This is a genomic window from Dyadobacter sp. Leaf189 (assembly GCF_001424405.1).
Taxonomy (GTDB): Bacteria; Bacteroidota; Bacteroidia; order Cytophagales; family Spirosomataceae; genus Dyadobacter.
Genome location: NZ_LMPS01000001.1, coordinates 694,558 through 752,228 on the forward strand (window position 1 = coordinate 694,558; position 57,671 = coordinate 752,228).

Annotated in this window: 53 protein-coding genes (1 of these 53 running past the window's edge); 29 read left to right on the forward strand and 24 right to left on the reverse strand. The window is 46.4% G+C overall.

Annotated elements, in window-relative coordinates; genetic code table 11:
• The first annotated feature begins 198 nt into the window (after window positions 1-198).
• Genes ASG33_RS03100 through ASG33_RS03115 form a run of 4 tightly spaced genes read left to right on the forward strand, consistent with a single transcriptional unit; the run spans window position 199 to window position 7,259 of the window.
• Complete coding sequence (locus ASG33_RS03100; RefSeq protein ID WP_056280158.1) at window positions 199-924, forward strand: hypothetical protein; 726 nt, start codon at window positions 199-201, stop codon at window positions 922-924.
• Window positions 921-3,692 carry a TonB-dependent receptor gene (locus ASG33_RS03105; protein WP_056280161.1) on the forward strand — a complete coding sequence of 924 codons (2,772 nt, stop codon included), beginning with the start codon at window positions 921-923 and terminating at the stop codon, window positions 3,690-3,692. Before ASG33_RS03100 ends, ASG33_RS03105 begins: the two co-directional genes overlap by 4 nt.
• 13 nt (window positions 3,693-3,705) lie before the next feature.
• Window positions 3,706-4,830, forward strand: coding sequence for a DUF4249 domain-containing protein (locus tag ASG33_RS03110; RefSeq protein ID WP_056280163.1), 1,125 nt, complete (start codon window positions 3,706-3,708; stop codon window positions 4,828-4,830).
• A 20-nt stretch (window positions 4,831-4,850) separates the two neighbouring features.
• Window positions 4,851-7,259 (forward strand): hypothetical protein, encoded by a 2,409-nt coding sequence (locus ASG33_RS03115; RefSeq protein WP_056280165.1) that lies wholly within the window; start codon window positions 4,851-4,853, stop codon window positions 7,257-7,259.
• 5 nt (window positions 7,260-7,264) lie between these two features.
• Here ASG33_RS03115 and ASG33_RS03120 read toward each other — a convergent pair whose 3' ends face one another.
• Entirely contained in the window at window positions 7,265-7,726 is a 462-nt protein-coding gene (locus ASG33_RS03120) for an Lrp/AsnC family transcriptional regulator (protein ID WP_056280169.1), read from the reverse strand.
• Between the two features lie 168 nt (window positions 7,727-7,894).
• Between ASG33_RS03120 and ASG33_RS03125 the strand changes: the two genes are divergently transcribed.
• Complete coding sequence (locus ASG33_RS03125; RefSeq protein WP_056280171.1) at window positions 7,895-8,848, forward strand: NAD-dependent epimerase/dehydratase family protein; 954 nt, start codon at window positions 7,895-7,897, stop codon at window positions 8,846-8,848.
• 134 nt (window positions 8,849-8,982) lie between these two features.
• Window positions 8,983-10,170, forward strand: coding sequence for a glycine C-acetyltransferase (gene kbl / locus ASG33_RS03130; protein WP_056280174.1), 1,188 nt, complete (start codon window positions 8,983-8,985; stop codon window positions 10,168-10,170).
• An 89-nt stretch (window positions 10,171-10,259) separates the two neighbouring features.
• Here kbl and ASG33_RS03135 read toward each other — a convergent pair whose 3' ends face one another.
• The gene (locus tag ASG33_RS03135) at window positions 10,260-11,051 is read right to left on the reverse strand and encodes a transglutaminase family protein (RefSeq protein ID WP_056280177.1); all 792 of its coding nucleotides are present in this window, start codon (window positions 11,049-11,051) and stop codon (window positions 10,260-10,262) included.
• A 180-nt stretch (window positions 11,052-11,231) separates the two neighbouring features.
• Here ASG33_RS03135 and ASG33_RS03140 point away from each other — a divergent pair, with 180 nt between their 5' ends.
• The 4 genes from ASG33_RS03140 to ASG33_RS03155 all read left to right on the forward strand — a co-directional run bounded on the left by ASG33_RS03140 (window position 11,232) and on the right by ASG33_RS03155 (window position 14,905).
• A complete protein-coding gene (locus tag ASG33_RS03140) occupies window positions 11,232-11,765 on the forward strand; it encodes a YceI family protein (protein ID WP_056280179.1) in 534 nt (177 codons plus the stop codon).
• Between the two features lie 124 nt (window positions 11,766-11,889).
• Entirely contained in the window at window positions 11,890-13,242 is a 1,353-nt protein-coding gene (locus ASG33_RS03145) for a neutral/alkaline non-lysosomal ceramidase N-terminal domain-containing protein (RefSeq protein ID WP_056280182.1), read from the forward strand.
• An 11-nt stretch (window positions 13,243-13,253) separates the two neighbouring features.
• Complete coding sequence (locus tag ASG33_RS03150) at window positions 13,254-14,336, forward strand: Gfo/Idh/MocA family protein (protein WP_056280185.1); 1,083 nt, start codon at window positions 13,254-13,256, stop codon at window positions 14,334-14,336.
• A gap of 11 nt (window positions 14,337-14,347) precedes the next feature.
• Complete coding sequence (locus tag ASG33_RS03155) at window positions 14,348-14,905, forward strand: acyl-CoA thioesterase (RefSeq protein WP_056280188.1); 558 nt, start codon at window positions 14,348-14,350, stop codon at window positions 14,903-14,905.
• Window position 14,906: 1 nt separating this feature from the next.
• On the opposite strand, the gene ASG33_RS03160 is transcribed toward ASG33_RS03155, so the two are convergent.
• A complete protein-coding gene (locus ASG33_RS03160; protein ID WP_056280190.1) occupies window positions 14,907-16,466 on the reverse strand; it encodes a helicase HerA-like domain-containing protein in 1,560 nt (519 codons plus the stop codon).
• A gap of 218 nt (window positions 16,467-16,684) precedes the next feature.
• Here ASG33_RS03160 and ASG33_RS03165 point away from each other — a divergent pair, with 218 nt between their 5' ends.
• From ASG33_RS03165 to ASG33_RS03180, 4 genes are all read left to right on the forward strand, one after another.
• Complete coding sequence (locus ASG33_RS03165) at window positions 16,685-17,713, forward strand: alpha-E domain-containing protein (protein ID WP_056280193.1); 1,029 nt, start codon at window positions 16,685-16,687, stop codon at window positions 17,711-17,713.
• 56 nt (window positions 17,714-17,769) lie between these two features.
• Window positions 17,770-18,510 carry a peptidase gene (locus ASG33_RS03170; RefSeq protein WP_056280197.1) on the forward strand — a complete coding sequence of 247 codons (741 nt, stop codon included), beginning with the start codon at window positions 17,770-17,772 and terminating at the stop codon, window positions 18,508-18,510.
• Window positions 18,511-18,643: 133 nt separating this feature from the next.
• Complete coding sequence (glmM, locus tag ASG33_RS03175) at window positions 18,644-20,047, forward strand: phosphoglucosamine mutase (protein WP_056280200.1); 1,404 nt, start codon at window positions 18,644-18,646, stop codon at window positions 20,045-20,047.
• Window positions 20,048-20,071: 24 nt separating this feature from the next.
• Window positions 20,072-21,220: a cysteine desulfurase family protein gene (locus ASG33_RS03180; protein WP_056280203.1), complete on the forward strand. Its 1,149-nt coding sequence runs from the start codon at window positions 20,072-20,074 to the stop codon at window positions 21,218-21,220.
• On the opposite strand, the gene hemH is transcribed toward ASG33_RS03180, so the two are convergent.
• The 9 genes from hemH to ASG33_RS03225 all read right to left on the reverse strand — a co-directional run bounded on the left by hemH (window position 21,221) and on the right by ASG33_RS03225 (window position 28,712).
• Complete coding sequence (gene hemH / locus ASG33_RS03185) at window positions 21,221-22,294, reverse strand: ferrochelatase (protein ID WP_056280207.1); 1,074 nt, start codon at window positions 22,292-22,294, stop codon at window positions 21,221-21,223.
• A gap of 76 nt (window positions 22,295-22,370) precedes the next feature.
• Window positions 22,371-23,321 carry an N-acetylornithine carbamoyltransferase gene (locus tag ASG33_RS03190; protein ID WP_056280210.1) on the reverse strand — a complete coding sequence of 317 codons (951 nt, stop codon included), beginning with the start codon at window positions 23,319-23,321 and terminating at the stop codon, window positions 22,371-22,373.
• Between the two features lie 60 nt (window positions 23,322-23,381).
• Window positions 23,382-24,518 (reverse strand): aspartate aminotransferase family protein, encoded by a 1,137-nt coding sequence (locus ASG33_RS03195; protein ID WP_056280213.1) that lies wholly within the window; start codon window positions 24,516-24,518, stop codon window positions 23,382-23,384.
• 15 nt (window positions 24,519-24,533) lie between these two features.
• The gene (locus tag ASG33_RS03200) at window positions 24,534-24,920 is read right to left on the reverse strand and encodes a type II toxin-antitoxin system VapC family toxin (protein WP_056280214.1); all 387 of its coding nucleotides are present in this window, start codon (window positions 24,918-24,920) and stop codon (window positions 24,534-24,536) included.
• Window positions 24,899-25,126: a hypothetical protein gene (locus ASG33_RS03205; RefSeq protein WP_056280215.1), complete on the reverse strand. Its 228-nt coding sequence runs from the start codon at window positions 25,124-25,126 to the stop codon at window positions 24,899-24,901. Before ASG33_RS03205 ends, ASG33_RS03200 begins: the two co-directional genes overlap by 22 nt.
• 52 nt (window positions 25,127-25,178) lie before the next feature.
• Complete coding sequence (gene argC / locus ASG33_RS03210; protein WP_056280218.1) at window positions 25,179-26,201, reverse strand: N-acetyl-gamma-glutamyl-phosphate reductase; 1,023 nt, start codon at window positions 26,199-26,201, stop codon at window positions 25,179-25,181.
• Complete coding sequence (locus ASG33_RS03215) at window positions 26,198-26,569, reverse strand: four helix bundle protein (RefSeq protein WP_056280220.1); 372 nt, start codon at window positions 26,567-26,569, stop codon at window positions 26,198-26,200. The genes argC and ASG33_RS03215 overlap by 4 nt, the downstream gene beginning before the upstream one ends.
• A 79-nt stretch (window positions 26,570-26,648) precedes the next feature.
• Window positions 26,649-27,848, reverse strand: a complete 1,200-nt coding sequence (gene argG, locus ASG33_RS03220; RefSeq protein ID WP_056280223.1) for an argininosuccinate synthase — start codon at window positions 27,846-27,848, stop codon at window positions 26,649-26,651.
• 135 nt (window positions 27,849-27,983) lie between these two features.
• Window positions 27,984-28,712: a GNAT family N-acetyltransferase gene (locus ASG33_RS03225; RefSeq protein ID WP_056280227.1), complete on the reverse strand. Its 729-nt coding sequence runs from the start codon at window positions 28,710-28,712 to the stop codon at window positions 27,984-27,986.
• A gap of 324 nt (window positions 28,713-29,036) precedes the next feature.
• Between ASG33_RS03225 and aat the strand changes: the two genes are divergently transcribed.
• From aat to ASG33_RS03250, 5 genes are all read left to right on the forward strand, one after another.
• Complete coding sequence (gene aat / locus ASG33_RS03230) at window positions 29,037-29,657, forward strand: leucyl/phenylalanyl-tRNA--protein transferase (protein WP_056280229.1); 621 nt, start codon at window positions 29,037-29,039, stop codon at window positions 29,655-29,657.
• 93 nt (window positions 29,658-29,750) lie between these two features.
• Window positions 29,751-30,782: a glutamate 5-kinase gene (proB, locus tag ASG33_RS03235; RefSeq protein WP_056283194.1), complete on the forward strand. Its 1,032-nt coding sequence runs from the start codon at window positions 29,751-29,753 to the stop codon at window positions 30,780-30,782.
• A complete protein-coding gene (locus tag ASG33_RS03240) occupies window positions 30,782-32,032 on the forward strand; it encodes a glutamate-5-semialdehyde dehydrogenase (protein WP_056280234.1) in 1,251 nt (416 codons plus the stop codon). The genes proB and ASG33_RS03240 overlap by 1 nt, the downstream gene beginning before the upstream one ends.
• A complete protein-coding gene (locus ASG33_RS03245) occupies window positions 32,026-33,108 on the forward strand; it encodes a M20 family metallo-hydrolase (protein ID WP_056280236.1) in 1,083 nt (360 codons plus the stop codon). The genes ASG33_RS03240 and ASG33_RS03245 overlap by 7 nt, the downstream gene beginning before the upstream one ends.
• A 39-nt stretch (window positions 33,109-33,147) precedes the next feature.
• Window positions 33,148-33,975: an enoyl-CoA hydratase/isomerase family protein gene (locus ASG33_RS03250; protein ID WP_056280239.1), complete on the forward strand. Its 828-nt coding sequence runs from the start codon at window positions 33,148-33,150 to the stop codon at window positions 33,973-33,975.
• A gap of 36 nt (window positions 33,976-34,011) precedes the next feature.
• On the opposite strand, the gene ASG33_RS03255 is transcribed toward ASG33_RS03250, so the two are convergent.
• From ASG33_RS03255 to ASG33_RS03265, 3 genes are all read right to left on the reverse strand, one after another.
• Window positions 34,012-35,574 (reverse strand): Rne/Rng family ribonuclease, encoded by a 1,563-nt coding sequence (locus tag ASG33_RS03255; protein WP_031528669.1) that lies wholly within the window; start codon window positions 35,572-35,574, stop codon window positions 34,012-34,014.
• A gap of 265 nt (window positions 35,575-35,839) precedes the next feature.
• Entirely contained in the window at window positions 35,840-36,679 is an 840-nt protein-coding gene (locus tag ASG33_RS03260) for a tetratricopeptide repeat protein (RefSeq protein WP_056280242.1), read from the reverse strand.
• Window positions 36,680-36,706: 27 nt separating this feature from the next.
• The gene (locus tag ASG33_RS03265; protein WP_026631310.1) at window positions 36,707-37,012 is read right to left on the reverse strand and encodes an HU family DNA-binding protein; all 306 of its coding nucleotides are present in this window, start codon (window positions 37,010-37,012) and stop codon (window positions 36,707-36,709) included.
• Window positions 37,013-37,144: 132 nt separating this feature from the next.
• On the opposite strand from ASG33_RS03265, the gene mutY reads away from it, so the two are divergent.
• The 5 genes from mutY to ASG33_RS03290 all read left to right on the forward strand — a co-directional run bounded on the left by mutY (window position 37,145) and on the right by ASG33_RS03290 (window position 42,364).
• Window positions 37,145-38,251 (forward strand): A/G-specific adenine glycosylase, encoded by a 1,107-nt coding sequence (gene mutY, locus ASG33_RS03270; RefSeq protein ID WP_056280246.1) that lies wholly within the window; start codon window positions 37,145-37,147, stop codon window positions 38,249-38,251.
• 19 nt (window positions 38,252-38,270) lie between these two features.
• Window positions 38,271-39,131, forward strand: coding sequence for a phytanoyl-CoA dioxygenase family protein (locus ASG33_RS03275; RefSeq protein ID WP_056280249.1), 861 nt, complete (start codon window positions 38,271-38,273; stop codon window positions 39,129-39,131).
• A 42-nt stretch (window positions 39,132-39,173) separates the two neighbouring features.
• Complete coding sequence (locus ASG33_RS03280) at window positions 39,174-40,379, forward strand: Gfo/Idh/MocA family protein (protein WP_056280251.1); 1,206 nt, start codon at window positions 39,174-39,176, stop codon at window positions 40,377-40,379.
• A gap of 60 nt (window positions 40,380-40,439) precedes the next feature.
• The gene (locus ASG33_RS03285) at window positions 40,440-40,919 is read left to right on the forward strand and encodes a single-stranded DNA-binding protein (protein ID WP_056280255.1); all 480 of its coding nucleotides are present in this window, start codon (window positions 40,440-40,442) and stop codon (window positions 40,917-40,919) included.
• Window positions 40,920-41,047: 128 nt separating this feature from the next.
• Window positions 41,048-42,364 carry a transporter associated domain-containing protein gene (locus tag ASG33_RS03290; protein WP_056280259.1) on the forward strand — a complete coding sequence of 439 codons (1,317 nt, stop codon included), beginning with the start codon at window positions 41,048-41,050 and terminating at the stop codon, window positions 42,362-42,364.
• Here ASG33_RS03290 and ASG33_RS03295 read toward each other — a convergent pair whose 3' ends face one another.
• From ASG33_RS03295 to ASG33_RS03315, 5 genes are all read right to left on the reverse strand, one after another.
• Window positions 42,365-42,784, reverse strand: a complete 420-nt coding sequence (locus tag ASG33_RS03295) for a hypothetical protein (RefSeq protein WP_056280262.1) — start codon at window positions 42,782-42,784, stop codon at window positions 42,365-42,367.
• A 30-nt stretch (window positions 42,785-42,814) separates the two neighbouring features.
• On the reverse strand, window positions 42,815-44,254 hold the full coding sequence (locus ASG33_RS03300; RefSeq protein ID WP_056280265.1) for a RagB/SusD family nutrient uptake outer membrane protein: 1,440 nt from the start codon (window positions 44,252-44,254) through the stop codon (window positions 42,815-42,817).
• A 38-nt stretch (window positions 44,255-44,292) separates the two neighbouring features.
• Window positions 44,293-47,682 (reverse strand): TonB-dependent receptor, encoded by a 3,390-nt coding sequence (locus ASG33_RS03305; protein ID WP_229238546.1) that lies wholly within the window; start codon window positions 47,680-47,682, stop codon window positions 44,293-44,295.
• 125 nt (window positions 47,683-47,807) lie between these two features.
• Window positions 47,808-48,809: a FecR family protein gene (locus tag ASG33_RS03310; RefSeq protein WP_056280267.1), complete on the reverse strand. Its 1,002-nt coding sequence runs from the start codon at window positions 48,807-48,809 to the stop codon at window positions 47,808-47,810.
• 16 nt (window positions 48,810-48,825) lie between these two features.
• The gene (locus ASG33_RS03315; protein WP_056280269.1) at window positions 48,826-49,380 is read right to left on the reverse strand and encodes an RNA polymerase sigma factor; all 555 of its coding nucleotides are present in this window, start codon (window positions 49,378-49,380) and stop codon (window positions 48,826-48,828) included.
• A gap of 172 nt (window positions 49,381-49,552) precedes the next feature.
• On the opposite strand from ASG33_RS03315, the gene guaB reads away from it, so the two are divergent.
• Window positions 49,553-51,025 carry an IMP dehydrogenase gene (gene guaB, locus ASG33_RS03320; RefSeq protein ID WP_056280271.1) on the forward strand — a complete coding sequence of 491 codons (1,473 nt, stop codon included), beginning with the start codon at window positions 49,553-49,555 and terminating at the stop codon, window positions 51,023-51,025.
• A gap of 247 nt (window positions 51,026-51,272) precedes the next feature.
• Here guaB and ASG33_RS03325 read toward each other — a convergent pair whose 3' ends face one another.
• Window positions 51,273-51,929 (reverse strand): DedA family protein, encoded by a 657-nt coding sequence (locus ASG33_RS03325; protein WP_056280274.1) that lies wholly within the window; start codon window positions 51,927-51,929, stop codon window positions 51,273-51,275.
• A 32-nt stretch (window positions 51,930-51,961) separates the two neighbouring features.
• Window positions 51,962-52,756: a phosphosulfolactate synthase gene (locus ASG33_RS03330; protein ID WP_056280276.1), complete on the reverse strand. Its 795-nt coding sequence runs from the start codon at window positions 52,754-52,756 to the stop codon at window positions 51,962-51,964.
• A 192-nt stretch (window positions 52,757-52,948) separates the two neighbouring features.
• Between ASG33_RS03330 and ASG33_RS03335 the strand changes: the two genes are divergently transcribed.
• From ASG33_RS03335 to ASG33_RS03350, 4 genes are all read left to right on the forward strand, one after another.
• The gene (locus ASG33_RS03335; protein WP_310589168.1) at window positions 52,949-53,401 is read left to right on the forward strand and encodes a PaaI family thioesterase; all 453 of its coding nucleotides are present in this window, start codon (window positions 52,949-52,951) and stop codon (window positions 53,399-53,401) included.
• Between the two features lie 25 nt (window positions 53,402-53,426).
• Window positions 53,427-54,260, forward strand: coding sequence for a nucleoside triphosphate pyrophosphohydrolase (mazG, locus tag ASG33_RS03340; protein WP_056280282.1), 834 nt, complete (start codon window positions 53,427-53,429; stop codon window positions 54,258-54,260).
• Window positions 54,261-54,359: 99 nt separating this feature from the next.
• Window positions 54,360-54,821 (forward strand): DUF16 domain-containing protein, encoded by a 462-nt coding sequence (locus ASG33_RS03345; RefSeq protein ID WP_056280283.1) that lies wholly within the window; start codon window positions 54,360-54,362, stop codon window positions 54,819-54,821.
• Between the two features lies 1 nt (window position 54,822).
• The gene (locus tag ASG33_RS03350; protein ID WP_056280287.1) at window positions 54,823-55,488 is read left to right on the forward strand and encodes a thiamine diphosphokinase; all 666 of its coding nucleotides are present in this window, start codon (window positions 54,823-54,825) and stop codon (window positions 55,486-55,488) included.
• Here ASG33_RS03350 and ASG33_RS03355 read toward each other — a convergent pair.
• A complete protein-coding gene (locus ASG33_RS03355; protein WP_056280290.1) occupies window positions 55,483-57,126 on the reverse strand; it encodes a M1 family metallopeptidase in 1,644 nt (547 codons plus the stop codon). The two genes, ASG33_RS03350 and ASG33_RS03355, sit on opposite strands and share 6 nt — an antisense overlap.
• 18 nt (window positions 57,127-57,144) lie before the next feature.
• Window positions 57,145-57,671, reverse strand: the 3' portion of a protein-coding gene (locus ASG33_RS03360; protein ID WP_082489074.1) for a kelch repeat-containing protein. It continues 454 nt past the right edge of the window; 527 of the gene's 981 nt are visible here — the last part of the coding sequence; its start codon lies beyond the right edge, outside the window; its stop codon occupies window positions 57,145-57,147.

Genomic DNA, 57,671 nt, shown 5'->3' on the forward strand with positions numbered 1-57,671 from the left:
AGGACATTCCCGAAAAACGGTTAGCAAGCTGACTTAGTTTTCTATGGAAATAGGCCTGGTAAGTAGCTAAACGCCGGAGAATAAATAAATTCTGCTTCAGTGAAGTATGTAACTTCCGATAACATCTTTGAAGTAGATACCTTTCGAACCGCAGCAATTACACAGGTTTTTATAGTATTATTATAAAAAATTTCGTGCATGTCGAACTTTACCTATTCCTTTCTCTTCTTCCTGTGCATTGCCGGTAATTCCTTTGGCCAGATCGCCCAGGTAAACACTGCGACAGATCCCGCATCCCATCCCATATCTGTTTATAAAGAAGCCACCGCCTTCACGCAAAACCTGTATAACGGCCGACAGTATTACCTCTACGATCCGAGGAATGAGGAACACCAGTTTTTTGATACGAGAAAATGGATGAAAGGTGTTATTCGCTATGATAATCAGCAGTTTGACAGCATTCCGATGCTTTACGACATTTTCAAAGACGAGCTGGTCATCAAGCATTTCAATGGAGATCACCTGTTGCTGCAATCCGAAAAAGTTGACTTCTTTTTGCTGAACGATCACAGTTTTGTTCGCCTCGAAGCAGGGAAGGATATCGGACCGCAAATGCGTACCGGTTTTTATGACGTGATTTACGATGGTAAGTCCCGCACGATCGCTAGACGGGCGAAACAGCGGCAGGAAAAAATCGTGGATAAAAAAGTAATATCCCTATACCCGCAGAAGAACTTCTTTTTTGTTCTGAAAGATGGAAAGTACCACAGTACGCAGACAAAGAAATCGGTATTGAACCTGTTTCCTGAGCACAAAAAGGAATTACGCAAGGTGCTGAGGGACGGGCATATCAAGTTCCGGAAGCAAAAAGATCTGGCCATTGCCAAGATGGTCGCCGTTCACGATGAATTAGCCAAGCCATGAAGAAACTTTTACCACTTATTTTCCTCATCAGTCTATCGTTCTTTCCAAGTATTACCCGGGCGCAAAGTGTAGCCGATAAGAAAATCACCGTTAAACTGGACTCTGCCCGGTTTGGTGAATTCGTGCAGGTCGTCGAAGCGCAAACGGGATACTACTTTTATTACGATCCCAGCAAGTTCGACAGCCTTACGCTCGACCTGAATGTAAATAACCTCACAATCCGCGAAGTGCTTGATCAGGTTTTCAGGGGATCGGAATTCGAATATGCGATTGACGCGCAAAGACGGATATACATTACCCAGGGGCCGCGGATCATTACCCAGCTTACACCCGGATTATTTGAACCTGATAAAGGCAGCGATAATGATTCCATTTCCTACGCCGGTCCGGGCGACGATGCGAAGGAAAAGCTGCTTTCTACCGCTGAAAGCAAGCTGCACGAAATTGGTATCCGAAAACATCGCATTACGCCAGGCAATTCCACCATTACGGGGTATGTAAGAAATGCAGTAACGGGCGAGCCTGTCATCGGCGCGGCTGTTTTTATTGCTTCCCCTTCCATTGGCGTTACAACCGACGCGCTCGGCTTTTATGCATTAACTATCCCGCGCGGCAAGCAGGTAGTCAGGATCAGAAGCACCGGAATGCGGGAAACGCGGCGCCAGGTAATGCTTTATTCAGATGGTAAGCTGGATATCGAAATGCGTGAAAGTGTGGTAGCACTGAAAGAAGTTTCGGTAAAAGCCGGAATGGACAGGAACGTGGTAGGTACGCAAATGGGGACTGTGAAGCTCACTATTAAAAACCTCAAACAGGTACCGACGGTTTTCGGGGAAACAGATTTACTCCGCACGATACTCACATTACCGGGCATTAAGTCGGTAGGGGAGAATAGTACGGGGTTGAATGTACGCGGTGGCTCCACAGACCAGAACCTGATCCAGTATAACGATGCTGTTATCTATAATCCGTCGCACCTTTTCGGCTTTTTCTCTGCATTCAATCCGGATGTACTGAAAGATGTAGAACTGTACAAAAGTACCATTCCGGCCAGGTTCGGCGGGCGGTTGTCGTCTGTTCTGGATATCAATAGTCGTGATGGTAACAAAAAGAAATTCGTAGCCTCAGGCGGGATCGGGCTGGTAACCGGCCGGCTTACATTGGAAGGGCCGATCGTGAAAGACAAAACGTCGTTTTTACTGGGCGGACGCTCTACTTACTCCAACTGGGTTATCAAGGCGCTGGATAATGAGAATTATAACAAAAGCTCAGCCTCATTTTACGATATCAACCTGCACGTCAGTCACGAGATCAATGAGAAAAACAGCTTGTTCCTGACGGGCTACACAAGCGACGACCGGTTCAGGTTGTTTGGAGATACCTTGTATACTTATCAAAACCAGCTTGCTTCGTTGAAATGGAAGCACACATTCAATTCGAAGCTATATAGTGTATTCACGGCTTCGCACAGCAAGTACCAGTACGCAATGAATGCGAAAGGATTACCGCTGAATGCATTTGATCTTAAATTTGACATTAATCAATCCAACTTCAAGGCGGACTTTAGCTATAATCTCGATCCACGGCATACCCTTGAATTCGGGCTCAGCAGCATTTATTATAAGTTGCATCCGGGCTCATTCAAACCCGCTACCGCCGAGTCGCTGATTGTGCCCGACGAGCTGGAAGCCGAGCAGGCTGTTGAAAGTGCATTGTACCTGGAAGATAAATTTGAGGTTAGTCCGCGCCTTTCCATTTCGGCAGGTCTGCGTTTTTCACTTTTTCAATACCTGGGCCCAAGAAATGTAAACACCTATGTGGCCGGCCTTCCGATCGAATACATTTATCAGAATGGTGTAAGACAGTATAAGTCGGGTGAAAATATCAAGACTTACGGCGGACCTGAGTACCGTGCTTCCGTCCGTTACAGCGTTTTTGATAACCTGTCCCTCAAAGTAAGCTACAACACGCTGCGGCAGTACATTCATTTGCTTACCAATACAATGACCGTTTCGCCAACGGATATCTGGAAGCTGAGCGACCCTTATATCAAGCCGCAGATCGGGGACCAGATCTCAGTCGGACTTTACCGCAATTTCAGGGGCAACAAAATAGAGGTATCCCTGGAAGGTTATTACAAAAACATACAGAATTTCCTGGATTATAAAGGTGGCGATTCGCTGATCATGAACCATAATATCGAAGCCGCCGTGCTCAATACGAAAGCAAAAGCTTATGGTGTCGAATTCATGATCAAGAAAATGACAGGTAAGCTGAATGGCTGGCTGGGCTACACTTATGCCCGGACATTGTTGCGGGCAATTGACCGCGAGTCGCCGGATGCGCCGAATGACGGTAACTTCTACCCGAGCAATTACGATAAGCCGCACGATTTTACCCTAATCTCCAACTACCGCTTCTCACACAGGTTCAGTGTTTCATTCAACTTTACTTACAGCACCGGCCGGCCTTATACCCCGCCAATCGGCAAGTACCTGATCGACGGCGCACAGCGGGTTTACTATGCAGACCGCAACCAGTTCCGTATCCCGGATTACTACCGAACCGACGTGTCAATGAATATTGAAGGAAATCACAGGATCAAAAAGCTGGCGCACAGTTCCTGGACACTGGCGGTTTACAACTTGCTGGGCAGGAAGAACCCGACCTCGGTGTATTTTCAGACAGTTGGCGGAAGGGTAAATGGATACCAGCTTTCCATATTTGGCCAGCCAATTCCTACGGTTACATACAATTTCAGATTTTAAGAAAACAACATATATGCGATACTGGTTATTTAAACTTGGCTTTTTTGCGCTGCTGCTTATTCTGGACAGTTGCGTTGAGCCTTTTTCACCGCCCGAGGTCAACTCTGTTGAAAAGTACCTCGTAGTAGACGGTTTCCTGAATGTAGGACAGGATACAAGCCGGATTGAGCTGCGGCAGACGCAGAATGTAAGTGAGCCAACAGTCAATCTGAGCGTTGAAGGCGCCATTATTACCGCGGAATCGGAGACGGGTGAGAGCTATAACTTCACAGAAGCCGGCAGGGGATTGTACCTTCTTCCGCCTCAGCAATACAATGAGAATACGAAATACAGGCTGCGGATCAACTTATTTGGAAAAGAGTATTTGTCCGAATACGTGGAGGTTACCAAGACACCCCCGATTGACAGCCTGGCCAGCCGCTTTGATGCGGGGCAGGATGCAATGATTTTTTACGTAAATACCCACGATCCCAATAACAACACGCATTTCTACAGATGGAAGTTTGAAGAAACCTGGGAATACAGGTCTGCTTACTATTCTTACCTCGAAGTTGTTGATAAAAAGATTGTGACCCGGAGTAAGGATATTAATCAATGCTGGGGAAGTATGCGATCGGGAAGTATCCTCCTGGGATCCACAATCAAGCTGAGCAGTGATATAATCAAGGATCTTCCGCTGTTCAAAGTCCCGGTATCAACCAACAAGCTTTACATCAGATACAGTGTGCTGGTGCGGCAGTATGCGCTTTCCCGGGAAGCATTTGAGTATTGGACAAGTCTTTCCAAAACAACCCAGGGGACAGGAAGCCTGTTTGATCCTCAACCTTCACAGGTTACCGGTAACATCCATAATGTAAAAGATTCCAAAGACCTGGTATTCGGCTATTTCAGTGCAGCTACCGAACAAACAAAGCGGCTTACCATTGCGCCGCACCTGGGCAATTTTCCACGCTGTATGCCGCCCGATACATTTGATATTGTCTGCCGACCAAACAGTGACAGGCAATGTGCGCTGGAAACAGCCGCGCTGTTAATGTCTTTCGGAGGAGAACGGGCAGAGTACATACTGGGCGCGCCGGCCAGCTGCATTGATTGCAGGACACAAGGCGGAACAACTACAAAACCAACTTTTTGGTAGCTATTAATACAGCGCAACTCATGTGTAAACTCGCGAGGTTCTTTATTCATATCTTTTTGCTGATCGCATTTCCGCTCGCTGCGAGCGCGCAGGAAGATCCTATGGTTACTTCTATGAAGCAGCGCTTTGATTTATATACAGGGCGCGCTGTGCAGGAAAAGCTGTATGTGCATTTGGACAGGCCTTTTTATCTGGTCGGAGAAACGCTCTGGTTCAAAGCGTACCTGCTCAATGGCGCCACACACCGGTTCCTTGATCTGAGCAAAGTAGGTTATCTGGAAATTTTGGATCTGGATAACAACCCGGTCGTGCAAACCAAATTCTCCATGCGGGAAGGGAAGGGGAATGGAGCAGTGATACTGCCCGCTGCGATTATCAGCGGAAATTACAAAGTGCGCTGCTATACCAACTGGATGAAGAATTTTGGTGCAGATCAGTTTTTTGAAAGTACAGTGTCCATTGTCAATCCATTTGTCAGGTTCGAGCCCGACCGTACCGTGAAAGGTGAAAGCAAGTACGATGTACAATTCTTCCCGGAAGGCGGACGGCTGGTTCAGGGGCTGGAAAGTAAAATCGCATTCCGTGCAGTCGCGGCCGATGGAAAGGGAATCCGGTTTAATGGAGCTATTGTCAATGCGCAGAATGATACCATTCAGAAATTTACGCCGTCAATTAATGGAATAGGCAGTTTTACATTTACCCCAAGGGAAAGCGAGACTTACAAGGCTTACGTTACCGATTCAAAAGGCACCCGAGCAGAGTATGCCCTTCCCGCAGTTGAGGGACAGGGCTTTGTAATGCAGGTAAAGGATTCGACGGACCAGTGGCTCAAAGTGTCCGTAACTGCAAAGCTGAACACCGACGAGCCCGTATACGTTTACATGCTTGCGCACACCCGGCAGGTAAATCCGGTGATCGAGAAAAAGCCGCTGATAAGAAACAGGACGTTTTTCCTGGTTGATAAAACCAAGTTGGGCGAAGGGATTTCGCATATCACGATTTTCAATGAGAAAGTGAAGCCGGTTTGTGAGCGGCTGTATTTCAAGCGGCCCCAGAGTAAGCTCGACCTGGAAGCAAATTTGGCTAAAACATTTATCACCCGCGAAAAAGTCGCGCTGAACCTTACCGCGAATGTAGCTGCGGCGGCTGATCAGATGACAAACCTGTCAGTGGCTATTTACCTCGAAGATTCCATTCACGCCGATCCTCAGCAGGATATCGCAAGTTACCTCTGGCTCAATTCCGATTTAAAAGGAACTATTGAATCACCCGGTTATTATTTCAGCAATGTTAACAGGGATACCGATCAGCAGCTCGATAATTTAATGCTTACGCACGGCTGGCGCAGGTTGAAGTGGGAGAATGTATTCGGTAACCAGCCGCCCAAATATGAAAATGTGCCTGAATACGACGGCCACTTCATTACGGGTCGCATTGTGAGCAGGGAAGACGGAACTCCGGCCAAAGGAAAAGATGCATTCCTGGCCGCGCTCGACGTTCCGGCGAGGTTATATGTTGCGCAAAGTGATCAGAATGGAAAGGTAACCTTTGAAGTGCGCCGCTTTGAAGGACCGAAGGAGATCACGGTACAAACCAATCTCGCAATGGATTCAACTTATAAGTTCGAGATCGCGAGTCCGTTTTCCAAGCAGTTTTCCGGTAATGCGCTGCCCGGTTTCTTTTTTGACAAAACCCTGGAAAACCAGTTACTGACACGCACGATCAATATGCAAACCGGCAACTCCTATCTGCCCCGGGTTTATACGCAGAAGAAAGCTACATTAATTGATTCGGTCGCATTCTTTGGTGTTCCCGATGAGAAGTATTTCCTCGATGATTTCACCCGCTTTCCAACAATGGAAGAGGTTTTGCGGGAATATGTAAAAGGAGTATTGGTGAGAAGAAGACAGAAAGAGTATCATTTCAGGATGATAGACAAGCTTTTGCCAAACACTTACTATGATACCGATCCCCTGATCCTGGTGGACGGAATTCCCGTGTTTGACGCGGACAAGATCATTGAATTTGACCCATTGAAGGTGAAAAAAATAGAAGTACTGAACTCACGGTACTTCCTGGGGCCGCTGACATTTACCGGAATTGTAACCTTTACGACTTACGGGAATGATCTGGGCGGGTTTGAGCTGGATCCGAAAGTGCTAGTTCTGCCTTACGAAGGCGTGCAGGCGCAACGCGAGTTTTATGCTCCCAAATACGATGCAGCCAGCGCAAACAGCCGCATTCCCGATTTTCGCAACCTGCTCCACTGGGCACCGAATGTAGTGACCGACAAAAGCGGAAAAGCGGCGCTTGAATTTTACACCTCCGACCAAACAGGTAAGTACCAGGTTGTGATCCAAGGAATTACACCAGCTGGCGTGGCAGGTAGCAAGCAGTTTTCTTTCGAGGTCAACAAAAGAAATTTCTGATCAGGTCAGATATAAAATTCAGAGGTATGCTTGATCTCTTTCAGTACGAAAGTGCTGTTCAGCACGCCGATATTGTCGATTTTGGATAGCTTGTATTTGACGAAATCGTGGTATTCGTCGAGACTGGATACATTGATTTTAAGTAAAAAATCCACTTGCCCCGCCATGTGGTAACATTCCTGTACTTCATCCAGGTTCTGGATTTCCTGCTCAAACTTCTCGATAAAAGCTTCATTATGGTACCGCATTGACACCTGACAAATGGTGGTAACGTGGCGGTTGATCAGCTTTTTGTCGAGGATAGCCACATAGTGTTTGATGTAGCCAAGACTTTCCAGCCGCCTGATCCGCTCGTAGACCGGGGATATCGTCAGATTTAGCATCGTAGCGATTTCCTTGGTCGTTTTTTTTGCATCTTTTTGAAGAATGCGGAGGATTTTGGTATCGATTTTGTCCAACTGTTCCATGGTGCAATAATATTTGCTGCTGCAAGGTAAGCTGTGGCAGCTAAAAAGTGATTTTTACCAAAAAATAATCATTGTGCGGTAAAGTTTCCTGCTGAATGTGCTGTTTGTTGAAAATAAATTTCTTAAACGGCAAATTGCAAGTGATTTATGCTTTAAACAAGAATCCCTATGAAGTCAGAAAATGTTTTGGTAATCGGGGCAAATGGTCAGATCGGTTCTGTTTTGGTGGAGTACCTGCGGGAGATCTATGGGATCAATCACGTTGTAGCCTCCGACCTTCGCAAACCGGAATTGGAAAAAGGCATTTTTGAGCTGCTCGACGCGACAGACGCAAATGCGCTTGCGGCGATTGTGAAAAAACATAAGGTTACCCAGATTTATCATCTGGCCGCGATCCTCTCTGCGAAAGGCGAGCAGGAACCTTTGAAAACCTGGCACATTAACATGCAGACTTACTTCAATGTGCTGGAAGTTGCAAGAGAAAATGACGTTCAGAAAATATTCTATCCGAGCTCGATCGCGGTCTTCGGCGACCAGGTTGATGTGCGGGCAGAACAATGGTCTTACCTGGATCCGGGCACCGTTTACGGGATCAGCAAGGCCGCTGGGGAAAACTGGTCGAATTACTATTTTAAAAGATACGGGCTGGATATCCGCTCAATCCGTTATCCCGGCATTATCGGCTACCAATCCATGCCGGGCGGAGGTACCACGGATTATGCGGTCGACATTTACCACAAAGCAGTAAAGGGAGAGTTGTTTGAATGCTTTTTGAGGGAAGATACAACACTCCCGATGATCTATATCACCGATGCAATGGACGCAACAGTGCGGCTGATGGAAGCGCCGGCTGAGAAAATCACTGTCAGAACAGGATATAACCTGGCGGGAACCAGCTTTTCTCCAAGAGAGATCGCAGCCAGTATCAGCAAGTTCATTCCCGATTTCAGGATTACTTATAAGCCCGACTTCCGCCAGCAAATCGCAGAATCGTGGCCACAGGAAATTGACGATACCCAGGCCAGAAAAGACTGGGGCTGGCGCGCATCTTACAACCTCGACAAGATGACAGAGGAGATGATCAAAGAGCTGACCATCAAGTACAAGCCGGTAAAGCACTAGGTAAGTAAATCGAAGGTCTGGTGAGTTGTCAGGTCATTGGGTCATTAGGTCATTAAGTCATGCAGATCATTGACTAACTCACCAACTCGCTAACTGGCTAACTATTCACTCATTCACTCATTCAAAATTAAACCATGTACGGATCTATTCAGGCAGAACTGGAAAAAGAGCTCGACGCTATCAAAGATGCGGGCTTATATAAAAAAGAGAGAGTGATCACCACGCCGCAGGCAGCAAGTATTGCTACTACTGACGGGAAAGATGTGCTTAACTTTTGTGCAAATAACTATCTCGGACTATCGTCACACCCGGAGGTCATTCAGGCGGGGATAGAAGCGATTCAAACGCACGGTTTTGGAATGTCGTCGGTGCGCTTTATCTGCGGTACCCAGGACATTCATAAGGAACTTGAAAAGAAAACAGCCGAATTCCTGGGAACGGAAGATTGCATTTTGTACGCAGCTGCATTCGATGCAAATGGTGGTTTGTTTGAACCTTTGCTGAACGAGCAGGACGCAATTATTTCCGATGAACTTAATCACGCCTCACTGATCGACGGTATCCGTTTATGCAAGGCAAAGCGCTTCCGCTACAAACACAACGACATTTCAGACCTGGAAACACAGTTAAAGGATGCGGCAGGAAGCAGAAGAATCCTGATCGTAACTGACGGAGTGTTTTCAATGGACGGAACCATCGCGCAGCTTGATAAGATCTGTGACCTGGCAGAACAATATGGGGCAATGGTCATGATAGACGAATGTCACGCCACCGGATTTATGGGAAAAACCGGCCGCGGCTCTCACGAATTCAGGAATGTAATGGGGCGCATTGATATCATTACGGGCACTTATGGTAAAGCATTGGGCGGCGCCTCGGGCGGTTTCACGGCGGCCAAAAAGGAAATCGTTGAAATCCTGCGTCAGCGTTCAAGACCCTATCTTTTTTCAAATACGCTCGCACCATCCATTGTCGGCGCGTCCATTAAGGTACTTGACCTGCTCTCGTCTTCAACTGCGCTGCGTGATAAACTGGAAAAAAACACCGCTTATTTCCGCAAGGCGATGACGGAAGCGGGCTTCGATATTCTACCCGGCGAGCATCCGATTGTTCCTATCATGCTTTACGACGCCAAGCTTGCGCAGGAATTTGCTGCCAGGTTATTAGAAGAAGGAATTTACGTGATCGGCTTTTTCTACCCCGTTGTTCCGCAAGGGAAAGCAAGGATCCGCGTACAAATATCCGCCGGTCACGAGCAGGAACACCTAGAAAAAGCCGTAGCAGCTTTCACAAAGGTAGGGGTCGACTTGGGAGTTATTTAAAAAGGGAGGAAGGAGGAAGGGGAGGATGGAGGAAGGGAAAAATCTTCCTCCCTTTCTTCCCGTTCCTCCCTTTCCTCCCTTTCCTCCTTCTATTCTATCAAATGTGCTTCTACGTGCAGTGACTGTAATGTCGCATTGCCGTACTGGGTAACCATCGCTACATCCGCGGCGTCGCGACCGTGGGCAATTTCAATGCGATAGCCTTCGGTTTTCTCCTGAACAGCGTCAAACGTATACCATTCTCCCCCTATAAATACCTCAAACCACGCATGCAGGTCCATTACTTTGAGCCTGTCGAGATACCCTACTGTCATTCTTGTAGGAATGCAAAGGTTTCTGCAAAGGGCGATGGCTAGGTGCGTAAAGTCACGGCACACCCCTATACGATTGCGGGCCAGATCCAGCGCTGTTGTACTCGCATCTGTCACACCGTACTGGTAAGTAATGTTATTATGAATCCACGTCCGGATCGCCTCTACCTGCTCATATCCCGGTGTCCGGTTGCCGGCAATTTCCATCGCCAGCATGTTGATTTCATGTAAGTCCGACTGACAATACCTGCTTGGCAGGATATAATGCATCACATCATCAGGCAGGTCGCCTACAAGCACGTAGCCGGGAGGCGGACTGGGGATTGGTTTCGTGGCATTTACCTGAGCCTGTACTTCGGTAGTGATTACTACGCGGCCGACAGGCAGAATGGTTCTTTGGCAAGGATTGCCGTAAATATCAATGTATTCTGAAAAAGGTACCGCGGGTTCGATATTAAAGCCTTCCTGGATAATAGATTGACCTTCCTGACGACGAGGCCGGAGCATCGTGGTCACGGTAGTGGGAGCGTATACATCGTACGTGAATACGCTTCTTCCCTGCATTTTCATGTGGCGCGGATTTATGTTTAGTAAATATAATGATAAGGTATGATGTATAAATCACGTGCCGTTTATCTTCTTGTAAACTCTATATGCGTTCTGAATTAAAACATGTTAATACACGTTTCTTAGCTGGAATGCTATTTTTGGTGTTCGTCGCAGTATGTAGTATTTAAATTTTCATTACCTATGGCAGTTACAAAATGGATCGTAGACCCCGCACATTCTGAGGTTCAGTTCAAAATCAAACACCTCGTTATTTCAACGATTACAGGCTCATTCAATAACTTCGAAGGCGGCGCTACTTCCGACCTTAGCAATTTCGAAGATGCAGAAATCCACTTCTCTCTCGATGTAAGCAGTATTGATACCAATATAGAAGCCCGCGACAAGCATTTAAGGTCAGCAGATTTCTTTGACGCTGAGCAATTCCCGCACATTACTTTTCAATCCAATTATTTTCATAAAGTCAAAGGTGACAACTACAAGCTTTCCGGTCTGCTTACCCTAAAAGGTATCACCAAACCCATTGAGCTGGACGCAGAATACGGCGGCTCCGAAAGAGATGCCGATGGAAATATTAGAATCGGGTTCGAAGTCGAAGGCAGGTTGAGCAGACAGGAATTTGGTCTGAATTACATGCAGCTGACCGATTCCGGCGGACTTGTGATTGGTGAAGACGTAAAACTCATCGCGAATATTCAGCTGGTTAAGCAATCCTGATCTAATTCGCAGTTACAGCATACATCCCGCCGGCTCAGCTGACGGGTTTTTTGTTGTATGAGGATATCAGAGGGGTGTTTTCCTTTTATATTTGGTCGGTTTAAATCTTCAAAAATGCCCTTCCATGAGATTTCTTAGGATTCTGCTGCGGATCATCGGTTCAATCGTTTTGATTTTGATATTGATCCTGGCGGTGCTTGTCACGACAATGGACAAAACGCCCTACAAGGAAATGCCTTATTACAGGCAATGGAAGGAAATAATAGGGAAGGTTGAACCCATCAAACCGGATTCTCCCGGCGAATTGAAGGCAGGCTGGGCGAAAGTCAATATTACGCCCGCTTCTCCCACACCGACTGCCGGCTATGGTAACAGAAAAGGCCGTTTATACACTGCTGTTCACGACTCCGTATATGTACGCGCCATTGTAATTGATAATGGAAAAACAAAAGCGGCGATCGTCTCCGCTGACCTGCTTATCATTCCGCCGACGGTCACTAAAATCCTGCAAGCCAGGCTGACAGAAAAAGAGATTCCATTTGATCAGGTTTACTTCGGGGCTACGCATACTCATAACAGTGTAGGCGGCTGGGGTACCGGCGTTTCTTCCTTGTTTTTCTCCGGAAAATACGATCCCGCTATTGTGGACCGGCTTGCAGATGCATTTTATACCGCCATTACGCAAGCAAAAGCCAATGTGGAACCCGTTGCACTGACTTACCTCGAATCTGTGGACACACTGGATATCAGAAATCGCCTGGTAGGGGAGGAAGGCGGGGTGGATCCTGAAATCCGCTCAGCGGCGTTTGTGACCAAAACAGGCAAAAAAGCTATTCTGAGCTCTTTTGGCGCGCATTCCACGGTTTTAAATTCCAAAACGATCATCCTTTCCCGCGACTATCCCGGTATGTTGGTTGACTCGCTGGAAAACGGAAGATATAACTTCGCCATGTATATGGCAGGCGCAGTAGGCAGTATGGCTCCGATCGAGAAAGGAACCGATGATTTTGATGAGGTTAAAAATCAGGCGTTTGGTGTACAGAATGCATTGTTATCACCAGCTACTTCGAAGGAACCCAGCAAAGAAAATGTGATCCGCTCGTTAACCCTCCCTTTGCCACTCCGTGATCCTAGTCCGCGGTTAACAATGGGTTTGGTTTTAAGATCCTGGGCTTTTAAGAAAGCATTTGGTGAGTATCCGGTTTTTGTAAAAGCACTGCGCGTCGGCAATATGCTGATGGTGGGAATGCCCTGCGATTTTTCGGGTGAGCTGGTCGCGGAATTGGATGCATATGCGAAGTCAAAGGGGCTTAACCTGCTTGTTACCAGCTTTAATGGCGGTTATATTGGCTATATTACCCACGATAAGTACTTCGATAGGGATTTGTATGAAACCAAAACAATGAGCTGGTACGGTCCATACAATGGAGCCTATTTGCAGGAAGTAATTAAAGATATTATTGATAAAATGTCTTAAACACCTTGACTATGAAAGCATTTCTCCTGTTGATTTTAGGTATGATCAGCGTACAAACAATTGCACAATCGCCGGTGAAGCTGGCGGTAGCCGGCCTGACGCACGGACACGTGGGCTGGGTTTTCAACAGAGCTAATAAAACCGATATTGAGCTGGTCGGCATTTATGAAACAAATCCGGAGCTGGTGAAGGAGTTTTCTGAGCGATATAAACTCGATAAGAAGCTCTTCTACTCCGACCTCAACAAAATGCTGGATGAAACAAAGCCACAGGCAGTATCTGCATTCGGGGCGATCAGTGAGCATATGATGGTTGTCAAAGCCTGTGCGCCGAGGAAGATCCACGTGATGGTTGAAAAACCCCTGGCTACTACATTTGCCGACGCCAAAGAAATCCAGCGGCTCGCAGAGAAGAACAACATTCAGGTGCTGACCAATTTTGAAACTTCCTGGTATGCAAGCAATCAATATGTGAAAGAGCTGGTGGAACAAGGCAAGCTGGGCGAGATCAGGAAGGTAATGGTCAACGACGGGCACCAAGGACCGAAAGAAATCGGGGTAAGCAAAGAGTTTTTAGAGATACTCACTGATCCTGCGAAAAACGGCGCGGGGGCGTTGGTGGACTTCGGCTGCTATGGCGCCAACCTGATGACCTGGCTCCTGAAAGGCCAGCGACCTGTTTCTGTTACCGCCGTAACTCACCAGAACAAGCCCGAGATTTACAAGAATGTTGACGATGAAGCCTCTATTATCCTGCAATATCCCAAGGCGCAGTGCATTATTCAGGGTTCGTGGAACTGGTCGTTTGCGCGCAAAGACATGGAAGTTTTTGGAAATAAAGGCTATGCAGTGGCTGTAAATCCGACGGTAGTGCGGCAGCGTTTACAGGAAAAGACGCCGGAAGAAACAATCAAGCTCGATCCGCGCCCAGCTCCTTTTACAGACCCGTTTTCTGTGCTGGCAGATGTAGTAACCGGCAAACTCACATTGGAACAAAATGATATGTACGGATTGCCAGTGAATGTGACAGTGGTTGAGATTCTTGAAACAGCCAAAGAAGCTGCCAAGACAGGAAAAACTATATTTTTGAAATAAGCAGATTATATATGGAACCGCGCTCGGTGAGATTCTCACAAACCACTCTGACAGAATTGATGATCCCGTCCTATGCCAATTTTGGCGGTAAGATCCACGGCGGGATCCTGTTATCGCTCATCGACAAAGTGGCGTACGCATGCGCATCCCGGCATGCGGGTACCTATTGTGTGACAGTGTCGGTAGACGGAGTTGACTTTTTGCCGACGGTTGAAGTGGGCGATCTTGTGTCGCTACACGCGTCTGTCAATTACGTGGGACGGACTTCGCTGGTGATCGGCATTCGCGTCATTGCTGAGAATGTGAGGAACCGTACGGTCAGGCACACCAATACCTCGTATGTGACGATGGTGGCCAAAGGGGAGGATGATAAACCAACTCCCGTTCCCGAGCTGCTTTTGGAAAATGAAGAAGATGCACGGCGCTTTCTGGAAGCAATCAAGCGTAAAGAGCTTCGCGGGATTTACCGGGATGCATTGGATAATGCAAAAACCCGGCTAGATGTCCAGAATAATATGGATCAACTAGCCGGGCATCGTTGCGTGGTGGGCTGGAAAGTCAAAAAGTAATTTAGAACCCGAAAAATCCGCCGCTTTTCTTCGTGGTACGTGACCGAGTCGTTTTACCAAATAACATTCCAAAAACGCCTCTGACAACCTCCCGGCCGATTTGCTTTGCCAAAGGAGAATTCAGTGCTTCAGAAAGCATTCCTTTTTCCTCTTTCTGTTTTTTGACCTCGGTTACTTCCTGTTTGGTCTCTTCTTCTGCTTTGGCGTGTGCTTCCATCCGCTTTGTCAGCATTTCGTAAGCACTTTCCGGATCAACAGGATCTTTGTATTTCTGGTAAAGACTCGATTGCTGCACGTGCTGGTCATAATCCGCCTGTACCATTGGCCCCATTACCGAAGTGGGCGGAAGCAGGTGCGTTGCAGCTACCTCGGTCGGGATACCTTTTTCATTCAAAACCGTGATCAATGCCTGTCCGATCCCAAGCGTTGTGAGTACCTGGTCAATCTCATAAAAGCTTGACTTGGGATATGTTTTTACGGTTTGTTTCAATGCGTCTGCATCCTGCGGCGTGAATGCGCGCAGTACGTGCTGAACACGGTTACCAAGCTGGGATAATACCGAAACCGGAACATCCTGCGCCATTTGCGTACAAAAGAATACACCCACCCCTTTGGAGCGTATCAGCCTGATCACCTGCTCTATCTGGTCGAGAAATGCCTTTGGTGCATCTTTGAACAGCAAATGCGCTTCGTCGAGGAAAAACACGAGCTTCGGTTTGTCGAGGTCTCCTGCTTCCGGCAGCTTCTGGTAAAGTTCAGCCAGAAGGCTCAGCATGAATGTGGAGAATAATGCCGGCTTATCCTGCACGTCCGAGATATTAAGCAGGCTGATAATGCCCTGTCCGTCTACGCGATCAATGAGGTCGCTGATATCAAATGATCTTTCACCAAAAATACTGCCAACTCCCTGCTGCTCCAGTGCAACGATCTTACGGAGAATAGTGCCGGCAGTAGAGCTGGAAATGCTTCCATAGTCACCTTTGATCTCCGCTGCACCCGGCCCTTCCGATAAATAATTGAGGACTTTCTTTAAATCATTCAAATCGACCATTGGGAGATCCTTATCGTCGGCATATTTGAAAAGGATAGCCAGCACGCCGGATTGCGTATCGTTCAGTTCGAATATTTTGGATAATAAAATTGGCCCGAATTCGAGAATGGTAGCTCGCATTTGTGCGCCTTTTTTACCACTCAGGGAATATAGTTCAACCGGATAACCTTTTGGCGTAAACACATTGCCGAGGACTTGCGAACGTTCTTCAAGTGCTGCATTGGACTTTCCCGGCTGTGCTATTCCTGAAAGATCACCTTTGATATCCGACATAAAAACGGGTACGCCTGCTGCTGAGAGCTGTTCGGCGAAGACCTGTAATGTGCGTGTTTTACCGGATCCGGTAGCTCCTGCAACCAGCCCGTGGCGGTTCATCATACGCAGCGGGAGACTTACCCGGGCCTCACTGATGATCTCACCGTCCAGAATGGCAGAGCCCAGGTGGATAACAGGTTTGTCAGTCTGGTATGATTTCTGGATTGCAGCAGTTAACTGTTCTTTTTTCGACACGTTTACTCCGGTTTTAGGTTATGATATGATATTTTACAAAATTTAAATGTTTCGGGAATATTCCAAGTCAGTGCTTGCATTTTTACAAAATGAGAATCTTTCGTGATACTTTATTACTTTTCGCATAATCTTGTATATGCAAAATTTTATTAGGTATTTTGGTAGAACTGCTTAACGAATATTCTGATTATCAATTTTAGAGACAATACTTACCGTTTATGCTAAGCCGAGTTGCGAATTCAATTTACTGGATGAACCGTTATATGGAGCGGGTTGAAAATTATGCACGCTTTGTAGGAGTTAACTTCAATCTTGCCCTGGATTTGCCGCCCGATGTAGATGAACAATGGGAGCCGCTCCTGATCGCAACTGCCGACCATTACCTTTTTTATAAATACTACGATAAGCCTACGAAAGAGGATGTAATCCACTTCATGACTTTCGACAAGCGCAATCCCAACTCCATTATCAGCTGTCTGTACGAAGCCCGCGAGAATGCACGTACGATCCGCGAGACGATATCAAAGGAAATGTGGGAGAGTATCAATACATTTTACCTGTCTATCCGTGAAACATCGCCGGACCATTTCCGGAATATGGACCATATGCAATCCTATTTCACGGATATCCGCAAAAGCTGCCAGCTGTTCCACGGCGTGGTGGATACTTCCATTACGCGGAATGAGGCCTGGCATTTTGGCCGGCTTGGCCGTCACATTGAGCGCGGCGACAAATGCTCGCGGTTTCTGGATGTGAAGTACTTTACCCTGCAGCAGGACTCCGGAACTTCGGGTTCCACACTCGACCTGATGCTCTGGACTGCGGTGCTGAAATCGGTAAGTGCTTACAATATGTACCGTCAGACGCACCGTGCGCTTACTTCCATGAACATTGTAGCTTTTCTGATCCTTGATAAGCTATTTCCCCGGTCTATCGCCTACTGCGTGCGCCAGGCGGAGCTTTCGCTTTATGCGATTGCGGGCTCCATTCCGGAAAGAGGCCACACCAATCCCGCTGAGCGTGCATTAAGTAAAATCCGCGCAGAGCTGGAATTCACAGATGTGGAGGAGATTTTCAAAACCGGCCTGCACGAGTACCTGGATACATTTCAGACCAAAAATAACGAGATCGACAGCGCTATTTTTGATATGTATTTCGGACTGGATAAGGGGCAGTCACAAAGTCAGTCACAAAGCCAAACGATGGGCCAGAGCTTCGGTCAATTTAAAACCCAGTGGATGAACTGAGTGCAAAACTTTCATAACTTAGCGACCCACTTTTTATCAGAGAGAGCCGCAAAGACATGACATATTGCCTTGGTATCAAAGTAGCATCCGGCCTGGTCGCCATTGCTGATACGCGCCTTACATCCGGAACGGAGGTTTCCACCAACAAGAAAGTTTCCGTTTACCAATCCAGCAAGCATTCGATATTCGTGATGACATCGGGCCTTCGGTCTGTCCGTGACAAAGCGATCACCTATTTCAAGGAAGTGCTGGAAGAACGTGACTCTTCGTTCAACAAGCTCTACAAGGCGGTAAATGCATTGGGGGAGCAGGTCAGGCGCGTTGCAGACGAGGACCGGTCGGCTCTGAATGCAGCTGGGCTATCTTTTAATCTCTTCGCCATTATCGGCGGCCAGCTCGAAAATGACTCCGAGCATAAACTTTTTCTCCTGTATCCCGAAGGCAATTGGGTGGAAGTGGGCGATGGTTCTCCTTTTATTATTATCGGAAATTCGGGTTATGGAAAGCCACTGTTGTACCGCAGTCTGAAATTCGATTCGAGCATGCACGATGCATTGAAAATCGGGTTTCTATCTTTTGATTCAACGCGGGTCAGCTCCAACGACGTAGATTATCCCATTGATGTGGTAATGTATACAAAAGACTCTTTTGAGATTGTTGAGCATCGTTTTGAGAAGGACGATCTGGATTATGTGGGCAAACAATGGAGTGCATTGCTAAGCAATTCGGTACAAAAGCTGCCGCTGCAATGGATGGATCCGGTCTTTACAAAAATGGGAGAAGTGGCAAAGAACTGACGCAAATGGAAGCGATTTTTACGGGTATACGTCAGCATCCGGAAACTCAGACACGCTATTAGTTGTAGAAAAATCTAAGGGCTGAGAGGGAAATTTAGTATTTTTACAGCAAACAAAAGAGATACACCAGAACGTGACGTTAATTAAATCTATCTCCGGAATCAGAGGTATTGTGGGTGGAAAATCCGGGGAGGCACTGACTCCGATTGATGTAGTGAAATTTGCAGCTGCATACGGAACCTGGCTGAGGCGATCGGATCCACAGAATTCAAAAGTTATTATTGGCAGGGATGCGCGACTTTCCGGTGAAATGGTTAGTCGGCTTGTGGCAGGTACATTGCAGGGAGTAGGTCTTCATGTTGTGGACCTGGGCCTTTCTACTACGCCAACTGTCGAGATTGCTGTTACCAATGAAAATGCGGCAGGTGGAATCATTCTGACAGGCAGCCATAATCCCATTCAATGGAATGCATTGAAGCTTTTGAACCACGACGGAGAATTTATATCCGAAGCGGAAGGAGCAGAGGTTTTGCGTATTGCCGAGCAGGAAGATTTTGCATTTGTCGATGTGAAAAAGCTGGGTAGCTACGAGTCAGACGATACTTATCTGCAAAAGCATATTGATCAGGTACTTGCATTGTCATTGGTAGATGTGGAAGCGATCAGGAATGCAAATTTCAAGATCGTGGTGGATGCGGTTAACTCTACCGGCGGGATCGTTGTTCCGATGCTTTTGGAAGCGCTGGGAGTTGATCCCAAGAACATCAAAAAACTCAACTGCGAGCCGACGGGCAACTTTGCCCATAATCCCGAGCCGCTGCCGGAACATTTGCGTGAAATCAGCAAAGAGCTCAACGATGGTGCATACAACCTGGGAATAGTAGTTGACCCGGATGTGGACAGGCTGGCGCTCATGTGCGAAGACGGCACTCCGTTCGGCGAAGAATATACCCTGGTAGCTGTCGCTGATTATGTGTTGAAAAATACACCCGGTAACACCGTTTCCAATTTATCCTCCACAGCTGCATTGCGCGACGTGACTGTCAAAGCTGGCGGCGAATATTTTGCTTCTGCAGTAGGAGAAGTGAATGTGGTCAATATGATGAAAGCCAACCATGCGATCATCGGTGGGGAAGGAAATGGAGGGGTGATTTATCCGGAGAGCCACTACGGTCGCGACGCGCTGGTTGGTATCGCCCTGTTCCTGACGCATTTGGCCAAATTCGGCAAAACTGCATCAGTGCTGCGCAGGTCTTACCCGAATTACTATATTTCAAAAAATAAGATTGAGTTGACGGCGGACATTGATGTTGATAATATTCTAAGCCGCATTCAGAACCGCTATTCCAAGCAGCCGCTTAACACAATTGACGGCGTACGGATCGAATTCAATAAAGAATGGGTTCATTTAAGAAAGTCAAACACCGAACCCATAATCAGGATCTATTCCGAGTCGGAAACGCAGACTACGGCGATTAACCTGGCAAACAAGATCATTTCGGATATCAAGGAAATTATTTCCGAGCCGAAACAATGAGTCAGAAGTAATAACAAGAGTAATATGAAAGCTTATCTGGATAACGCCGCTACTACCCAGCTTGACCCGGAAGTATTGGAAGTGATGCTTCCATTAATGACGGAGCAGTTTGGTAACCCCTCTTCCATTCATTCATACGGAAGAGCTGTTCGCTCATCAATAGAGCGTGCACGAAAAAGCATAGCGGGTATCCTGAATGCAGCTCCGGCTGAAATATTTTTTACTTCCGGCGGAACAGAAGCGGATAATACAGCGATCCGCGGCAGCATAGAAACACTGGGCCTGAAACACGCGGTTACTTCCCGGATCGAGCACCATGCTGTTTTACATACCCTCGAACACCTGAGCAAAGCTGGCACGATCAAGCTGAGCTATGTCAATCTGAATGAAAAAGGCGAAGTGGATCTGGAACATCTGGAAACGCTGCTCGCTACCAACAGCCGTTCGCTTGTTTCATTAATGCACGGCAACAATGAGATCGGGAACTTACTGGATCTGGAAGCAACAGGAGATATCTGCGAGAAATACAATGCAGTTTTCCACAGTGACACCGTACAAACAATGGGTCACTTCCCGCATGATCTACAAAAATTAAAAGCCAACTTCATTGTCGGTGCGGCGCATAAATTCAATGGTCCGAAAGGAGTAGGGTTTTTGTATGTACGTCCGGGCATTAAAATCGCACCGTTTGTCCACGGAGGCGCACAGGAGCGTAATATGCGCGGCGGTACCGAGAACATTTACGGTATTGTAGGTCTGGCGAAAGCATTGGAAATTGCTTATCGCGATATGGACGCGCACCGTCAGCATATTGAAGGTTTGAAATCAAGAATGATCGAGAACCTGAGAAGTAAAATCGATGGCGTATCGTTCAATGGAAACTCTGCTGATCTTGGTAACAGCTTGTACACTGTACTGAGTGTAAGCTTGCCACCCTCCGATATCAGCGATATGTTGCTGTTTAATCTGGATATTGCCGGGATTGCAGTTTCAGGCGGCAGCGCATGTTCAAGCGGGACAGACATTGGTTCACATGTATTGAATGAACTTCAGATCGATCCCGATCGCGCCAATGTTCGTTTTTCATTCGGCAAATACAACACCGAAGCGGAAATCGATTATGCGGTCAATACACTGGCGGATCTATACAAAAAAGAGGCTGTAAGCCTCTGATTAACTTCTTTTATTGGTAATTAAGTCTTCGAGCGTCTCAATCCAGCTATCGCTGTCGTTGAGACTTTCAACCAATTGCCAATGCTGTCCGCCTTCTTTCTCAAACAACTCTTTGTACTCTTCGCCTACCTCAATGGTTGTTTCCAAACAATCGGCCACGAAAGAAGGAGAGAATGCAAGTACGTTCTTTACCCCTTTTTTGGTTAGTTCCGGGATCACTTCATCTGTGTAAGGCTTGATCCAGGGCGTTTTGCCAAGTCGGGACTGGAAGCAGGTCGTATATTTTCCTTCCGGTATTCCCATTGCTTTTACAAGTAGCCTGGTTGTTTCAAAACTCTGCGCCCGGTAGCAATGCTGATTTCTATGGTCAAGCTTATCGCAGCAGCTGCCAAACTGGCAAAAGCTGTTGGTTACATCGCCTTTGGTAATCTGGCGCTCAGGTAAACCGTGGTAGCTGAATACGAAATGATCATAGTTTCGCTGTGCCATGTATTTTTTACCTAAATCGGCAAATGCCTGAATGAACTTGGGATGATCCAGGAAACGGTTAATAAAACGTATTTCCGGCAAAACCTCCCAATCCTGCACTACACGCATTACTTCTTTATAAACCGAGCCAGTCGACGCAGAAGCGTATTGTGGGAAAAATGGAACTACTATAATTTCAGAAAGGCACTGTTCACGCAGGTTTTTCAATGCACCTTCAATGCTCGGGCTTTGATAGCGCATTGCCAGCTCCACCACGTAATCGCTGCCCAATGCAGTTTGCAACTTCTCTTTAACGGAATAACCGTATATTTTCAATGGAGATCCATCGGGCCGCCACAGTTGTTTATAAACTTTGGCTGATTTAGGTGCTCTGAATGGCGCGATGATCAGGTTGATCAGAAACCACCTGTTTATATAAGGAATATCAATGACCCGCTCATCCATCAGGAATTCGCGGAGGTACTTGCGTACATCCGGCACCGACGGGCTGTCTGGCGTGCCGAGATTGACGATCAAAACACCAGTTTTGCCAATGGTCTTATTATTACTAGAAGGAATTGGCTGGGCCAAAGTGTCAGTATGCATTATTGTTTTTATCAAAGTCCGGACTATCTGTTTAAAATGATTCCGGAGTTTTAAAAGTTCGTGTTTTCTGTTTTAATCACTGCATCCCGAGTAAAATCTCCCGTAGTACAGCCTGCGCCGACCATTCACGGTTTGCAGCTTCTTCGATTACGAGAGATCTTGGCCCGTCGAGTACCTCATCGGCTACCTTCATATTCCTGCGCAATGGAAGGCAATGCATGAACTTACCATTATCTGTCAGCGCCATTTTTGCTTCGGTGATCATCCACGAAGGATCGTCGGTAAGTACCTGTCCGTAGTGCTGGTAAGACGACCAGTTTTTTCCGTAAACGAAATCTGCACCTTCCAGTGCCTTATTCTGGTCGTAGATCACCTGACCTTTTCCAACAAATTCGGGTGCCAGATCATAACCTTCCGGGTGTGTGATTACGAGCTCTACATCCATCGGATTCATCCATTCACAAAAAGAATTGGCCACAGCCTGCGGCAATGCCTTGAAATGGGGAAGCCAGGTTAGCACTACTTTCGGGCGCTGCTTGATCTTAAATTCTTCGATTGTAATGCAATCTGCGAGCGACTGCAAAGGGTGGCGTGTCGCTGATTCCAGATTCACGATCGGAACCTCTGCATATTTCTTAAACTGCTGGAACACCTGCTCCGAGTAATCCTTTTCCCGATCCTGCAAACCTGCGAATGAGCGGATCCCGATAATGTCGCAATAACTTCCGATAACGGCAGCCGCTTCTTTCACGTGCTCGGCTTTGTCTCCATTCATGATCACACCCTCCTCCATTTCGAGGCCCCATCCATCTTGTCCCACATTCATGGTAATCACGTTCAGGCCAAGATTTTGAGCCGCTTTCTGGGTACTTATCCTTGTCCTGAGACTGGAATTGAAAAACAACAATCCGATTGTTTTGTTTTTCCCCAATTCAATATCCCCGAATGGATTCCGTTTGGCGGAAATGCCGCTGCTAATCAGCTGGCTGAGATCTGTGACGTCGTTAATGGAAAGGAAGTGGTTCATTCAGTTTAGTATTCTGACAAAATTAGATACTGCGGCAAGGCCGGTTTTGGATAGATTATATTAAATGCTTGTAACAGCGACTTCTTTCTTTAAAGCTTCAAGGAAAAGATCTGCTTCCTCTTTGCCCAATGCAAGCGAAGGTAGCAGGCGGATTGTATTTGCGCCTGCCACTCCGGTAAACATCTTATGTTCAAAGAGCAGCTTGTTGCGCAGGTCTTTTACAGGGAAATCATATTCTATTCCGATCATTAATCCACGTCCTCTTAATTCTTTATAACCTCCGATTTCCTTGATTCCTTCAAAAAGGTACGCTCCGATTTCAGCTGCGTTTTCGATCAGGTTTTCTTTTTTCATTATATCGAGCACAGCAACCCCGGCTGCGCACGCCAGGTGGTTTCCGCCGAATGTGGTACCCAGCAGTCCATAGCTCGCCTTGAACTTTGGAGAGATCAGAATACCTCCGATTGGAAATCCGTTGCCCATTCCTTTGGCCATCGAAATGATATCGGGATCAATGCCGCTGAATTGGTGTGAAAAGAACTTGCCGGTTCTTCCGTACCCGCATTGTACGCTGTCGACAATCAGCACTGCACCGGTTTCGTCGCATTTGCGTCTGAGTGTCTGGAGGAATTCGTCAGTACATACGTTGATACCCCCGACCCCCTGGATCCCTTCCACGATTACGGCGCAAACTTCTTCCGTGATTCCCTCACTCGCTGCCTGAACATCGTTGAAAGGCAGAAAGGTAACGTGTTCTTTGTAGTTGATCGGTGCTACGATCGAAGGGTTGTCGGTAGCGGCCACTGCTCCGGCTGTGCGGCCGTGGAATGATTTGGTAAAAGAGATCACTTTCGTCCTTCCATTGTGAAAAGACGCAAGTTTCAATGCATTCTCATTGGCCTCGGCGCCTGAGTTGCAGAGAAAGAGTTTGTAGTCGGGATAGCCGGACAATTCACCCAGCTTCTCTGCCAGCTCTTCCTGCAATGAGATTTTTACAGAATTGGAATAGAAACTGATTGCACCCAGTTGCGTAGTAAGCTTTTCAACATATTCGGGGTGGCAGTGACCGACTGAAATCACCGCGTGTCCGCCGTAAAGATCCAGGTACTTTGTACCGTTCGAATCCCATAAATAACTCCCCGCCGCCTTTACAGGCTCTATATCGTAAATAGGGTAAACATCAAATAAATGTGACATTCTGGATTAGTATGATCAGGCAAGTATCAGGTTTTCAATTCGCTGAAAATGCCCTTGGTTTAACGTTTTAACAGGCAAATGAAAGGTAATGGCAGAAGCTGCTATAAATATATCCCGGAATTCTATCATTAAGTTTCGCCTTCGAAGGTTGTGATAGATTTCGGCGGCATTTACAGAAACTTCTTCATTAAACGGTAAAACGGGAATTCCGTCAAGGAGAATTCTGACGTCATTTTTCTTGTCATCGTTTGTAGCTCCCATCATCAACTCGTAAACAGTTACAGCAGATACAAATAAAGAAGCGTCGTTTGGTAACGACGCCAAAATGGTCTTTGACTTATCAGATTTCCTGAGAAATTCGATGAATATGCCAGTGTCGATTACCATTCCGGAATTTTCCAATTGTTGACACTTTTAGAGTTTTCTGTAATCACAGCAATGTCATCGTCGCTCCACGTAGACACACTCTTGATTTTCTTCTTCCATTCAGATAGGTCACTGTCGTGTTTACGCACTTTCTGCTGAATCAAAAGTATGTCCGCATAAGCGAGTAACAGCCTTCGATGCGGCTCATTCAACTGATCAAATGTTTGAAGTAAATCGTTCATAAGGCTAGCTCTTATAAAAGCGTCTGATCCATTACAAAAATAAGAAAATGCGCTAAAATGCCGGCGCTTTCAATTTCAATCCCGCTTTTTCAGGTAAGCCGAAAGCAATGTTCATATTCTGGACTGCTTGTCCGGACGCACCTTTGGTCAGGTTATCAATGATGCTCGAAATCAGCAATTGTCCGTCGTGTACTTCCAGGTGGACAAGGCATTTGTTTGTATTAACAACCTGTTTCAAATCTATCGGTACATCGCTGACGTGCGTAAACGGATTTGATTCGTAATAGCTTTTGTAAATCGCATTTGCTTCTTCGAGACTCCCGTCAAAAGGCGTATATACATTTGCCATGATACCTCTTGTAAAATCACCGCGGTAAGGAACAAAGTTGACAGCTTCCGAAAAGCCCGCCTGCAACTTGCCGATACTCATTTTTATTTCGGTCAAATGCTGGTGCGTAAAAGCTTTGTAGATAGACATATTGTTGTTTCTCCACGTAAAATGCGTAGTCGCGCTCAAAGCCTGGCCTGCACCGGTGCTGCCGGTTATTGCGCTCACATGCACTGCATCTTTTATCAAGCCTGCACTGGCCAGTGGTAAAATAGCCAGTTCAATGCTGGTGGCAAAACAACCGGGGTTTGCAATTCTGTTTGCACCAATTATAGCGCCTCTCTGAAGTTCCGGCAGACCGTAGACAAACCCTTCCGACTCGTTTCGGAAATCGGTGCTCAGGTCGATCACTTTCAGTGTTTCTGGCAGAGCATGTGCATCCAGGAATTTCTTCGATTCACCGTGGCCCGAGCAAAGAAAAATGGCATTCAGCTCCGGCTGATTCAAAAGTTCCTGCGTGTCCTCACCTGAAAATACCAGGTCTGTATCTCCCAATAGATCCGTATGCGTGGCATGTACCGGTTTTCCTGCCTGGCTTTTACTATGCGCGAAGGCGATATTCACATTCGGGTGGTTGACTAAAATTCGAATCAGTTCCCCGCCTGTGTAGCCCGCCGCACCTATTATTCCGATATTGATGGAGTTTACAAGTTCGGAGTTTATGAGTTTATGAGTATCTGAATTCATGATATTGTGTTTCTAGCTGATCTGACCGTTTTGATCAAAGAGACTAGCATTGCTTTAATTTCTTTTAAATCACTGTTCTTTTCTTCGAAAGTTTGAGAAGTTATGTATTGCAAATCTTTGGATACAAGCATGTAATATTCTGTCTCGTGCAACGATCCAAGTGACATCTGAAAATAATTGGCAATGTCAGGTGTCTTATTCTTACCACAACCTTCAGCCAAATTCGCTGCCACAGAAATTCCTGATCTTCTAATTTGTGAGACGAGCCCGAAGGTTTCAGTTTTAGGAAACCCATCAGTGATCTTATAAATATCCAAGACCATTTTATGTGCCTTCTGCCAAACTTTAAGCTCCTGATAGTTCTGCATGTGTATCAATCACGAATTTCAAAAAACCAAACTCCTAGACTCTTGACTCATAAACTCTAAACTTAGGAACTCAAAACAGCTACTCAGTCGACTCACTAACCTTCTGATAAATCATCACCTGGTTCGAGGCTACTTTCGAGAAGCCGCGTACATCGTCGCCGGTCCATGCATTGTTCATTTCACCATAGCTGCCGAATTTCGATGACATTAAGTCGAATGGAGATTCAATACCTTCCACATGGAAGCGGTAAGGTGCCAGGTAAACGTGCACTTTGCCGGTTACGTGCGATTGTGTATCTGTCAGGAAAGTCTCGATATTCCGCATTACCGGCTCTACGAATTGTCCTTTATGTAGCAAGCTTCCGTACCAGTTAGATAACTGCTCTTTCCAGTATAGCTGCTGCTCGCTCAGCACGTGTTTTTCCAAAGTATGGTGCGCTTTGATAATAATCAATGGTGCGGCAGCTTCAAAGCCAACACGACCTTTGATACCAATAATCGTGTCACCCACGTGAATATCACGACCAATGCCAAAAGGCTGCGCAATTGCTGCAAGCTTCTGAATGGCCTCCACCGGATTTTCAAAACTTTCGCCGGCGACCCCCTTTAATTCTCCCTTTACAAATTCAAGCGTAATGCTCTCAGGTTCTGTTTTTGAAATTTGGGTTGGCCAGGCGGACTCCGGAAGGTATTTTTCGGAAGTAAGCGTTTCTTTTCCGCCTACCGAAGTTCCCCAAAGTCCTTTATTAATACTATAAGCAGCTTTTGCCCACTCGCGGCCCACTCCTTTATTAGTCAGATATTCAATTTCAGCTTCACGCGAAAGTTTCAGATCGCGGATCGGCGTGATGATTTCTGCGTCAGGAATAATAATCCTGAAAGCCATATCGAAACGAACCTGATCATTTCCTGCGCCTGTACTTCCGTGTGCAATCGCATTGGCACCGATTTCCTTGGCATATTCCGCTACTGCTACCGCCTGAAATACACGCTCTGCACTTACAGAAAGCGGATAGGTATTGTTTTTCAGAACGTTACCGTAAATGAGGTACTTAATGCAATCATTATAATACTCACTGGTTTTCGAAATGGTCGCGTGCTTTTTCACACCCAGGGAATAGGCATTTGCCTCAATGGTTTTGAGTTCTTCGTCCGAAAAACCACCGGTATCCACCAATACTGAATGGACCTCGTAGCCTTTGTCTTCGGCTAAATACTTTACACAAAAAGAGGTATCTAATCCTCCGCTGAATGCTAATACTACTTTCGGTTGTGACATTATATTGAACTTAATCTGACTGGATTCTTGAATAGAGGTACAAAGTAAACAAAAAAATACCTCGCATCGGGCTTGTTAAGGCTGCCGGGCGAGGTATTTAAAAGATATATAAAATCTGTAAATGAATGTGCTACTCTAATGTACGAGCACAGCCCCGGCGTTTTTCTTTTTAGCACGTTCTTCCCTTCGCAGCAAAATGCGCTGCTTAATGCGCATCCAGCGCTCGTAGAGACTCGACTCTTTCAGAAAATCCCAGGAATGCTTTTCTTCAACCACTACACCGTTGTTCACGGGAGCAGCAGGCTCTTTTTCAACCGGATCGTACATCATTCCGGTGCAGAGGCAGTGTTTTCTGCCGGTACGCGTAAGTACATCGTAGTTCACGCAGCTCGCACATCCTTTCCAGAATGCATCATCGGCAGGCAGCTCGCTGAATGTAACCGGTTCGTAACCCAGGTCCGAGTTGATTTTCATTACAGGCAAACTGGTCGTTATACCAATAATTTTCGCGTCGGGATACTTCTTACGGGACAGCTCGAAAGCTTTCATCTTGATCGCTTTTGCCATACCGCTGTTGCGGAAATCAGGGTGGACGATCAATCCCGAGTTAGCTACAAACTTTCCGTGCTCCCAGGTTTCTATATAACAAAATCCAACCCATTCGCCCGTATCAGTAGTAGCGATAATCGCTTTACCTTCCACCATCTTTTCCATGATGTACACCGGAGAACGTTTGGCTATACCGGTACCACGCTTTTTAGCGCTTTCCTCCATTTCAGCACAAATTACTTCGGCGAAACTGAGGTGATTTTCATTGGCAGTCTGAACGATGAACTTACTGCCCACTACTTCGGTATTTTTCATTGATGGCGATTCTGACAAAAATTCGAAAACAATAATTACTACACCCAGATTAAAACGATGGGACGTTTAGAACTTGTAAGAAAAATGGGGGTAAAAGATTTTACCACGTAGGTAAAAGATAATTATGCGGTCCGCGGGGACCTGAATCGGAAAGGCGTAGTATGAAGGACAGTATATGTGCCGTTGTTATTCATTGACTTTCAAGCGAGTCTAAGAAGGTGCAAATTTTGAAAAAAAAATTATCACACCAAAGAAACAGAAGATATATTTTTATGGTTCGGTTTCAATGAAAGTTTTCAATTACAGTAGCCCAAGTACCTCTTCATGTCAGCTCTAAACCCGGACGATATTCTAAACGGTTACATCAACGGAATATTTCCAATGGCCGAAGCTGATGGGACAATTTATTGGTATTCGCCCAACCCCAGGGCCATTATCCCGATCGACACCTACAAACCTTCCCGGTCTCTCCGACCTGTATTGAACAGGAATTATTTTGAGATCAGGGTAAATACAGACTTCGAAGGAGTAATGCGGGGATGCTCTGCACCCAGGGTAAAGGAACCGGGTACCTGGATCTCAGAGGATATCATCGCCAGCTATACCGAACTGCACCGTTTCGGCTACGCGCATAGTGTGGAAGCTTATCGTGAAAACAGGCTTGTAGGGGGACTTTATGGCGTCTCGATCAATGGTGTATTTTTCGGAGAATCGATGTTTACGGTAGAGAGCAATGCATCCAAAGTGGCATTTCACTACCTGATCCAGATTTTGAAACACAACAAATTCGTGTTGCTTGACACGCAGTTCATCAACGATAATGTGCTTCGTTACGGGGCGATTGAGATCCCGCGAGAGGAATACCTCGATCTGCTGCATAAAGCGTTGAAAGTGAAAGTCCGGTTCAATGGTGTCCCGTTCACGCCGGGAGTGCAGCTAAACTAAATGCGCCATTTCCTCAGAAATAATTTAATTTTGGTCAAAATCCTTTACCTGGCATCACTCACATTGGATTGATGCTGTTTTTTGAATCCAGAAGTGTCGAAACCAATACTTGTTATCAAATTTGGAACCGCGTCGATCACGCTTGCGTCAGGAGAGCCGGATACAGGCAAAATTTCTGAAATAGCACGGCAGGTTTCCGAGATCCATTCAGCGTACCGCATTATCATTGTTTCTTCGGGAGCAGTAGGAGCGGGGAAAGCCTATATTCAGAACTACAAAGGCACGATGACGCAGCGCAAAGCGGCCGCCTCTGTCGGTAATCCTCTGCTTGTCGGTTTGTATGCAAGCTATTTCGCCCCTAATCAGATATTTATAGCCCAAAGCCTGTGTGAGCGTCAGCATTTTGCAAACCGCGACAAGTTTTTGCAGCTGAAAGAAACGTTTGAGGAGCTCTGGGAAAACAATATCATCCCCATTGTTAATGAAAATGACGTGGTAAGTGACCGCGAACTCAAATTTTCTGACAATGACGAGCTGGCCACTTTGCTGGCAGTCGGTTTCGGAGCTCAGTCACTCATGTTTTGTACGTCTGTTGGCGGTTTGCTCGATGAGGAGGGGAAGATTATTCGTGATGTAGCCAATGTAAATGAGGTTTTCAAGTTTGTAAAAACAGATAAATCATTCCTTGGTCTGGGCGGAATGGCCTCCAAGCTGACCTTTGCCAAACTCGCTGCCCGCATGGCGATCACGGTAGTTATATTTGGAATGAACAAAAAAGACGAGTTGCTGGAAGCATTAAAGGGAATGGCAGGTACCCTGATCACGCCGGGCAAAAGTACCCTTTCGGCCAGAAACCGCTGGCTAGGCAGCGGCGGGCTTGTTTCGGGCAGGTTGCAGATCGATGAAGGAGCTTCAAAAGCACTATTAAAAAGAAAAAGTCTGCTTGTGGTGGGCGTAGTGGAGGTTAGTGGAGATTTTGAATCCGGCGAGATCATTGAGATTTACTCACCTTCGGGAGAAATGATCGCGGTGGCACGTGCGAGAGAAACATCCGCCGCCATCAGGGATAATTTAAAAACAATGAATTTTGAAGTGGCTCACGCCAATGATATCGTACTGCTTTAATGGAATCGATTTTACCCCTATTACAGGAAACACAAAAAGCATCAGCGCAGGTGCGTAACCTGGATGCAGCGCGCAAGTCAGAAATGCTGCTTGATCTTGCAGCAAGAGTTGTTGAAAATGCGCCGCAGATTATTGCTGAAAACCAGAAGGATCTTGCAGTTATGGACGATGCTGACCCGAAAAAGGACAGATTGCTCCTGACCGAAAAGCGCATTCAGGATCTGGCACAAAGTATGCGTGATGTAGCAGTGTTGCCTGATCCGGCCGGAGCTGTTTTGCTGGAACGTACCATTGAGCAGGGGTTATTATTACAGAAAATTGCAGTTCCGCTGGGTGTGGTCGGGGTAATTTACGAGTCACGCCCCAATGTTACGCTGGATGTAGCGGCGCTTTGTCTGCGTTCCGGAAATGCCTGTGTTTTAAAAGGTGGTAAAGAGGCGCATTATTCGAATTTGTTCCTGGTAGGATTGATCCACGAAAGCTTGGCTGAATTCGGCATTGATCCTGCGGCTGTATTGTTGCTGCCGACTGACCGGAAGTTTGTCAGCGAGCTGCTTACTGCAACACGTTTTGTAGATATCATTATCCCGCGCGGCTCAGAAAGCCTGATCAAGTTTGTGAGAGAAAATTCTTTGGTACCTACGATTGAGACTGGTGCCGGAGTTTGTCATACTTATGTTGAAAAAACAGGTGATCTGGATAAAGCTGCCAGCATTGTAGTCAATGCGAAGGTTTCACGCCCATCGGTTTGCAACTCGCTGGATACTATTCTGGTAGATCAGGAAGTAGCTCAGGCCTTCCTGCCGAAACTCAGGGAAGAGTTTATCAAATGGAATGTAGAGGTATTTGCAGACGAAACTTCGTTTTCAATTTTTGATGAAATCAATTATCCTTATTTGCAAAAGGCGAAAGAAGATGATTTTGGACGCGAGTTTCTGGATTATAAATGTTCTGTAAAGGTGGTAAATGGACTGGATGCCGCATTGGATCATATTCGTGCACATTCGTCGCGCCACTCAGAAGCGATCATCTCGAAAGATGAAAACGCTATAAACAGGTTTTTAAGAGAAGTAGACGCAGCGGCTGTATATGCGAATGCGTCCACGCGTTTCACTGATGGGGGCGTGTTTGCGCTAGGCGCGGAGATTGGTATATCCACTCAGAAGTTGCACGCGCGGGGGCCCTTTGCATTGGAGAAGCTGGTAACAGAAAAATGGATTGTTAAAGGGGATGGACAGGTAAGATGGTAAAAACGGCGGAACGAATACAGGTATTGACCAGCGAGGCAATCGCGCTTCTGAAAAGCTTGATTGAAACACCTTCTTTCAGCAGGGAGGAAGCGGGTACCGCACTTTTGCTGGAAGAGTTTTTTCATAAAAAGGGAATTCCATTTGAAAGGCTGAAAAATAATATCTGGGCAAAAAACCTTCATTTTGACCAGAATAAACCTACTATCCTCTTAAACTCACATCACGATACAGTTAAGCCAAACAAATCGTGGACACTTGATCCTTTCCAGGCAATAGAGGAAGACGATAAGCTTTTCGGGTTGGGGAGTAATGATGCCGGTGGTTGTCTGGTCTCCCTGATTGCGTCGTTTTGCTATTTTTATAATCGTGAGAACCTTGCTTATAACATCATAATCGCTGCTACTGCCGAGGAGGAAATTTCAGGGAAGGAAGGATTGGAGATTGTAGTGCCGCTGCTGCCGGAAATTTCGTTTGCAATTGTGGGTGAACCTACTGAAATGCATCTGGCTGTTGCAGAGAAAGGATTGCTGGTTCTCGATTGCACTGCAAAAGGTAAGTCAGGTCACGCAGCGCGGGAGGAGGGTGATAATGCGATTTATAAAGCATTGAAGGATATAGAGTGGATTACCAGATACCAATTCCCAAAGGTTTCTCCAACACTCGGTCCGATTAAAATGTCAGTGACAATTATAAATGCAGGCACGCAGCATAATGTGGTACCTGATACCTGTGTATTTACAGTGGATGTGCGGGTAACAGATCAGTACACTTTGGAGGAAATAATTGATGAAATCCAGCAAAACATCCAGTCTGAGGTAGTGCCGCGTTCTATCCGGTTGCGTCCATCCAGTATTCCTATTGATCATCCGATTGTATTTGAAGGCTTGAAGCTAGGGCGGGAAACCTATGGTTCGCCTACTACTTCCGACCAGGCTCTGTTGGACTGTCCGTCGCTTAAAATGGGCCCCGGTCACTCTGCCAGGTCGCACAGCGCCGACGAGTTCATTTACATTCATGAGATCGGAGAGGGTATCACGCAGTATATAAAAATGCTTGAAGGCGTTCTGATCCAATAAATCGCTATAATTGCCGGGGTTAACCTAATACGTCCGGCAATGCAATTCTACTCCGAAGAAGATACACGGTCTTTCCAGAATGTCCGGTTTATGTACATCACAGCTACATTGACCGGACATATTTTTACCATTACGCTAAACAGGCCTGAGAAGAGAAACGCTTTCACGCCGACAATGGCGGAGGAGATCATTTATGCGCTTGCTTATGCGCATTATGAGCCGGAAGTAAGATGCGTGGTTGTTCAGGCAGTAGGAAAGGTTTTTTGCGCCGGCGCAGATCTGAATGCATTTCACGACCCCTCAGCCGATCTGAAAAATGACACATTACCTAAGATCCGCGGCGAGGCGCGCCTGGGCGATGCATTTGAAGAGCTGCTCAAACCTGCTATCGCCAAGGTAGAAGGCGCTGTGTTGGCAGGCGGGTTTCTGATTGTCTGTGGCTGTGCTTTCGTAATCAGTACGCCAAATGCAAATTTCAGTTTACCGGAAGTAAAGCGGGGCATCTGGCCCATGCAGGTTATGGCATCTTTAACAAAGGTTATCCCGGAACGAAAAGCATTGGAACTCGCGATAACTGCCCGGAACTACACAGCAGTAGAAATGCGCGACTTTGGCTTGATAACTGACATTAAGGAAGCAACAGATATTGATTTTGCAGTGAATGCGCTGGCTGACCTGATCTCAGCGAATGCGCCACTGGCAATCAGGGCAGGAATATCAGCAGTTCAGCAGATGAAGTATATACCCGAAAATGAACGGCATACATTCCTCAAAGCACAATTGGATATTCTGCTGCAAAGTGAAGATGCAAAAGAGGGCGTATTAGCCTTCAAAGAAAAAAGGGAACCAATTTGGAAAGGGAAATAGTTGACTGCCGAAAGCCGAAAGCCGAAAGCCGAAAGCCTAGTTTACCGGCACAATCTCAATTTCTTCTCCATAACGGTTGTGGAACTTGAAATCTACCACTCCCAACGAGCTGTCCTTGGTCAGTTTAACCCAGGTTTTATAATGGAAGAACCATTTCATCTGCTCTGACATCAAACCTTTTGTGAAATAAGAATGCAGGAATGGATGCAGTGAGATCGTTATGCCCCGCTCATTCTGTTTTGTAAGAATGTAATCCAGGTTATTGGCAATCACATCTGAAACGAGGATACTTGCCTGAATTGTACCTGTACCGCCGCAAGTAGGACAGGTTTCACGGGTAACAATGTTCATCTCCGGCCTCACACGCTGACGTGTAATTTGGAGCAGGCCGAATTTGGAAAGAGGGAGAACCGTGTATTTTGACCGGTCGCCTTTCATCTCGTCGCGCATTGTATCAAAAAGAACGCGTTTATTTTCCGCTTTCTTCATGTCAATGAAATCGACTACGATAATTCCGCCCATATCGCGCAGGCGCAGCTGACGGGCAATTTCTTTGGCAGCTTCGAGGTTTACGCTCAGTGCAGTAGCTTCCTGATCTTCCTCGGAGTTGGACTTATTACCGCTGTTTACATCAATAACGTGCAAAGCTTCGGTATGCTCGATAATCAGGTAACCCCCATTTGGCAGGCTTACTGATCGCCCAAAGAGTGACTTAATCTGTTTTTCGAGGCCGAACTGTTCAAACAGCTTGTTTTTGCCATTATGCAGCCTCAGGATATTCTCCTTATCGGGCGCGATATTGTGGATATACGCTTTAATATCCTCATAAACATCTTTCGAGTCAACTGTGATACTGTCGAAAGATTCGTTGAGCATATCCCGGATAATGGAAGATGCACGGTTCATTTCACCTATAATGCGGTCGCGTGGTTTGGCGTCGCGCAGGTTCTTGATCCCGTTTTCCCATTTATCAAGACAATCCTGCAAGTCCCTGTTCAGTTCATCTACATCTTTGCCAGTCGCCACAGTACGGATAATAACACCGAAATTCTGAGGTTTAATAGAAGACATCAGTCTTTGTAAACGGTTCCTTTCCTGCTTATCGGTAATCTTCTTGGAAAGGTTAACCGAGTTGGAGAAAGGCACTAATACGATGTAGCGTCCTGCAATGGAAATGTCGCACGAAAGTCGCGGGCCTTTTGTAGAAATAGGCTCTTTGACAATCTGAACGAGAATGGGCTGATTTTTGGAAAGTACCTTATCAATTTTACCAAGTTTCTCAATTTCGGGCTCCATTTTGAAATTATTGAGCTTACCGGAATTGGCCTTCTTGGAAATAACGTCTTTGGTGAGTTTGTTAAGGGAGTTGATATTAGGACCCAGATCGAGGTAATGCAGGAATGCATCTTTTTCAAAGCCCACATCAACAAAAGCGGCATTAAGCCCTGCTACCAGCTTTCTAACAGTACCGAGGTAGATATCCCCTACGGTAAAGCTTTGATCCGGCGTTTCGACGTGATATTCTAAAAGACGTTTATCCTGCAAAAGGGCTATACGTTCTCCCTTTTGAGTAGAATTGATTAGTAATTCGTTACTCAATGTTCAACCAACTGAATGGCTATATAATGTTGATACTTAACCGCCCGCTTTTCCGGAATGAAAAGGGGTATTGCAAATGTAGTGAAGAAGGATGACCGGATCTTTATGAAAAATCCGGTCATATTAATTATTTCTTCTTATGTCTGTTCTTTCTAAGTCTTTTCTTTCTCTTGTGAGTTGAGATCTTATGTCTTTTTCTTTTCTTTCCGCAAGGCATAATTTATGTCGTTTATAATAAAAAATTAATTCTCTTATTCGTTGTGGATCAATTATTAAGGCGGCCTTCCAGCTCGCCGACAGCTTGCTGAATCACCGGATCTTTTTCTTCTTTCTTAACTTCTGCAAGTACTTTTCGCGCCTGCTCCTCATCGCCGAGCTCAACCAGCGTCAAGCCAAGGTAAAACTTCGCCTTGGTATTGGCCGGATTGTTGGTCAGAATTTGTCTGAACCTGTCAGCAGCTTTGGCGTATTGGTTCGACCTCATGGATAGTATACCCAGATTGAAGAGCGCAAGTTCATTTGTTGGATCTGTATCTAATACTTCACGCAACATCAGAATACCCTGCATAGGATTATCTGTGTTCACGTAAGTCATGGCCATGTTGGATTTTGCAGCCAGCAAGCCAGGATTCTGATCCAAAGCTTTTTGATAAAATTCCCGGGTTTTAGCGCCCAAATTCTTCGCCTTCTGATCATCAACTGCAAAGCCGTAAGCTTCATAATAACGATCTCCGGTACGAAGTAAATTTTCGGCAGTAGGAGCTAAAACAGCAACTTGTTCTGCATAGAATGCAGCACTGTCAAATTTTTGTAGTTCGGCAAACTTGTCAGACAATTGCAGCCCAGAGGAGATTTTTTCTTTTGCATTTGCCTGAGTGAAGCCGCTTCGGAGCCGATCAATCGCTTTTTGCTGATCGGGAGTCAAAGCGGCTCCATCATGCTTTGGAGAATTTTCAGGCGCTTTCTCGGTGGATGCCGAAGCAGTCTGGGTTCTCTCCTTGTCCACTTCTTTGCCTTTTGTATTCACAACCACCTTAGGAAGGCTGAAAAGCGTTCCGACAAGAGCAACTGCAAGCACACAAGAAAGGAAAATGGATTTTTTCATAACATTATAACCTGGGAGGCAGGTAAATTACTTTTCAGCGACTGCTTTTAGTTTGTCACTTTCCTTAACCTGTTCAACGAAAACCTTGGCAGGTTTGAAGCTAGGTACGAAATGCTCGTCAATAATCATTGAAGTTCCCTTCGAAATATTACGGGCAACCTTACGCGCACGTTTTTTATTAATAAAACTACCAAACCCTCTAACATAAAGGTTCTCGCCCTCAGAAAGGGAATCCTTTACCACGGTGAAGAACGATTCCAGCGTTTGCTGAACGTCGCCTTTGTCAACACCTGTTTTTTCAGAAATCTGTGCGATTACGTCTGCCTTAGTCACTTTGATTGTTTACTTTAAGTGGATATTATTTCATTTATTTACTTACTCCTCTGAATTTTGGGAACACAAAGGTACGGTAATTTTACCAGAATTTAAAAGAACGGCATTTTCATTTTTTTTCTAATTGATTAAATGACAGTCTCTAATGACAAAAATATATTGAACCCTGATCCTGACCTGATAACGAGCTTTAACAAAAAATTAAAATCGTGGTATATAAAAAATCATAGACAGCTGCCCTGGCGGGAAACCAAAGACCCATATAAAATTTGGTTATCAGAAATCATCCTGCAACAGACCAGGGTAGCCCAGGGAATGCCTTACTACGAGAAATTCCTGCTCCATTTTCCAACTGTTTTCGACTTAGCCGCTGCCGATGAGCGCGATGTACTGCGTTTGTGGCAGGGGCTGGGCTACTACTCCCGCGCCCGCAATATGCATTTCACTGCCAGGCAGGTTGTGGAGGAATATGGCGGCCAATTTCCCGCGACTGCTGCACAGCTTTCAAAGCTCAAAGGACTGGGCGCTTATACTGCAGCTGCGATTGCTTCTTTTTCGTTCGACGAGCAGGTGGCGGCGATCGATGGCAACGTTTACCGGGTAATGTCACGGATTTTTGGGATCCAGTCTGATATGTTAAGTAATGAGGGCAAAAAAGCATTTGCGTTACTAGCAGAAAAGCTGGTTCCTGCCGATGATCCTGCTACTTACAACCAGGCTATGATCGAATTCGGTGCATTACAATGTGTTCCGGTCTCACCAGCATGTCATATTTGTCCATTCACGGATATATGCTTTGCATTTGCCAGCAACATGCAGAACCAGCTTCCGGTTAAGGTTAAAAAGTTAAAGGTAAAACACAGGTACCTCAACTATCTGGTAATCCAATCGGGCGAAACGCTGGCAATGAAGGAGCGTGGAAGTAAGGATATCTGGCAAGGCTTGTACGATTTTCATCTCGCCGAAACCAAAGAACCTGTAACTGATCCCGAAGAGTTGCTGGGAGGAGTTTTTCCCCTCAATTTACTTCGGGAAGGTCAGCTGAAACTCGTCCCCAAAGCATATACGCACATTCTTACACACCAACGTTTGCAGGTGCGCTTCTGGTGGCTGCAAATTTCCGCAGACAAAGCAATAGAATTGCCCGCAGGCTTGACTTTTTACACAAAGGATCAGATAGAAACGCTTCCAAAACCGATTCTGATTGATACTTTCTTAAAAGAGGAAAAGTACCTGTAAATGCTTAAAACTGATAGCTATGGCAAGATTTAGTTTAAATTCCAGTCAGGTTGAAGAGTATAACCGTGATGGTTATATCGTGGTTAAAGGTCTTTTTTCGCAAGAAGAGATCGACAAGCTTTACCGGACTGCGGTCGAAAATTCGGTGATGCAGAATAATGCGATGGACCTGAATGATCAGTCCGGTAAAAAGACCAGGCTGTCACTATGGTTTACCCCGGGCGACGATGTGTTCGGGTACCTGATCCGAAGCGAAAGAATGGTCAACTCGGTATGGCAGCTGCTTGGCCAGGAGAGCCAGGTTTGTCATTTTCATACGAAGCTGATGCAAAAAGAGCCTAAGGTAGGCGGTGCCTGGGAGTGGCATCAGGATTATGGTTATTGGTATAAAAATCAATTTATTTTCCCTGATCAGTTAATGAGCGTAATGGTGGCGCTCACGCCTGCTAATAAGGAAAACGGCTGCTTGCAGGTAATCAAAGGCTCGCACAAAATGGGGCGGGTCAATCATGGTTTTGCCGGTGAGCAGGTAGGCGCAGATTCGGAGATGGTTAACCACGCTCTCAAAACAATGGACCTGGTTTATTGCGACTTGCAACCAGGCGACGCGCTGTTTTTTCATAGTAACCTGCTGCATCGTTCCGAAGCAAACCTCTCGGACCAGCCGAGATGGTCATTGATTTCCTGTTACAATTCCCAATCGAACCTTGCTTACGCAGAACTGTCAAACTCCTGGAAAGTGCCCGTCTCAACTGTGCCTGACCACGCCTTACTTGAATGGGAAGCGAAGTCATTTGGCGATGCCGACTTCTTGAAGAAGGAAGATGATCCTGCATTGAAAACGACGGGCTGGGAAGCGGAGGTGAAGACGGTCGGGTAGGGCATTGACACCATCAAATATCTATTTCTAAACAAAATCTGTATGCAAAAAATAGCAATGCTTGGCTCCGGCTTTATCGGGCGGTTTTATGCGGAATCTATTCACGGACAGCGCAGCCGCGACAGGGTGGTCGCCATTTATGCGCGCCGGGAGGAAAGCGCAAAGAAGTTTGCGACGGATTATGGTTGCGATTTCTGGTCATCCGATATGGAAGAGGTAATCGCTCACCCCGATGTGAACATGGTTTGCATTGCTTTACCTAATAACATCCACGAAGAGGCAGTGATGCTATGCGCCAAGCACAAAAAGGCAGTCGTTTCTACAAAGCCCTTGGGGAGAAATGGGGAAGAGGCATTGAGAATGATGAAAGCAGTGGAGGAAGCAGGAATTTTTGCAGGATACCTGGAAGATCTTTGTTATACCCCTAAGTTTCTTAAGTCGCTTGAAAGTGTGAAAAACGGTTCACTGGGCCGGATTATCTGGGCGAAGTCAAGAGAGGCGCACCCCGGTCCGCATAGTGAATGGTTCTGGGATATAGAACAGGCGGGCGGCGGCTGCATTCTCGATCTCGGCTGCCATTGCATTGAGATATCACGGAATTTTATCGGTAAAGATATCCGTCCGGTGGAAGTAATGTGCTGGGCAGATACGCAGGTAAAACCCATTGACGCGGAAGATCACGCGATTGCATTGGTGAAATATGAAAACGGCGCTATCGGGCAGTTTGAGGTAAGCTGGACTTTCCGCGGCGGAATGGACCTGCGTGACGAAGTAATGGGAACAGAAGGCACAATCTGGATTAATAACTTCCTTCGTACCGGATTTGAAATGTTCACAACCGGCCAGAATCCGGAGGGGTCAGGGGAGGACTATGTAGCCGAAAAAGCCGAAAGCAATACCGGCTGGCTGTTCCCTGTCGGTGACGAAGTGAATGATCTGGGGTACAATCACATGTTTACAGATATGTTCAACTCAGCCGAAAAAGGGCAGGAGCCGGCGGAGACTTTTTATGACGGATATATTGTCAATGCAGTAATTGATGCTGCGTACAAATCTGCCAAAACCAAGCTTTGGGAGAAAGTGGAATTGCCTGTTTGGCGTGGCAGAGAGGGTGTAACCAAACCTTCCAACTATGTTTCCTACAATGAAGATTATTACCTCATCAAGCAGGAAATGACCCACGACGGCAGAAATAAGCTCATTTTGAAACATAAGGTAAGCGGTAAGATAACCGAGCAGGACATTTAGCCGTGCATTAATCGAATATCTTATATCTTTAAATTTTCATTCAATCCACATCTGAGAATCATGGCAGGAAGTGTTAATAAAGTGATTTTAATAGGTAACCTCGGCAGTGATCCTGAGGTAAGATACCTGGAAAGCGGCTCCGCGGTAGCGAAATTCAACATCGCGACTACTGAAAGCTATACCAACAAAAACGGCGAAAGGGTAGACAATACCGAGTGGCACCGCATTGAACTATGGGAAGGCCTCGCGAAAGTAGCCGAGAAGTACCTGAAAAAAGGCAATCAGGTTTACATTGAAGGCCGCATCAGGACAGACAGCTGGACAGACAAGGAAGGGCAGCAGCGTACTGGCGTGACGATCCGCGCGAGTAGTATGACATTGCTTGGCGGCCCTTCGGGATCAGGCGGAGGCGGCGAAAGTGGTAGCGGGTATCAGCAGCAATCTTCGCAGCCAAGAAGCAACCAGGCACCCCGCTCATCAGACCCGATCCCACCGTCACTGGCTGCGGGCAATGATGACGACGACGATTTACCGTTTTAATGTTCCGAGGATTGAATCGGGGGGATTCAGGGGAATGAATGTAATTATTAAAAGGGAAGTACCTTTTTAAATGCATAATAACTACATTTATCTTATTGAACATTTGTATCCACCTATTCTGAAAATACGTGAAAGAAGCCGAAGACAGTGACGACCCGCTTGCCCGAACGCGTACGGGGATTTCAATTCCCCAAAAATGTACGCACTCCATTCTGGCAGGGGTTATTATACCCGTTGATTTCTTAGCTCCCTACGATTTAATCCTCGTAATACTTCTCTTTCTCTTTTCACTTTCTCTCTCAGGAATACGCGCTGCTTACGCCGCAGCCGGCGCCATGGAAAATCCGTGGGACCGCAAGCCTGACGAAGAAAATCACTTACCTACCCGCATTCAGCAGCTTGCATTGTCGCTCGTCCAACGTGCGCTTACGTTGTTTGCATTGATCCTCGCAGTAAGGCTCGTCTGGATCTGGCTTGAACAGTCGCAAAATGAAAATGTGCGCTGGATTGCGTTAGGTCTGCTTGCTTTCTGGATCTGGCTGGATGCGATCGTTCGTTTCAATGCAGCGAGGCGGGCCAATGAATTAGTCCCGCGACTTGCCGGTCTGACAAGGGTTTTTATCAAAATCGCACAGCCGCTTACCCAGCCAGTACTCAAACTAGGCTACTTTTTCGGGATATTCACGCCCGAGGGCGCAGAGATTACCACAGAAATGCTGGAAGCCAAAGCGGAGAGTGAAGAGGAAACGGACTTGCTGCGCGGCCTGGCCAACTTCCGGCAGACCAATGCAAAAAAAGCAATGCAGGCGCGCCTCCACGTTACCGCTTTTGACATTGAACTGAACTTTCACGAGCTGATGGACAAGATCAATAAATCGGGCTACTCGCGGGTACCCATTTTTCGCGACGATCTTGATCACGTTGAAGGCATTCTGAATGTAAAAGACCTGCTGCCACATATCCATCTCGACGAGCATTTTAACTGGCAGAAGCTGATCCGCCCTGTTTACTTCATCCCTGAAAGCAAGCGGCTTGACGATCTGATGAAGGATTTTCAGAACAAGCGCGTGCACATGGCAATTGTGGTTGACGAGTATGGCGGAACAAGCGGGCTGATCACGCTGGAAGATATTATTGAAGAAATATTCGGAGATATTAACGACGAATATGACGAAGACGAAGAAGTGAACTATACGCAGGTCGATGAGAATACCTATGTTTTTGAAGCCAAGGTACTGATCAACGATCTTTGCCGCCTGCTGCACCTTGAAACTGATTATTTCGACGAAGTAAGAGGAAACAGCGAATCACTGGCCGGGCTTTTGCTGGAATTGTTCTCGCAGCTCCCACGGACCGGAGAAGTTGTGACACATCGCAAAGTGACTTTTAAAGTGCAGTCAGCGGATAAAAAACGGATCAAAAAAGTGCGGGTACTGGTAGGTTAGCTAGTCGCGCTTGTTGCCAGGCGCAGCCTTGGAGAAATACCTGATCTCGTATAATTCCTGATTTTTACCCGAAAGATATGGAGCCTGGGCTTTTTTTAGCACCAGGCTCTTTTCGTCTAAATGCAGGATCTGATAACCATTTATCATCTTTCCTGTCGAATCCAGGTATACCAGTGAATCGGAAGAAATAAGCTTGTAAGCCGATTTGCGGTATTCTCCCTTGCGTCGCTCGAAAAGCGATCCATCCTTTCTGTACTCGAAATAAGACCAGTGCGCGTCTTTGGTATTGTTGGTAAAACTGAATCCATTTACAAAATTCAAAATGGAATCAGTTCTCCATAAGCCCACTATATCTTTTTCACGGGACGCGCAGCTGGTTAGCAATAAGGGAAAAGCAAGTAAAATCAGCAGCTTTTTCAATGTTCGGCTTGCCTGGATTAATTCTGAAAACTAGTAATTGCTGTTCTGGATCAAAGTACCATTGCTTAAATCCACCTCACGTTGAGGCAGCGGGAAGTAATAGTGTTTGGGTTTCACAAAGTTGCGGCTCGGCTTGTGCGGCCCGCGGTCAATTTTATAATGTGCGACGATGTCAATCAGTCCGGCTTTGTCCCAGCGCATTAAATCCTGGTGCCTTTCGTTCTCCCCGGCCAGCTCAACCCGCCTTTCGTGCATGATATTCTTCATTGTTGCATTCGTTACCGGTAACAGACCTGCCCGTTTTCTTACTGCATTCAACTCCGCGTCGCCATTTGCTCCCGACCGGATCTTAGCCTCGGCTGCTAACAGATACACGTCGGCAGTTCTTAAAAAGGGCGCATTCAGGCTTTGGCTCATATCTCCATTTGCTGCAAACTGCGTGTATTTTCTAAAAGCATAACCGGTTACCCGCGTCATATCTGCCGTAAAAGTTTCATCTCCCATTGCATTACGGTCAACCTTGTCACCCGGACTGAAAATAGACGACGTTTTCCGCGTATCCCCTTTTTCAAACTCCTTTACCAGATCCTCGATCGGCTCGTGAAAACCCCAGCCTCCAAATGCCTGCGGTGTGTGGTAGAATGTAGGCGAGTTGTCGGTTGTCCAGCCGGTTTCGTATTGCAGTGAAAACAGGATCTCCGGATTGTTCTCGGTAGCCAATTCAAAGTTTTGGTTAAATCCTGCTGCAAGCTTGTAAGCCGGGTTCGAAATTACCTTCGCACTTGCCTCGATTGCTTTTGCCCATTGTTCCTGGTAAACATACAATTTGGTCAGAAAACCGTATGCAGAACCCTGCGTAACCCTGCCCGCCTCTGCGTCACTGTACGAAACAGGCAGCAGGGAAGCCGCTTTGAGAAAGTCTGACTCCGCTTGCGCGCGTACTTCGGCGAGTGTGGATTTTGGTTTATTGAAATTCAGGTTCAATGCATCGTCTTCCAGCAAAATAGGTACCTCTCCGTAAATCAGCGAGAGCCGCCAGTATACAAAGCCCCTCAGGAAGTAAGCTTCACCCAGGCTCCTGTTTTTTAAACTTTCGTCCATTGTCACTTTTGGCGCATTGATCAGCACCGCATTGGCTCTTGAAATCACCTCGTATTTAGTCTTCCAGGTGGCCAGGATATGTGAATTGGATGCATCGAAAGTGAACATTTCCAGCGATGTTTCGTCGGAATGGTCGCCAGCGCGGTTCATATCGTCCGAGCAGTTGTCGAAGGTATATTCCGTATGTGCAAAACCATCTTCATCAAGCAGGGGCGCGTAAACTGCATTCACCGCAGCCACCACATCGTCGCCGTTCCGCCAGTATTGTTGAGATGTAACCTGCCCGTAAGGTGTTGTTTCGAGCAGATCATCGCAGCCCGTCAGCATGGCGAGCAGAATATATCCGGATAGTATTGTGATCTTTTTCATAAGTTCTTGATTTCTTCGGTATAAAACTGAACGGGGGTTTAGAAAGAAATAGTTGCCCCGACTGTCCAGGTGCGTGCCAATGGATATTGTGCGAAGTCTACGTTCAGCTGATTATAGGAATTGGCGGCTCCCACATATCCCAGCTCCGGGTTCAGGCCCGAGTATTTGGTAAATGTCAGGATATTCTGCCCTGTTACATATACCCTCGCCTGCGTCATTTTCAATTTGCTGATCGCGTTCTTTGGAATGGAATAACCAAGTGTCAGGTTCTTCAAACGCAGGTAATCGCCTTTTTCAACAAATAAGTCCGACGGACGGAAGTTGCGGTTTGCATTATCAATGCTCACGCGGGGAATCGTGTTGCTGGTCCCCGGTCCGCGCCAACGCTCACTTTCTTCCGCATACAAATTGAAAGAATAGCTTGCGTCAAGCCCCTGCATTCTATCCGCATTATAGATTTTTGAGCCGCCCACTCCTACAAAGAACAGGTTGAGGTCAAAACCTTTCCAGTTTGCGCCGGCAGAGAAACCGTAGTTAATCTTAGGCTGTGGGCTACCGATAATCGTGCGGTCCTGGTCATTTACCACACCATCACCATTAAGGTCCATAAAACGTACGTCGCCCGGCTTGATCAGCCCGTCGTTACGGCGGGAGTCATTTGCTATGTTATTATCAGAATCGATTTCACCCTGGGTTTGATAAATACCGTCTGTTTTGTAGCCGTAAAAAGTGCCGTAAGGCTGTCCTTCGTAAGTACGAACGATCTCCTGCTGGCCGCGGCCATACAATTGTGTGGCAAGAAAGCCGCCCGGTGTAGCCAGTCTGGTGATCCTGTTTTGGATAAATGTGGCATTACCACTTACATTAAACGTCACGCTGCCGACTGTGTGGCGGTAAGAAGCTTCGAGTTCCAGTCCTTTGTTACGCAGCTCTCCGATATTCTGATCAGGAATAGTGGCAGTACCAATTGTCCCGATTGAAGGCGGTGCCAGGAGCATATTCTTTGTGTTTTTAACAAAATAATTGGCAGAGAAGAAAAGACTGTTTTTGAAAAGCTCTGTTTCCAAGCCGAAGTTTGTCATTTCCGCTGTTTCCCAGCCAATGTTCAGGTTAGCAAGCCTGCTTTGTGCGGCACCGGAAACCTGGCTCTGTACACCGCCATTTCCGAATGCATACCGATACGTGGAGTTGATCAATGCGAGGTATTGCAGCGAAGCTACATTCTGGTTCCCCAGCCTTCCCCAGCCTCCTGTCAGCTTGAAGTTGCCGAACATGGGTAATGCATTCTTAAAGAAATCTTCTTCCGAAATCCGCCAGCCAGCTGAAAAAGCAGGGTAGTAACCCCATTGATTGCCGGGCGCGAATTTAGAAGAACCATCGCTTCTGAGTGTTCCTGTCAGCAGGTAACGATCTTTAAAAGAGTAGTTGACCCGACCAAAAAAGGAAGCGAGTGCATCGTAGCTCCGTCCGCCGTTTCCGCCATTGTTCAAAGGCACCGACACGATTGTTCCCGCATATTGCATGTAACGCAGGGAAGGATCTTCACTCGCAAAGTCGCGTCCCCATTGATTGGAGTAGACACTATTGAAAGTCTGGGAAGTAAAGCCGCCCGTCAGGTTCAAAGAATGAGAGCCGAATTTTTTGTCATAATTCAGGAAGTATTCCTGCAAAAACGACCACGTTTTTTCGTGGCCCAGGGTGAGCTGGTTATAGGAGTTGGTGCGGAACTGATCGTTGATCTTAATGTCAAAATTGTGGCTATCACCGAAAGTAGCATCAACGGCCACATTTGCGCGGAGCGTTAGGCCCGACAGGATTTCAAGCTCGCCGGTGACATTGCCGAGAAAACGGTTGCGTGCATTGTCTTTATCCTGGGTATCTACCGTAAAAATCGGGTTGTTGATATCACCAAACGCGCCTATCCCCTGGGTAGAACCATAGGAGCCATCTGCATTTTTGACGGGCAAACCAGGGTGAAAACGAATTGCACTCCAGAGCAAGCCCGTTTGGGACGATTGCGTATCTGGCCCAACATTGTGTGTGTTACTGAACTGGAAATTCTGGCCGATTTTAATGCGGTTACCTACTTTATGGTCAGAATTAATGCGGAAGTTCAAACGTTCGTACTTTGACTTCTCGATAATACCGGTTTCTTTATAATAGCCCCCTGAAATCGCAAAAGACGAATACTTGCCGCCGCCCCGAAGAGAGATATCGTAGTTCTGGGTTGTTCCCTGGGTCAGCAGTTCATCCTGCCAGTTGGTAAGCTGCGTCTGGTATTGTTTATCATTCCAGATCGCCGGAACCGGCAGGTTATCATTTTTATATGCTTCACGTTTAATAGCCGCGAGTGAATCTGCGGTAAGTACGTCGAGCGTTTTAATGCGGTTGGTTACACCTGCATAGCTGTTCAATGTAACACTTATCGGCTTGTCGAACTGGCCTCTTTTGGTCGTAACAATAATAACCCCATTGGCTGCGCGCGTTCCGTAAATGGCGGAGGCAGAAGCATCTTTCAGGATTTCGATTGACTCTATATCATTCGGGTTCACGTCATTCATTGTCCCCGAAGGCACCCCGTCGATCACAACCAGCGGAGAGGAGTTATTGACAGTACCAAAGCCGCGGATCTGGATGGAACCTGCGTCGCCCGGCGCACCGCCATTTCGAACAATATTCACACCCGCCGCGCGACCTTGCAGCGCCTGCTGGGCACCACCGGAAGGAAGATTCTGAAAATCAGCGCCCTTTACAGAAGATACTGCGCCGGTAATGTCCTTTTTTTCCTGTGTACCATAACCGACTACCACAACTTCCCGCAATGCACTTACATCAGGGGCCAATGCGATGTTCATCAGTTCCTTGTCCACTACAACTTCCTGACTCACATAACCGATGAAAGAAAATTTCAGCGTTGCATTCTGGTCCGGGACTGTAATGCGGTACTCGCCGTTTTCGTTGGTAGAAGTTCCCACCTGAGTGCCTACAAGCAGGATATTAACTCCCGGCAATCCATCTCCTTTTTCATCTACCACTTTACCGGAGACAGTCCTGTCAATCTCCGACAGCGACGAAGTGGCTGCATTGCTGCCGACTGCCGCAGGTGTTTTCTTTCTCAAAAGGATCCGCGAGCCGCCCACGACCTCGTAAGATACATTCAATGGAGTAAGCAGCTGATCCAGAACGCGGCTCAATGGTCCTCTCAGTTCTTTGACAGTCACATTCTGCACCCGCTGAATGCTCGATGTACTATATACGAATTTAACATCGGCCTGTTTCTCGATCTGTTGTAAAACCTTTTTGATCTCCTGGGATTCAAGCTTCAAGGCGACTTCCTTGTTGAGCAGTTCCTGTGCGCGGGTGGCGTGCGCAAAGGAAATACCGCAGCATATAATCGCGATAAGCAGTTGTTTAACTGTAGTGCTCATGACTTTGTAAACAACCCGTTTGGTGGGTATTTTTTTATGCATAGTTTTAAAGGTTTTTGTTTTAAGAGGCAAAGACAACTGTTTATTGCGGCGGTGATGTTCGAGCATCACCGCCATTTAAGGTATTAATCCACACAACCTGCACCCTGGACAAACAGGGCAGTTCCGCGTCGCTCATAGGAAATGTTGGCCGACTTGCAGATCAGGTCAAGCTGCTGGAACAAGGTTAGTCCATTTAAATCCCCGGTGAAAAGGCAGGAATCTGCCGTATCGTTTTCGAGCACGATATCGATTCCGTACGATTTTTCAAGGGCTGAGAAAACATTTTTAACAGGAATGTCCGCGAAAGAAAACCCGTGTTCCGTTTCGGCCGCCGGGATTACCAGCAGGGGGTTTTCAACAATTGACAGTTCCATTTTCCTCGATTTTTTATCAAAAACAATGCGCTGGTTCGGTGTTAATATTACCCCGTTCCTGTTAGCAGTACCGTTGCCCGAGCCTTCATAAACGGATACTCTTCCTGACTTTACCTGCACTTCTACCGAGCCCGACTTATCATACGATTTTACGTTGAAACTGGTGCCCAGCACCTTGGTTACCAAATTTCCGGTGGACACGATGAAAGGTTTGGCAGTGTTTCTTTTAATCTGGAAAAAAGCTTCGCCATGGAGGTAAACAGTCCGGTTTTTGTTGCCAAAATGCGACGGGTAACTCAAACTGCTGTTTTTCTTTAATGTAACTACGCTGCCGTCTTCCAATGTAAACGGGTGCGCCTTGCCGGATGTATTCCTGATTTCAACCAGTTCATTGCGGTTATCAGTCTCCGCCGCTGCGAATGTTTCAGATTGACTTTCTTTCGATATGAAAAACCAGGTACCTGCAATTAACAGAACAGAAGCCGCCGCCGCCAACCAGGGCAAGGATCTTTGAAAAAGCGTTTTCCCGAATGCAGACCGGAGCACCCGGCCCTTTAAGTTTCTACCTATAACCTCTTTTTCATTTTCAAAAACGGGCGTTTCATCCAGAGGGTTAGCTTTCAGGTACTCCATAATAAAGTCCTCTTCCTCGGGAGAATGCTGCCCTGACAAATACCTGTTTAAAGTTTTCTGAAAATCGTATTGGTTCATTAGTTGTTGAGAATGCTCAATTATCGGTTTGGTAAATCCACAGATCGTCTTGCAGTAATTTGAGCGACCTGGTAATGTGGTATTCCACCGCCTTCTCTGAAATGTGAAGTTCTTTGGCAATGCTTTTGACAGATTGATTTTCAAACCTGCTCAGCTGAAAAACGCGGCTGGTTTTTGCAGGCAGTTTTTTCATAGCCCGGTCAATTGCCGCCGAAAGATCATTGAATTGGACATTGTCTTCGGTGGAAGAAATCTCCTGCATTTTATTAAGAAGTACGTATTCCTGATATTTCCGCCAGGTAATGCGCGATTTCACAAGATTTGTGATCAGGTATTTGAGCGAAATGACGAGATAGGAGCTCAAATGTTTGATGTTGCTTTCCAGCCTTCTGTTCCAAAGACTCTCGAACAAATCGTGCACCAACTCTTCCGCTTCTTCTTTCGAGCCTGTCTGGTGATATGAAATGCAGAACAGCTTGTACCAGTACCGGTTATAGATCTCCTCAAAAGCAGGTTTGCTGCTTTGGGAGAGCTGAGTCACCAGCTGTTCGTCGGTCAATATTGGCTTCATCAAGTGCCCGCAAGTATGGGAATACAAAGGTATAGTCAATTAACCGGCTATAACCCCTAAACCGTTTTACCTTTTTTTTAATAATTTTTAAGAACAGTTGTTTTGTACTTTTTTTGGTCGACTCCAAACTTATAGCTAATTTTGCCCGGCAAATAACAATCGTTTATTTGCTATGAGCACAGACCCATCCAAAGTCCTCTTCGAGGCCCTCACTTACGACGACGTTCTTCTAATACCTGGTTATTCAGAAATTCTTCCTCGCAATACAACAACTAGAACCAAGCTTACGCGTAACATCGAGCTGAACATTCCATTAGTATCAGCAGCGATGGACACTGTAACCGAATTTGACCTGGCTATCGCAATGGCCCAGGAAGGCGGTATTGGAATAATCCATAAAAACATGAGCCTGGAAGCGCAGGCTGAGCAGGTACGGAAAGTGAAAAGGTCTGAGAGCGGAATGATCCTCGATCCGATCACGCTCAACGATACTGCAACGCTTGGCGATGCACACCAGATTATGCGCGAATTCAAAATCGGCGGTATTCCGGTGATTGACAAGGATCACAAGCTGGTTGGTATCCTCACGAACCGTGACTTACGTTTTCAAAAGGAAATGACCAAGCCGGTTACGGAGATTATGACGAAAGAAAACCTGATCACGGCTTCCGACGGCTTATCACTCGACGACGCTGAGAAGGTCCTGCAAGAGTACAAAATCGAAAAACTCCCAATCGTTGATTCAGAGTACCGTTTGACTGGTTTGATTACCTACAAGGATATCCTGAAACGCAAATCTCACCCAAATGCATGTAAAGACGAATACGGCCGCCTCCGTGTAGGAGCAGCAGTAGGTGTTACTGCCGATCTTCTGAAACGGGTTGAAGCATTGGTTAAAGCTGGTGTGGACGTGATCAGTCTTGATACTGCACACGGACATTCAGCAGGTGTAATAGCGGCTTTGAAGTCTGTTAAAGCACAATTCCCGAAACTGGACGTAATTGCAGGTAACGTTGCCACCGGCGAAGGTGCCAAAGCGCTGGCCGACGCAGGTGCTGATGCGGTGAAGGTAGGAGTGGGACCAGGAAGTATCTGTACCACGCGGATTATCGCAGGTATCGGTGTTCCTCAGCTGACTGCAGTGATGTGGGCGGCAGAGGCATTGAAAGGAACAGATGTTCCAGTAATTGCTGACGGGGGTATCCGTTTTTCAGGAGATATGACAAAAGCGCTAGCCGGCGGAGCAAGTACGATCATGATCGGCTCGATGCTCGCAGGAAGCGACGAGGCGCCAGGTGAAATTGTAATTTACGAAGGCAGGAAGTTTAAAGCCTATCGTGGAATGGGGTCGGTGGAAGCAATGGAAGATGGTTCGAAAGACCGTTATTTCCAGGATGCGGAAGACGATGTGAAAAAGCTGGTACCAGAAGGAATTGTCGGCCGAGTTCCATTCAAAGGAAAGGTTTCAGAGATTGTATATCAAATGGTAGGTGGCTTGAAAGCGGGAATGGGTTACTGCGGAGCGGGAGATATTGCAACTTTGCAAAAAGCCCAGTTCGTGAAAATCACTTCTGCCGGCGTAAAAGAAAGCCACCCGCACGATATCATGATTCAGAAGGAGGCACCGAACTATTCGAGAAGCTAAGGAGGACATCGGCTGTCGGCTGTCAGACTTCGGCTGGTTAGCTGTTAGCTGTTAGCTGTTAGCTGTTAGCTGTTAGCTGTTAGCTGTTAGCTGTTAGCTGTTAGCTGTTAGCCTAAAATAGATATCAAAGTACAAAGAAAATGCCTGGCTTTCAAACCAGGCATTTTTGTTAAATTCTTAAAAGAGCTAACAGCCAATAGCTAACAGCCAATAGCCAGCAAGTATAAAGCCGAAAGCCGAAGTCCTACTAAGCCACCCTCGGCTTCGCGAATTTGCTTTTGAAGTAGCCGAAAATCATTGGTAGTAATGAGAACCCGATGATGCCGAAAATGACAAGTTCGAAGTTCTTTTTAACAATCTCCATATTCCCGAAAAAGAAGCCCAGGAGTGTCAGTGAGGGTACCCAGAGGATTGCTCCGACGATGCAATAAACAATGTATTTGGAGTAGTTCATGCTTCCGGCTCCGGCCACAAATGGCGCCACGGTACGCACGATAGGAATGAACCGCGCCATGATCACGGTGCTTCCGCCGTGTTTTTCGTAAAATGCTTCTGTTTTTTCCAGGTATTCCCTTTTCAAGAAAAGAATTCGTTCCCGCTTCTTGATTTCCCCGCCCAGTTTTTTACCTACAAAATAGTTAAGGTTATCTCCCAGCAGTGCGGCTATAATAAGAATGATAATAATAAGCCAGACATTTAGACCGGTACTTTCATTGGCAGCAATGGCGCCGGCGGCGAATAACAGCGAATCGCCAGGTAGAAGCGGCATGATAACGAGTCCGGTTTCTGTAAATACGATCAGAAAAAGTATCAGATAGGTGAGCGTTCCGTACTGCTGGACAATGTCGAAAAGGTGCTTGTCCAGGTGGAGGAAAATGTCAATAAACTGCCTCAGAAATTCCATAGCTAAATTGAGTGAGTGAAAAAGCGTCTTACTTATTTGGAATCAATTTTCCATTTTTGTTTGGTCTTCGCATTCAGGAAGTGGTTGAACGTATCCCCACGTAATCCAAGGCGGATTGTTTCAAGCGGGATCAGCTCACTTGGTGCAATGTTTCCGAGATTCACGTTTGCGCCCAGCAGTTTGACAAACCAGACCTGCTGTGACTTCTGCGGTGCTTCCCAAAGCATATCTTCGAATGCAATTTCGGTAAGGATCTCTTCCACCAGGCCCTGGCGCACTTCGCCGCTCGCACGGAACAAACCTACATTACCCGATTCGCGCGCTTCGCCAATTACCTTCCACGCACCAGCCTGTAGTTCGGATTTGATCAGCTGTATCCATTTATAAGGAGGGATGATTTTGTTCTCGTCCTTTGAACCTACTTCCGAAAGAACGGTCACCTGCTTGGACAATTTGTTGATGTATTCGCATTTAACATCCTGCGGCATTTCAATGGAACCGTCAGAAACTTCTGCGTATTTTAAATCGTATTTATCAAGCAGTTTCCGGTAATCGTCAAATTGGTTTCTTACAACAAACGCTTCAAACAAAGTACCACCAAAGTAGACCGGAATGTTGGCACTCTTGTAGACTGCCAGCTTTTCATTGAGATTGGGGCTGACGTAAGAAGTTGCCCAGCCCAGCTTTACGATATCAATGTAAGGAGATGAAGTTGATAACATATCCTCTGTTTCCCTGATACTGAGCCCTTTATCCATTACCATTGTCAATCCCTTTTCACGGGGTTTTTGGGAACGGTCAGGAACCTGCGATAACGTAAAATTCATATATGGGTATGCTTTTATCTCTGGCAAAAACTCCGGTAAAGGTAGTAATAACCTTCAAAACATAGCAATTAAATCCACAATAATGACTTTGAACCATAGATATTTCTATGATAATTACTATTTTTAAAATCTCACTTTTCCGGGCCGGGCAACTATTTCTTTTTGCAATCAGGATCCCGGATCTTCATGATAATGGAAAACGAACGTATCAGTTTTTTGCGCCAGTATATAGGCAAGAATATGCAGCAGAATTTCTCCCCGGTAGCGCAGTGGCTCAATGGGAAGCTGTTGAACATCGAAGAGGGAATGATGCAGATCGAGTACCTCGTGAGGCCGGATATGTGTAATCCGATGGGTACGCTGCACGGCGGAATGGCGGCTACCATCCTGGATGAGATTGTGGGTACTATGGTTTTTGCGCTCGGCAGGGAGTATGCATTTACTTCCGTTAACCTCAACTGTGACTTCCTCAATCCCGCCTTTCCAGGTGATGTGCTCATTGCACATTCCAATATCGTGAGGGTTGGTAAAAACATTATTCATGTAGAGGGCAGGCTTACAACTCCCGAGGGCAAGATAATTGCCAAGTGCGCCAGCAACCTCATTCAGACCAGCTTTCAAATTCCTTCATTGGTCGCCAACTGACCTGGTTCAGCTTTATATTTGTTGTATGGAAAAACAATTCAGTGAGCTGACAGAAGCCCGCCAGCAACAGCTTATGGCTTTTGACAGGCTGCTAACTATTATGGATGAGCTCAGGGAGCAATGCCCCTGGGACCGGAAACAAACGCTGGAAAGTTTGCGGCACCTGACGATTGAAGAGACTTATGAGCTGTCGGATGCGATCCTGGATAACGATTTGCCCGAGATAAAAAAGGAACTTGGCGACGTGATGCTGCATTTGGTTTTTTATGCCAAAATAGCTTCTGAAAATGATCCTGAAAAAGCCTTTACTTTTGATATCAGGGATGTTTTGAATGCAATTTGCGACAAGCTGATTTCGCGTCATCCCCACATTTATGGCGACACGATCGCCGATTCGGAAGAGGCTGTGAAGCAGAACTGGGAGAAATTGAAGTTGAAGGAAGGTAACAAATCCGTTCTTTCAGGTGTACCAACCTCTTTGCCGGCTTTGGTAAAAGCAATGCGCATTCAGGAAAAAGCAAGAGGGGCCGGATTCGATTGGGACGAGAAGCAGCAGGTTTGGGAAAAGGTACAGGAGGAATTACAGGAATTCAAAGCGCATTTCGATATTGAATCCGGGGACACAATTGATCAGAAAGAGGCAGAAGGAGAGTTTGGAGACCTGCTTTTTTCACTTGTCAATTATTCGCGTTTTGTAGATATTAATCCGGAAACTGCATTGGAACGGACTAACAAGAAGTTTATACGGCGCTTTCAGTTTTTGGAAGAAGCTTCCAAAGCAGACGGTAAATCGCTGTCAGATATGTCGCTCGAAGAAATGGACGAGTACTGGAATAGGGCGAAGGAATTAGGGGTTTGAACCGTTAGAAAATTCCCTTATCAATAGATTGTTCGTTGTTGTTTTTGTAAGGATATTGTCGGCGTCTTACCAACACTATACTTACTAACGCACACGAATATGTATATCGAAGAACGGATTGATCTTGCGGAAATCAGCCTTGTTGAACATGGAAAACAGATTGAAATGATAGCAACCGGCCTGGCGACCCTTACAACCCTTGTTTATACCGGCTTTGCCGAAATGAGGGAGGAGTTTGTCCAGGTACATAAACGTATTGACAATCTTGAAATCAGGTTTAACAAGCTGGAAGACAAGGTTGATCGACTCGAAATTAGAATTGACAGGTTGGAGGTCCGGCTGGACAAAGTCGAGGCCAGGCTTGACAAAGTCGAGGAGCGTTTGGATAAAATCGAGGAGCGTTTGGATAAAATTGAGGAGCGTCTGGATAAAATTGAGGCTCGCCTTGATAATCTTGAATCTCGCTTTGATAATTTGGAAGCCCGATTTGATAGGTTCGAAACCAAGATGGATCAGCGGTTCGATGAATTGATTATGCTGGTCAGAAGTTTGAAAAATTGAAATGTCCTCACACCATATAGTAAAAGAAAAGCAGGAGCCGGCGCTGATTATCGCCAACGGAGAAGCATGCAGTGAAGAACTGCTCGGGCAGCTGCTTGAATGGAGCCCGTTTATCGTTGTGCTGGATAATGCGATTTATCGCGTATTAGAGCTCGGGATCAAGATTGATGTCTGGCTCGGAGACTTTGACGATCCCCATGATTTTGAAGCGATCCGGGAGCGACAGCATCCGATTGAAATCGTCAATACACCGGATACTGAGAAAACGGATCTTGAAAAAGGCATCGATTTTCTGATCGAAAGGGGCTTTCCGGCAGCTAATATCGTGTGGGCGACCGGGCGTCGGGCAGATCATGCTGTAACCAACATTACCAATCTGGTGCGCTATAAGGATAGGATCCGACTCGTCATGTTCGACGATTATTCAAAAATATTCCCTCTTACAGGTACTTTCGAAAAGTGGTATGTAGCAGGTACCCCCATTTCATTGATACCGGTAGGAATTGTGGAAGGTATTAAAACTGCCGGTTTGAAATACAACCTGAAAAACGAAACATTGACCCTTGGCCACCGGGCCGGCAACAGTAATGAAGCCGAGTCCGATGGTTTGGTAAGAATTTCAGCTCAAAAGGGTGATATGCTGATAATGGAATGTTGGGATCTATAAAGAAGCCTTTACTTCCTTCGCCTCCACGTAAAAATTCGGGTCAACTGTCAACGTCTTTTCTGACTTTGTTTTAAGCGTTTTCCATTCGGTAGTAGGATAGATAAAGTCTTCTTTTCCTGCTCCTATCTGCACTTTTACAGGCATATCAAAGCCCTCAACTACGTTGCTCCACCGGTATTGCATTCCTTTTGACCCAAATGCATATTCCAATGCAGGGATGCGGGTATCGCGCAGGTATTGGTCAAATACTTTGCCCAGCTTTTTGCCGGACTTTTCACTTACATAAGCCTCGATCTGAGCACCGTCAACGGTTTGGTGGTAGAAAGTTTTATTTAATCCTCTCAAAACCTGTCTCCACTTTTCATCATCATTCACAACCTGCCGTATCGTATGCAGCATATTGCCGCCTTTGTAGTACATATCCTTTGAGCCTTCCTGGTTCACACCATAGATTCCGACAATCGGCGACTCATTTGCAATAAGCTTTCTGGTGCCGATCACGTACTCAGCACCTGCCTTTTTGCCAAAATAGTATTCAGTATAAAGGTTTTCCGAGTAGTTGGTGAAACTTTCGTGGACCCACATGTCTGCAACATCTTTGTAGGTAATGTTGTTGGCAAACCATTCATGACCGCTTTCGTGAATGATAATGAAATCCCATTTCAAACCCCAGCCCGTGCCGGAAAGATCTTTACCACGATAGCCCATCTGGTAACCGTTTCCGTAGGTTACCGAACTCTGGTGCTCCATTCCGAGGTATGGAACTTCAACTAGCTTATAGCCATCCTCATAAAATGGGTATGGGCCAAACCAATGCTCGAACGCTTTCAGCATCATGGGCGCCTGTTTAAATTGCTCTTTCGCTTTTTCGAGATTCTTGGGAAGAACATAATAGCTAAGCTGCAAATCGCCCTTTTCGCCCTTGTATGTTTCTTTCCAGCTCACATATTCTGCGACATTCATATTCACCCCGTAGTTATTGATCGGATTCTTTACCGCCCAGTTGAAAGTGCGCGTGTTATCATCATTTTCCACAACAGATAGCAGATTCCCATTTGAAACATCCGTCATATTCTTCGGAACGGTAATGCTGATCTTCATGCTGTCGGGCTCGTCGTACATGTGATCCTTGCAGGGCCACCAAACGCTGGATCCCAGTCCCTGACATGAAGTAGATATAATTGTATTTCCTTTTCCATCAGGTATCCATTGCACGCCACCGTCCCAAGGCGGATTTTTTGCAAGCCGCGGTTTTCCTGAATAGAAAACTTCAATTGTTTCGGTTTTGCCGGTTTCCTGCTTTTTCCTCAGGTCAACGAAGAATGCATTGCCGTCACGTCTGAATTCCAGCGATTCACCACCCTGGGTAACTTTGCTGATTTGAAGCGGCTGCTGCAGATCAACCTGAATGCTTTGATTCGGTTGAATTACTTTATAAGTAATGGAAGTGCTGCCCGTCAGAGTACTGTCTTTGGCATTGGGAGTGACTTTGAGATGGTAGTAAGTCAAATCCCACCACGCGCGCTGCGGTGTGATGGCGCCCCGCAATGTGTCGGCATGTGTAAATTTCTGATTTTGTGAAAAGCCGGAAGTTGCCGCAGAAAGCAGGAGCAGCAACATGGAATGGCGTAGTTTCATTCGGTAGTTTTGGATTAATTATTTACTCAGTACTTCCATATCATTCAGCTCTGGTCCGCCTCCCCGGTTGGCAGATCCTGCTGCGACGTATATCTTTTTATTCAGAATTACTGCGCCTGTACCGTGGCGACCCTGGTGCAGCGCAGGTAACTTTTCCCATTTGTTTGTCTTCGGGTTAAATGCTTCCACTTCATTGTGTGCCTCTGTGTGTGCAACACTCTCACCGCCGATCACAACAATCTTGTTATCATAAACCACCGTCATATTTCCTGCCCGCAACGTAGGGAGGTTGTTTTCGGCCTGGAGGGTAGTCCATTTACTTGTTTTAAAATCAAAAACATCCACTTCCGCGATTACGGTATTCAATACCTGATTGATTCTCGCGGTTGATAACCTTCCGCCTGCAACATACATTTTATCGTTTAGTACTGCCACCTGAACATGGTCTCTGGGGCGGGGAGCATCGGGCAGCGTTTTCCAGGTACCTGTGGCGGGATCAAATTCATCGAACCAGGTAACCTGTCCATCCCAGTGTCCGTCCTGAA

Bases quoted from the DNA above. Each gene is read 5' to 3' on its own strand.
- ASG33_RS03345 (WP_056280283.1), top strand. From the start codon at position 54,360: ATGTATATCGAAGAACGGATTGATCTTGCGGAAATCAGCCTTGTTGAA.
- ASG33_RS03315 (WP_056280269.1), bottom strand. From the start codon at position 49,380: ATGAAGCCAATATTGACCGACGAACAGCTGGTGACTCAGCTCTCCCAA.
- ASG33_RS03280 (WP_056280251.1), top strand. From the start codon at position 39,174: ATGCAAAAAATAGCAATGCTTGGCTCCGGCTTTATCGGGCGGTTTTAT.
- ASG33_RS03100 (WP_056280158.1), top strand. From the start codon at position 199: ATGTCGAACTTTACCTATTCCTTTCTCTTCTTCCTGTGCATTGCCGGT.
- ASG33_RS03250 (WP_056280239.1), top strand. From the start codon at position 33,148: ATGCAATTCTACTCCGAAGAAGATACACGGTCTTTCCAGAATGTCCGG.
- ASG33_RS03245 (WP_056280236.1), top strand. From the start codon at position 32,026: ATGGTAAAAACGGCGGAACGAATACAGGTATTGACCAGCGAGGCAATC.
- ASG33_RS03205 (WP_056280215.1), bottom strand. From the start codon at position 25,126: ATGAACGATTTACTTCAAACATTTGATCAGTTGAATGAGCCGCATCGA.
- ASG33_RS03275 (WP_056280249.1), top strand. From the start codon at position 38,271: ATGGCAAGATTTAGTTTAAATTCCAGTCAGGTTGAAGAGTATAACCGT.
- ASG33_RS03325 (WP_056280274.1), bottom strand. From the start codon at position 51,929: ATGGAATTTCTGAGGCAGTTTATTGACATTTTCCTCCACCTGGACAAG.
- hemH (WP_056280207.1), bottom strand. From the start codon at position 22,294: ATGCATACTGACACTTTGGCCCAGCCAATTCCTTCTAGTAATAATAAG.
- ASG33_RS03125 (WP_056280171.1), top strand. From the start codon at position 7,895: ATGAAGTCAGAAAATGTTTTGGTAATCGGGGCAAATGGTCAGATCGGT.
- ASG33_RS03140 (WP_056280179.1), top strand. From the start codon at position 11,232: ATGGCAGTTACAAAATGGATCGTAGACCCCGCACATTCTGAGGTTCAG.
- ASG33_RS03105 (WP_056280161.1), top strand. From the start codon at position 921: ATGAAGAAACTTTTACCACTTATTTTCCTCATCAGTCTATCGTTCTTT.
- ASG33_RS03120 (WP_056280169.1), bottom strand. From the start codon at position 7,726: ATGGAACAGTTGGACAAAATCGATACCAAAATCCTCCGCATTCTTCAA.
- mutY (WP_056280246.1), top strand. From the start codon at position 37,145: ATGACAGTCTCTAATGACAAAAATATATTGAACCCTGATCCTGACCTG.
- argG (WP_056280223.1), bottom strand. From the start codon at position 27,848: ATGTCACAACCGAAAGTAGTATTAGCATTCAGCGGAGGATTAGATACC.
- ASG33_RS03260 (WP_056280242.1), bottom strand. From the start codon at position 36,679: ATGAAAAAATCCATTTTCCTTTCTTGTGTGCTTGCAGTTGCTCTTGTC.
- kbl (WP_056280174.1), top strand. From the start codon at position 8,983: ATGTACGGATCTATTCAGGCAGAACTGGAAAAAGAGCTCGACGCTATC.
- ASG33_RS03150 (WP_056280185.1), top strand. From the start codon at position 13,254: ATGAAAGCATTTCTCCTGTTGATTTTAGGTATGATCAGCGTACAAACA.
- ASG33_RS03195 (WP_056280213.1), bottom strand. From the start codon at position 24,518: ATGTCACATTTATTTGATGTTTACCCTATTTACGATATAGAGCCTGTA.
- ASG33_RS03305 (WP_229238546.1), bottom strand. From the start codon at position 47,682: ATGAGCACTACAGTTAAACAACTGCTTATCGCGATTATATGCTGCGGT.
- ASG33_RS03135 (WP_056280177.1), bottom strand. From the start codon at position 11,051: ATGAAAATGCAGGGAAGAAGCGTATTCACGTACGATGTATACGCTCCC.
- ASG33_RS03355 (WP_056280290.1), bottom strand. From the start codon at position 57,126: ATGAAACTACGCCATTCCATGTTGCTGCTCCTGCTTTCTGCGGCAACT.
- mazG (WP_056280282.1), top strand. From the start codon at position 53,427: ATGGAAAAACAATTCAGTGAGCTGACAGAAGCCCGCCAGCAACAGCTT.
- ASG33_RS03180 (WP_056280203.1), top strand. From the start codon at position 20,072: ATGAAAGCTTATCTGGATAACGCCGCTACTACCCAGCTTGACCCGGAA.
- ASG33_RS03155 (WP_056280188.1), top strand. From the start codon at position 14,348: ATGGAACCGCGCTCGGTGAGATTCTCACAAACCACTCTGACAGAATTG.
- ASG33_RS03115 (WP_056280165.1), top strand. From the start codon at position 4,851: ATGTGTAAACTCGCGAGGTTCTTTATTCATATCTTTTTGCTGATCGCA.
- guaB (WP_056280271.1), top strand. From the start codon at position 49,553: ATGAGCACAGACCCATCCAAAGTCCTCTTCGAGGCCCTCACTTACGAC.
- ASG33_RS03225 (WP_056280227.1), bottom strand. From the start codon at position 28,712: ATGAAAAATACCGAAGTAGTGGGCAGTAAGTTCATCGTTCAGACTGCC.
- ASG33_RS03215 (WP_056280220.1), bottom strand. From the start codon at position 26,569: ATGCAGAACTATCAGGAGCTTAAAGTTTGGCAGAAGGCACATAAAATG.
- ASG33_RS03300 (WP_056280265.1), bottom strand. From the start codon at position 44,254: ATGAAAAAGATCACAATACTATCCGGATATATTCTGCTCGCCATGCTG.
- ASG33_RS03145 (WP_056280182.1), top strand. From the start codon at position 11,890: ATGAGATTTCTTAGGATTCTGCTGCGGATCATCGGTTCAATCGTTTTG.
- ASG33_RS03170 (WP_056280197.1), top strand. From the start codon at position 17,770: ATGACATATTGCCTTGGTATCAAAGTAGCATCCGGCCTGGTCGCCATT.
- aat (WP_056280229.1), top strand. From the start codon at position 29,037: ATGTCAGCTCTAAACCCGGACGATATTCTAAACGGTTACATCAACGGA.
- ASG33_RS03240 (WP_056280234.1), top strand. From the start codon at position 30,782: ATGGAATCGATTTTACCCCTATTACAGGAAACACAAAAAGCATCAGCG.
- ASG33_RS03165 (WP_056280193.1), top strand. From the start codon at position 16,685: ATGCTAAGCCGAGTTGCGAATTCAATTTACTGGATGAACCGTTATATG.
- ASG33_RS03285 (WP_056280255.1), top strand. From the start codon at position 40,440: ATGGCAGGAAGTGTTAATAAAGTGATTTTAATAGGTAACCTCGGCAGT.
- ASG33_RS03335 (WP_310589168.1), top strand. From the start codon at position 52,949: ATGGAAAACGAACGTATCAGTTTTTTGCGCCAGTATATAGGCAAGAAT.
- ASG33_RS03190 (WP_056280210.1), bottom strand. From the start codon at position 23,321: ATGAACCACTTCCTTTCCATTAACGACGTCACAGATCTCAGCCAGCTG.
- argC (WP_056280218.1), bottom strand. From the start codon at position 26,201: ATGAATTCAGATACTCATAAACTCATAAACTCCGAACTTGTAAACTCC.
- ASG33_RS03110 (WP_056280163.1), top strand. From the start codon at position 3,706: ATGCGATACTGGTTATTTAAACTTGGCTTTTTTGCGCTGCTGCTTATT.
- ASG33_RS03350 (WP_056280287.1), top strand. From the start codon at position 54,823: ATGTCCTCACACCATATAGTAAAAGAAAAGCAGGAGCCGGCGCTGATT.
- ASG33_RS03310 (WP_056280267.1), bottom strand. From the start codon at position 48,809: ATGAACCAATACGATTTTCAGAAAACTTTAAACAGGTATTTGTCAGGG.
- ASG33_RS03330 (WP_056280276.1), bottom strand. From the start codon at position 52,756: ATGAATTTTACGTTATCGCAGGTTCCTGACCGTTCCCAAAAACCCCGT.